Raw genomic sequence first — 57,671 nt, 5'->3', positions numbered from 1 at the left:
CACGCTTTCGTGAGCGGGACGACCCGCTTCAACCAGTGGCTCGAACTCACCGGCGCACCGTCGTCCGTGCTGACCGACCGCCTGCACTCCCTCGCGGCGGCCGGCGTACTGGAGCGATCGCCCCAGGCCGGTTCGGATCGACACGAATACCTGCTCACCGAACTCGGCACCGCCACCTGGCCGATCCTCGTGTGCATCTGGAGCTGGCAGCGCGAATGGACTCCCGAAGGCGCGTGGCAACCGGACCTTGTGCACGACGTGTGCGGTCACCGCGGGCCCGCGGTCATCCGGTGCGGATCCTGTCACAGCGTCGTCACCACGCACGACACGGACATCGAAATGGACGCCGCTGCGATCTGGACCGTGACCTCGGGTGCCCGCCGACGCTCAACACGCGTTCCCGCGGGCAACACCGCCTCGGCAGACATGCAGTTCAATGCGGTGATGGAAGCGATCGGGGATCGCTGGAGCGGCGCGATCACCGGTCTCGCACTCGCCGGTGCCCGCCGGTTCGGCGAGTTCCGGTCGGCGCTCGACATCTCCCCGACGACGCTCACCGACCGCCTCGCGCGCCTGTGCGTCGCACAGATTCTCACCCACCCGTCCGGCTCCGAACGCCAGTACCGCCTCACTCATCGTGGACGCGCACTGTTCGGGGTGTTCGTCTTCCTGATCCGCTGGTCCACCCAGGCATACCCGGAGGCGGCGGGCCCACTTCGCATCCTGCACCGCGACTGCGGCTCGATTCTCGACCCGGAACTCCAGTGCCGCGGGTGCGACGGGCACGTGGATCGGCACACCGCACGCATCGAGCCGATGCTGCCCCATCCCTGACTCGGTCCTCCGGCGCCTGTCTTGACACCGGTCGACGCCACCCGGTATCACTTCGTTAGCTGTAGTGACTCGCGTCACGCCACTCTACGAGTCGGAGCCGACACCTGTGAACCGGAGCAATCCCCCGTACATCTACGACGCCGTACGCCTCCCGCGTGCTCGCGTCCGCAAAAGTGGCGGTACCTTGGCAGGCCTCCGCCCGGTCGAACTGATCGCCCTGCTCCTCGCGGCCCTCGACGAGCGCTCGGGCGCTTCCCGGGTCGTGGAGGACGTGCTTCTCGGAATCAGCACCACTACCGGTGAACAGGCCGGCAACATCACCAGGGCCGCCGTGCAGTGGGCCGACTGGCCCGATCACATCCCCGGCGGAGTCGTTTCCCGGCTGTGCTGCTCGGGGCTCGACGCCATCGAAAGCGCTGCCGCGCGGGTGGCGGCGGGTACGGCGCACGCGGTGGTTGCCGGTGGCGTCGAGTCGATGTCGCGAGTGCCGATGTTCTCCGATACGCCGCCTATCGCTGCTGACCCCGAGATCGGTGAACGATCCGGGTTCGTCACCATCGGTGTCTCGGCCGATCTGACGGCGGCACGGTACGGGTTCACTCGGGAATTGCTCGACGCGTACGCGGTGGCCTCCCACGGACGTGCTGCGACCGCCCCCGACTCGCATTCACTGATCAGCGTGAAGGTCGGTGAGATCGGCTTGGATTCGGACGAAGGTCCCCGTCCCGGCGTGACGATCGAGGATCTCGCCGCACTGCCGGCACTCTTCGGAGAAGATCCCGGATGGGAGCGGGTCGCCCGGCGATTCCCCGATTCACCGCGCCCGGCTGCGGGGCTGCACACGATCGCCACCGCACCCCAGCTGGCGGACGGAGCTTCGGCGGTTCTGATCGGGGACGCCGAAGCCGGCGCCGCCCTGTCCATCCGGCCCCGCGCCCAGATCGTCGGCACCGCGCAGAGTGCGGTCCGCTCTCCGCTTCTCACCGCATCCGTCGATGCCTCACACCGCGCCCTCGAACGTGCCGGAATCACGGCGGAAGATCTCGACGTCGTCGAAGTGAACGAATCCTTCGCCGTCACCCCGTTGATGCTGATCGAGGAGCTACACCTCGATCCCGCGCGGGTGAACGTCCACGGCGGCGCACTCGCCGTCGGCCATCCGCTCGGTGCCACCGGCGGCATCCTCGTCGCCCACGCACTCGATCAACTCGAGCGCACGGGCGGCGAGCACGCGCTCGTCACCATCCCCGCCGCTCTCGGTCTCGGTGCAGCCCTGGTGCTCCGCCGAGTATGAGCGACACCCCGCGCCCGCACTCCCCACCGGACTTCGCGAAAGGCCCCTTCTGATGTCCATTTCCGGTTTCATCCCGCGCGCGACGCGGGCATGTCATCCCGACGCCGTCGTCTCCGAATACCTCGACCGCGGGTGGTGGCAGGAAGACACACTGCCCGGCCTCTTCGCTTCCTGGGTCGAGCGCAGGCCCGCAGAGACCGCTACCACCGACCCGGTCAACCTCGCGGATCTCACCGGCGCGCAGCCGATGTCGATGACATGGCAGGAACTCGACGAGTTCGTGCGCCGGGTCGCGGCGGTTTTCCACGCACGTGGAATATGCCAGGACGACATCGTCGCCGTGCAGATCCCCAATTCGATCGCGCTCGTCGCCACCTATCTGGCGCTGTGGCGTCTCGGTGCCGTGGCGACCCCGATGCCCGCGTCGTATCGGCGTCACGAATTGTCGGGCATCGTCGATGCATGTTCTGCCGTCGCAGTGGTCACGGTCGGCCGGCTCGGCGACCGCTCACTCGCCACCGAAGCGTCGGGACTGCTCTCCGGGCACCCGAGTCTGCGCACGGTCTTCGCCTTCGGTCCGGACGTGCCGGACGAGGCAGTCGAGATCGACACGGCAGCGGTGCCGGCAAGCGATGTCGAGGAGGCCGAGACGTACACGGCCGGGTTGGTGCACACGGTCAACGACCGGGTCACCATCTGCTGGACGAGCGGTACGGAGGCCGCGCCGAAGGGCGTGCCCCGGTGTCACGCCGACTGGCTCGCCGTCGGACGCGGCGTACAGGACGGTCTCGAAACGACCGAGGACTCCGTGCTCGTCAACCCGTTCCCCTTGGTCAACATGGCCGGGTTCGCGGCGGCCCTGCTCCCCTGGCTCCTCGGCGGTGGACACCTCGTCCATCATCATCCCCTCGACATCACTGTCTACCTAAGGCAGATCCAGCATCACCGCGCCACCCACACGACCATGCCCCCGGCGATCCTGACCATGCTGCTCCAGAACGACGTCCTGCGAAAGAAGTTCGATCTGTCGTCGCTCGAGCGCGTCGGGGCGGGAGGTGCGCCGCTTCCGCCGTCGGTCGTGGCCGCGTGGCAGAACGATCACGGGGTCGAAGTGATCAACTTCTTCGGTTCCAACGAGGGTGTGTGTCTTCTCGGCGCGCCGGGCGACATGCCGGACCCGACGATCCGGGCGCAGCACCTGCCGAACTACGCGGCACCGGACCACTCGTGGGTGGTGCGCCTGAGCCGCAGCACCTCGGTGCGCCTGATCGATCCCGTCACCGGTGCCCTGGTCGACACCGTCGGGGGTCGCGGCGAACTCCGGCTGAAGGGTCCTACCGTCTTCGGTGGTTACCTCGAAGGCACCGCCACGTCGTCGCCGTTCGACGAGGACGGATATCTCTGCAGTGGAGATGTTTTCGAGCTGTGCGGTGAACACGGTGAATACCTGCGTTTCGTCGACCGGATCAAGGAGATCATCATCCGCGGCGGCATGAACATCGCTCCGGCAGAGATCGAAGGGCTTCTGCAGGACCATCCGGCGGTAGCGGAGGTGGCGATAGTCGGTATCCCCGATGAGGTTCTCGGCGAGAAGTGCTGTGCCGTCGTGGTTCCGGCCGCCGACGCAACACCCACGCTCGACGACCTGACGGCGCATCTTCGCGCTCGGGACATCGCGTCGTTCAAACTGCCCGAACGCATCGAACTCGTCGACACCCTGCCGCGCAATGCGGTCGGCAAACTGCTGCGGCGCCACATCCGCACCGATCTCCTGGAGTCACTGTGAGCACGACCGCGACACCCGAGATGACGGCTGCGCATCCACTTCCCGCGCGGCTTCGCGTTCCCGTGGTCGCAGCACCGATGTTCCTGGTGTCGGGCCCGGAACTCGTCGTGGCGGCGAGCGCGGCTGGAATCGTCGGATCGTTCCCGACGCCCAACTGCCGCACCTCCGCCGAACTCGATCGATGGATGGGGACGATCTCCGACAGTGTCGCGGCCGCAGGTCCCGACGCCGCCCCCTGGGCGGTGAATCTGGTGACGCACCGTTCCAATCAGCGTCTCGAGGAGGATCTGCGTCTCGTCGCCGAACACCGTCCTCCCGTGGTCATCACGGCTCTCGGTTCCCCGGAGCCGGTGATGGAGACGGTCAAAGGCTACGGCGGGATCGTGCTGGCGGACGTGGTCTCGATCCGGCTCGCCCGTAAGGCAGCCGGCTTCGGGGTCGACGGACTTGCCTGCATCTCTGCCGGCGCCGGTGGGCACACCGGTCACCTGTCTCCGTTCGCCTTCGTCTCCGCGGTGCGTCAATTCTTCGACGGTCTCCTCGTGGTCGGCGGCGGCATCGCCGACGGATGGGGGGTGGCGGGAGCGATCGCGGCCGGTGCCGACCTCGTCTACATGGGCACCCGATTCCTCGCGGCGACGGAGAGCATGGCTTCCCCGGACTACAAGCGGATGGTCGTCGAGCACGGGCCGGACGATCTGATCGTCAGTTCGGGAGTCACCGGGACCGACGCGTCGTGGTTGCGTCCCAGCCTGCTCGCGAACGGGCTCGATCCCGATGCCCTCACCGCACCGGCGACACGCAACTACAACGCCGGCGGTGACGTGCAGGGCCGATGGAAGGACATCTGGGCCGCGGGTCAGGGCCTGGGTCTCATCGACGAGGTGACACCGGTGAAGACCATCGTCGACGACCTCGCCGGCGAATTCGCCGCCGCTACGGATCGTTTCGCCGGTCTGCAGGTCCGGTAGAACCCCGAAATCGAACAACCCGGAATCGAACAAGCGGGGCCGTACACCTTTCGGTGTACGGCCCCGCCCGTCTGCAACGTCAGCGTTGCGGCATCGTGCTGGTGGTGATCGGAACAGGAAGCGCCGTTGCTCCCTCGAGGAACCGGTCCACTGCCGCCGCGCACGCGCGGCCTTCGGCGATGGCCCACACGATCAGCGACTGACCGCGTCCCATGTCACCGGCGACGAACACGCCGTCGACGTTGGTGGACCATTCCTCCGAGCGGGCGACGTTGCCGCGCTCGTTGAGGTCCACGCCCAAATCGGTGAGCAGACCCGGCTTCTCGGGTCCGACGAAGCCCATCGCGAGGAGGACGAGATCGGCTTCGAGTTCGAAGTCGCTACCCTCGACCTTCTCGAAACGGCCGTTCACCATGCGCACCTCGTGCGCCTTGAGACCGGTGACCTTGCCGTCCTTGCCCACGAATTCTTCGGTGTTGACCGAGAAGACACGGTCGCCGCCCTCTTCGTGTGCCGACGACACCCGGTACATCAAGGGATAGGTCGGCCACGGCGTCGATTCGGCGCGCTGCTCCGGCGGACGCGGCATGATCTCGAACTGGTAGACGCTCTCCGCACCCTGGCGGTGCGAGGTACCGAGGCAGTCGGCACCGGTGTCGCCGCCACCGATGATGATGACCTTCTTGCCTTCCGCCGTGATGGTCGGCGCGGGAAGATCACCGAACTGGACACGGTTGGCGATCGGCAGGAACTCCATCGCCTGATGGATTCCGTCGAGTTCCCGCCCGGGGATGGGCAGGTCGCGCGCCACGGTCGCACCACCGGCGAGGACCACGGCGTCGAACTGCTCACGCAGTTCGTCGGCCGTGATGTCGACACCGACATCGACCCCGGTCCTGAAGACGGTGCCTTCGGCTTCCATCTGTGCGAGACGGCGGTCGATGAACCGCTTCTCCATCTTGAATTCGGGGATGCCGTACCGGAGCAGACCACCGATGCGGTCGGCCCGCTCGAACACCGTCACCGTATGGCCGGCGCGCGTAAGCTGCTGCGCCGCAGCAAGTCCCGCCGGTCCCGAGCCGACGACCGCGACCTTGCGGCCGGTGAGCTTCGAGGGCGGAACCGGCTTGACGCGGTTGTCCTCGAAGGCCTTCTCGATCAGCTCGACCTCGACCTGCTTGATCGTCACCGGATCCTGGTTGATGCCCAGGACACACGACGCCTCGCAGGGCGCGGGGCACAGCCGCCCCGTGAACTCGGGGAAGTTGTTGGTGGCGTGGAGACGTTCGATGCCGTCCTCCCACTTGCCCTTGTATGCCAGGTCGTTCCACTCGGGAATCAGGTTTCCGAGCGGGCAACCGTTGTGGCAGAAGGGAATACCGCAGTCCATGCAGCGGCTCGCCTGGGTCTGGACGGTCTCGAGCGGGAAAGGCTCGTAGACCTCCTTCCAGTCGAGCAGCCGGAGGGGGACGGGACGACGGACCGGCGTCTCGCGCGACCCGTGCTTGAGGAAGCCGCTCGGATCACCCACGTGCTGCCTCCATGATCGCCTCGTCCACGTTCGCACCACGAATGGTGGCGTCCTTGATTGCCATGAGCACCTTCTTGTAATCGCGAGGCATGACCTTCGCGAAGTGGCTGACCTGTTGTGACCAGTCGGCCAGGATGCGGGCTGCGACCTCGGAGCCCGTTTCGTCACGATGCCGTTCGACTGCGCCCTTGAGCCAGACGAAGTCTTCGCCCTCGAGATCCTCGAGGTCGACCAACTCGGTATTGAGGTTGTCCTCGAAGTCCTTGTCCGGGTTGTACACGAACGCGACACCACCGGACATGCCCGCACCGAAGTTGCGGCCGGTCTTGCCGAGGATGACGACCTTGCCACCCGTCATGTACTCGCAGCCGTGGTCGCCGACACCTTCGACGACGGCCGTGGCTCCGGAGTTGCGGACTGCGAAACGCTCGCCGGCGACACCGCGGATGAGAACCTCACCGCCGGTGGCACCGAACAGGATCACGTTGCCGGCGATGATGTTGTCCTCCGGCACGAATCCCGGTGCGGTGTCGAGCGGCGGACGCACGACGATGTGCCCGCCCGACAAGCCCTTACCGACGAAGTCGTTCGCGTCACCGTACAGACGCAGCGTGATGCCCCGAGGTACGAAGGCACCGAAGCTGTTACCGGCCGAACCCGTCAACGTGATGTCGATCGTGTCGTCGGGCAAGCCGTCCTTGCCGTACTTCTTGGTGACCTCGTGTCCGAGCATCGTGCCGACGGTGCGGTTCACGTTCGTGATCGTGGTGTCGATCTTGACCGAGGCACCGGATTCGAGAGCCGACTGCGCCTGTGCGATCAGATCGTTGTCGAGCGCCTTGTCGAGAGCGTGATCCTGTTCCTTGGTGCAGTGCATGTCCTGCTCCCCGAAGATCGGGGAGGTGACCTTCTGCAGCAGCGGCGACAGATCCAGCTTCGATGCCCGGTAGTGCTCCACGGCCTTGCGCGTGTCGAGGCAGTCGACCTGCCCGATCGCCTCGTCGAGGCTGCGGAAACCGAGCTCGGCGAGGTACTCGCGCACCTCTTCAGCGATGTAGAGCATGAAGTTCTCGACGAACTCCGGCTTGCCGGTGAAGCGCTTGCGCAGCACCGGATTCTGCGTTGCGATACCCACGGGGCAGGTGTCGAGATGGCAGACGCGCATCATGACGCAACCCGAGACAACGAGGGGCGCGGTGGCGAAACCGAACTCCTCACCGCCGAGCAGCGCTGCGACGACGACGTCGCGGCCCGTCTTCATCTGACCGTCCACCTGGACGACGATGCGGTCGCGCAGACCGTTGAGCATCAGGGTCTGCTGGGTCTCGGCCAGGCCGATCTCCCACGGTGCGCCCGCGTGCTTGAGCGAGGTGAGCGGCGAGGCGCCGGTTCCACCGTCGTGACCGGAGATGAGCACGACGTCGGCGTGTGCCTTCGACACACCCGCCGCAACCGTGCCGACGCCGAGTTCGGAGACCAGCTTCACGTGGATGCGGGCCGCCGGGTTGGCGTTCTTCAGGTCGTGGATCAGCTGAGCGAGATCCTCGATGGAGTAGATGTCGTGGTGCGGAGGCGGCGAGATCAGGCCGACGCCGGGCGTGGAACCACGCACCTCGGCGACCCACGGGTACACCTTGTGCGGCGGGAGCTGACCGCCCTCACCGGGCTTGGCACCCTGGGCCATCTTGATCTGGATGTCGGTGCAGTTCGTCAGGTAGTGCGACGACACACCGAAGCGGCCGGACGCGACCTGCTTGATCGCCGAGCGCCGCCAGTCGCCGTTCTCGTCGGGCGTGAAGCGGTCGGGATGCTCGCCGCCCTCACCGGAGTTCGACCTGGCGCCGAGGCGGTTCATCGCGATCGCCAGGGTCTCGTGGGCCTCCGACGAAATCGAGCCGTAGCTCATCGCGCCCGTGGAGAACCGCTTGACGATCTCGCTCGCCGGCTCGACCTCGTCGAGCGGCACGGAGGGCCGCAGACCGGTCTTGAACTCGAACAGGCCACGCAGGGACGCGAGCTGCTTCGACTGGTCGTCGACGAGCTGCGTGTACTCCTTGAAGACCTTGTACTGCCCGGTGCGGGTCGCGTGCTGGAGCTTGAACACCGTGTCCGGGTTGAACAGGTGGTACTCGCCTTCACGGCGCCACTGGTATTCGCCGCCCACCTCGAGTTCGCGGTGCGCGTGCTCGGACGGACGGTCGAGGAACGCCGACCGGTGACGGGCAGCCACGTCGAGGGCGATCTCGTCGAGGCCGACCCCGCCGAGCTGCGACTGCAGACCGGTGAAGTACTCGTCGACGAGGTCCTGCGACAGGCCGATGACCTGGAACAACTGCGCGCCGGTGTAGGAGGCGAGGGTGGAGATGCCCATCTTGGACATCACCTTGAGCACGCCCTTCGACGCGGCCTTGATGTAGTTGGCGATGGCCTTCTCGAGGGTCATGCCCTCCGGCAGGTCGCCGTTCTGCAGCAGTTCGTCGATGCTCTCGAACGCCATGTACGGATTGACCACGGCCGCACCGAAGCCGCACAGCGCGGCGATGTGGTGCACCTCGCGGGCGTCTCCGGCCTCGACCAGCAGACCGACCTGGGTGCGTGTCTTCTCCCGCACGAGGTGGTGGTGCACGGCGGAGGTGAGCAACAGCGACGGGATCGGTGCGAGGGTCTCGTCGGACTCCCGGTCCGACAGCACGATCAGGCGCGCGCCCTTCTTGATGGCCTGCGTGACCTGCTCGCGAATGCTTGCGAGCGCCCGCTCCAGGCCCGCACCGCCTTCCGCGACCGGGTACAGGCCGCGGATGATGACGCTGCTGAAGCCGGGGAACTGCTTCTCGTCGTTGACGTGGATGAGCTTCTGCAGGTCGTCGTTGTCGATCACGGGTGCAGAGAGCAGGATCCGGCGGCACGAGTCGGCCGTCGGGTCGAGCAGGTCGCCCTCGGGTCCGAGCATCCCGCCCATGCTGGTGACGATCTCTTCGCGGATCGCGTCCAGCGGCGGGTTGGTCACCTGAGCGAACAACTGCGAGAAGAAGTCGAACAACATGCGGGGACGCGAGGACAGCACGGCGATCGGGGTGTCGGTGCCCATGGAACCGAGCGCCTCACCACCGGTAGCGGCCATCGGCTTGATGAGGAGGTCGACCTCCTCGTTGGTGTAGCCGAACACCTGCTGCCGCAGCACGACCCGCTCGTGCGACATGTAGGTGTACTTCGACTGCGGCAGGTCCTCGAGACGCGTGACGCCCTTCTCGACCCACTCCTGGTACGGGAGTTCGGCGGCAAGTTCGCGCTTGATCTCCGAATCTTCGACGATGCGGCCCTTGGCCGTGTCGACGAGGAACATCCGGCCCGGCTGGAGACGACGCTTGCTCACGATCTTCTCGGCGGGGATGTCGAGCACACCGACCTCGGAGGCCATGACGACGAGACCGTCGTCGGTGACCCACGCGCGAGACGGACGGAGACCGTTGCGGTCGAGCACCGCGCCGATGACGACACCGTCGGTGAAGCAGACGGACGCGGGGCCGTCCCACGGCTCCATGAGCGCCGAGTGGTACTCGTAGAACGCGCGACGGGCCGGGTCCATGGCAGTGTGCCGCTCCCAGGCCTCCGGGATCATCATGAGCACCGCGTGCGGCAGGCTGCGGCCACCGAGGTGCAGGAGTTCGAGCACCTCGTCGAAGCGTGCGGTGTCCGAGGCACCCGGCGTGCAGACGGGGAAGATCTTCTCGAGCTTGTCGCGACCGCCGAAGATGTCGCTGTCGATCAGTGCCTCGCGCGCCCGCATCCAGTTGGCGTTGCCGGTGACGGTGTTGATCTCACCGTTGTGCGCGACGCGGCGGAACGGATGGGCGAGGGGCCACGACGGGAACGTGTTGGTGGAGAAGCGCGAGTGGACCAGGCCGAGAGCCGACTCGACGCGCTCGTCCTGGAGGTCGACGTAGAAGCCCTTGAGCTGCGGCGTCGTGAGCATGCCCTTGTAGACGAAGGTCGACGCCGACAGGCTCGGGAAGTACACGGTTTCGCGGCCGGGGCCGTCTTCTCCGGGACCTTCGTGGCCGAGTTCGTGCTCGGTGCGCTTGCGCACCACGTAGGCGCGACGCTCGAGTTCGATACCCGTCAGCGCACGAGCACCCGACGCGACGAAGATCTGGCGGAACGTGGGCATGGCGTCGATTGCCATCGAGCCGAGTTCCGACTCGTCGACGGGCACTTCACGCCAGCCGAGGACCTCGAGTCCCTCTTCCTCGACGATGCGGTCGACCTGGGCGGCTGCTTCGTCGGCGGCTTCCGTGCCCTTGGGCAGGAAGGCCATACCGGTCGCGTAGGCGCCCTCTGCGGGGAGGTCGAAGTCGACGACCGCGCGGAAGTAGGCGTCCGGGATCTGGATGAGGATGCCGGCGCCGTCACCGGTGTTCTGCTCGGCTCCCGCGGCACCGCGATGCTCGAGGTTGACGAGCGCGGTGATCGCCTTTTCGACGATGTCCCGGCTCCGGCGGCCGTGCATGTCGACGACGAACGCGACACCACAGGAGTCGTGCTCGTTCGAGGGGTGGTAGAGCCCTTGAGGCCCGGGGAGAAGAGTCATACCTAGCCTTCGTTGCGTGCGATAGCACCGACGACCAGCAGCGCTGATGGCCATCTACTGCCGTAGACGGGTATCGGCCGGGTGTCCGATACCTTCGACATCGCCAGTATCCGCTCATCCGCGACGATGCGGGTGCCTTTTTTGGGCAGCACGAGCCGGGTCTGACGACCGGTGGGACATCGTGGGCCCACCGTTCTGTTCGGAAACGATATGCCAGGTCACCGGGGGTAATGCAACATAGGCTGCCCTACCTTCACGTTGACCTGCGTAAATGCCCCGGTGACGCGCGTGTGACGCGTTGTTCACATAACAGGCGTTCGTGGCAGGACAGCGTCGAGAACCCTGCCGATGCCGACCTGCGGATCCGTCTGACCGTCGTCCTCACCGTCCGCGGAGGTGAGCCGGTGGAGGATCACCCCGTCGAGGTAGTCCACGACGATCCGGGCGGCGGCCTCCGGGTCGTCCGCCCCGAGCGCCGCGAGGATCCCCGCGCCCCAGTCGCGCAGTTCCCCGCGTCGAGCGCCCACCGAGGCGCGCAATGCGGGGACCGTGGTCGATTCCACGAACAACGCGAGCCTGGCCCTTGTCTTCACGGCGTCCGGCCCGGTCGCGTAGAGCACGTAATCCCGAAGCAGATCCTCGAGGCCCTGCCGGTCGGGTGCCCTGCCCCCGGCCGTGAGGACCGCCAGGTCTCGCCGGTCGGCTTGGAGCAGCCGGTCGAGCACGCCCTCGACGAGAGCGCCGCGGGTCCGGAAGTAGTTCGAGGTCGATCCCGCGGGCACCCCGGCGCGGGCGTCGACCCGGCGGTGGGTCAGGGCGCGCACGCCTTCCGTCCCGAGGACCTCTATGGCGGCATCGAGTACCGCCGCACGCTTGTCGGTCACGGCACCAGCATATGAAATTACTACGGATGTAGTGACATGGCACTACATCCGTAGTAGATTTCGGGCATGTCCACTGAGCACCCAGCCAAGGCGGCGATCCTCGGCGGTGGCATCGGCGGCCTCACCGCGGCGAACACACTGGTGCGGTCCGGCTGGCACGTCGAGGTGTTCGAACGCGCCGAGGGCCTGCCCCCGACCGGCACCACGCTGGGACTGTGGCCCGAAGCCCTGACCGCACTCGAGGTCGCCGGCCTCGGCGGCCGGGCCGAGAAACTCGGCGTACTGCAGAGGTCGGGGTCGCTCCTGCGGTGGGACGGCCGGACCATCGCACACCTCGAGAATCTGCGGCGGTCCGCCGTACTCCTGTCGCGACCACCGCTGCTGAACCTCCTGGCGGACGGATTGCCCGGTGACACAGTGCAGTTCGGTCAGGCCGCGCCTTCGTTGCCCGATCTCTCCGGTTACGACGTCGTCATCGGCGCCGACGGCATCGGCAGTGCGACCCGCGACGCCGTGTTCGGTACCCGCTACCGGCCGGTCTACACGGGCTTCACCGCGTGGCGGGGGTGGGTCGACGGTGCCACCGACTCGCTGAGCGAGAGCTGGGCTCCCGGCTCACTGTTCGGGATCAGCCCACGCGACGGGGAACTCACCAACTGGTTCGCGGCGGTACGCGCGCCGGCCGAGTCGACGGGCGGTGTTCCGGAACTGCGCGAGCGTTTCCAGTACTGGCACCCGGCCGTCGTCGACATGCTCGATCGCCTCGATCCCCCGACGGTGTTGCATCACGACCTGTACGAATCGCCGCCGCTGCCGTCGTACGTCCGCGGGAAGGTGGCTCTCATCGGTGACGCCGCTCATGCCATGGCGCCCAACCTGGGTCGCGGGGCATGCGAGGCGATGGTCGACGCCTCCGTGCTCGCCGTCCTGCTCGCGGAACATCCCGTCGCCGAAGCACTGCAACGCTACGACCGCGCCCGTCGACGTCGCACACAGCGGCTCGTGCGTGCCTCCCGGATGCTTGCGGGCGTAGCCACCGCCACACGCTTCACCTCCGCGCGCAACGCCCTGATCGGCGCCGCATCCAAGCTCGCCTGAGAGCCCGGTTACTCCGAACCGAACCCACGCCACTGCGCTGCGTCGTAGCGTTCGGGCGCATGAGCCCCGAATTGGAAGGACACGGTGGCGACCACGCCGCGGCCGTGGCCCGTGCGCACGGTGTCGAGACGATGTTCACGCTCTCCGGAGCGCACGTCTTCCCCTTGTACGACGCGGTGGTCAAGGGTGAGTCGCGCATGCGGTTGGTCGACGTGCGCCACGAACAGACGGCGGTGTTCGCCGCGGAGGCGACAGGCAAACTCGACCGGCATCCGGGGCTGGCCGTCCTCACTGCCGGCCCCGGCGTCACCAACGGGATCAGTGCCGTCACGCAAGCGCACTTCGCGGGGTCGCCGCTCGTCGTGCTCGGGGGTCGTGCACCCAACGCCCGGTGGGGTACGGGCAGCCTGCAGGAGCTGGACCAGCCTCCCTTGCTGCGTACCGTCACCAAGCTCTCGGAGACGGCGCGGTCCGTCGAGAAGGTCGGCCCGACCGTGGAGGCGGCGTTCACCGCAGCCGAATCCTCCCATCGCGGACCGGCTTTCGTCGACATCCCGATGGACGAGCTGTACGGGCGGGTGAGCGCCCCACGGCCGCGGCAGCCCGTGCGGGTTCGGCTCGAACCGGACGCGGAGGCGCTGACCGAGATCGCGCGATTGCTGACCGCCGCGCAGAGGCCGCTGCTCGTCCTGGGTACCGACGTGTGGGCGGACGGTGCCGAGAACGCCGCGCGATGGTTCGTCGACGAGCTGGGTGTACCGGTGATCACCAACGGCATGGGCCGCGGCATCGTCCCGGGCGGTCATCCACTGCTCGTCACCAAAGCGCGCAGCACCGCGGTCGGCACCTGCGATCTGGTGCTGGTCGTCGGCACACCGCTCGATTTCCGGCTCGGGTACGGACGCTTCGGTGGCCGCGACGGAACGCCGCCCGCCCAGGTGGTGCACATTGCGGACTCCCCCGGTCAGGTGGCGACACATGCCGAACTCGCGGCGTCCGCTTCCGGCGATCTCACGGCGTGCTTCGACGGGATTCTCTCGGCCCTGTCCGCCCGTCCCGATTCACGGGTGTGGGCACAGCGGTTGCGAGATCTCGCGCTCGAGGCCGCCGCGCGGGACTCGGTACTGCTCGCTGCCGACTCGGACCCGATCCACCCAGCCCGCATCTACGGCGAACTCCTGCCGCGTCTGGCCGACGATGCTGTGGTCATCGGCGACGGCGGGGACTTCGTGTCGTTCGCGGGGAAGTTCGTCGAACCGCGCAAACCGGGCTTGTGGCTCGATCCCGGCCCGTACGGATGTCTCGGTGCCGGCCTCGGTGCGGCCATCGCGGCCCGGGTCGCACGGCCGGCGAGTCAGGTGGTGTTGCTGCTCGGCGACGGCGCGGCCGGCATGTCCCTGATGGACGTCGACACTCTCGTGCGTCACGGTCTACCGGTGGTGATCGTGGTCGGTAACAATTCGGCCTGGGGGCTCGAGAAAGGCCCGATGCAGATGCTCTACGGCTACGACGTCGCCGCAGACCTCACCCCCGGCACCCGTTACGACCAGGTAGCAGTCGCGCTGGGTGCCGGGGGTGAGTCGGTCGGCGATCCCCGGGCGATCGGACCTGCCCTGGACAGGGCTTTCGCGTCGGGGATTCCCTATGTCGTGAACGTGCTCACCGACACAGAGGCGACCTACCCTCGCACGACTACGGGAATCTGAACGCCCGTAAACAACAACTGGCCGCAGCGATGAATATCAGCTGCGACCAGAGGTAACGAAAGAATAACGCGGGGCTCTCGAAACCGTAAGTCGCACTTGGGGTGAACTCGGTCACATCGCGGTTCGTTCCCACACTCGGTGGGTACCGAGCAGCTCCAGAACCGCGCTGACGGCATCGGCCGGGCCGGTTGCGGAGACGACACCCGGCGCCGCGACGCCTTCGAACATCGCCAGACCGTCGCCCCAGGCGGCTACCGCCTTGTGGTGACGCAAGGTCTCGTCGGCGAGAATCCGGGCCCGCGGATCGAGTGCAGGGCTCGCGAACAACACCGCGTCGAACTCCACCGAGCGAGCGGTGAGGAACGTGCGAGAGATCGGAACCGTGCCCCCGAGCTTTCCGCCGTGCGGAGCGATGACCAGCGGTACACAATCCGCCCCGTCGATCGCCTGGACGGCAGCCTCGACCTCACCGAGGTCACTTGTGTCGTCGGCGACGATACCGATGATGCGGCCCTGGACCGGCCACGTCTTACCGACCTGCGACAGCGCGGGGCTCGGGGCAGGATCGACGAGTTCGATGGTCGGCGCGGGCGCCTCCAGACCGAGTCCCGCAGCTACCGTCGCGCACAGATCGGCGTCGATGTTGGCGAGGATCTGGAGCTGACGCTCCTTGATCGTCTGCTCGTAGCACTTGCCGAGCTCGAAGGTGTACGCCTCCGCCACGTGCGCTTTCTCCACCTCGGACAGGCTCCTGTAGAACTGACGGACCTGCGAGTAGTGGTCGTCGAAGCTCCGAGCCGCAGCGCGTTCCTTCTGCGCCGCCGGCAGTTCGACGGGGAAGTCGATGAACGCGTCTTCGTCGGCTCCGGCGAAGAACGGGCAGCCACCGTCGAGCGAATTCGGCTTGTACGGCGCCACTCCCTTGTGCACCGCGTGCTGATGGAAGCCGTCGCGCAGCATGTCGTTGACGGGAGCGTGCGGCCGGTTGATCGGAATCTGCCCGAAGTTCGGGCCACCGAGCCGGGTGAGCTGCGTGTCGAGGTACGAGAAGAGACGGCCCTGCAACAGCGGGTCGTCGGTGACGTCGATACCCGACACGAGGTGCCCGGGATGGAACGCCACCTGTTCGGTCTCGGCGAAGAAGTTCGTCGGGTTGGCGTTGAGGACCATGGTGCCGATGATCTGCACCGGAGCGAGTTCTTCCGGCACGATCTTGGTCGGGTCGAGCAGGTCGATGCCCTCGAAGGTCTGTTCCGGGGTATCGGGGAACACCTGGACGCCGAGATCCCATTCCGGGTAGGCGCCCGCTTCGATGGCGTCGGCGAGGTCGCGACGGTGGTAGTCCGGATCGAAGCCGTTGATCATCTGGGCTTCTTCCCACACCAGCGAATGCACGCCCAGGCGGGGCTTCCAGTGGAACTTCACGAGTGAGGTCTCACCGGCATCGTTGATGAGCCGGAAGGTGTGGACGCCGAAGCCTTCCATCATCCGGTACGACCGCGGAATGCCGCGGTCGGACATGTTCCACATCGTGTGCGCGGTGGCCTCGGTGTGGAGCGAGACGAAATCCCAGAAGGTGTCGTGCGCACTCTGCGCCTGCGGAATCTCCCTGTCGGGGTGCGGCTTTCCGGCGTGGATGATGTCGGGGAACTTGATGGCGTCCTGGATGAAGAACACCGGGATGTTGTTGCCTACGAGATCGAAGGTGCCTTCTTCGGTGTAGAACTTGGTCGCGAAACCACGGGTGTCGCGAACGGCATCCGCCGAACCACGGGAACCGAGCACCGTCGAGAAGCGCACGAAAACAGGTGTTTCCGCACCCTTCTTCAGGAAGCCCGCCTTGGTGACCGTGGTCGCTGCGCCGTTGGCCTTGAACACGCCGTGGGCGGCAGCGCCACGCGCGTGGACCACGCGCTCCGGGATCCGTTCGTGGTCGAAGTGTGTGATCTTTTCTCGAAAGTGGTGATCTTGCAACAAGATAGGACCGCGCGGACCGGCCTTGAGCGAATGGTCCGTGTCGGTGAGGCGCGCGCCCTGCGCCGTGGTGAGGAAAGCGCCGCTCTGTGCACGGGCACCGTCCACGTCCACCGGGTTACCCGTGGCCGTCACACCCGCGGGCGCCTGCTGGTCGGGCTTGGCCTCGGGTGGGTCCACAGGCGTGGTCGGCTCGGCCAACTGGGGCTCGAGAGCCGCGGGCGTGCCTGGAATCTTGGGAGGTTTCCCTGCCATATCGACAACTCCGATCGATTGAGCGCAATTGGGTCTCTCGCCGGTTACCCGGCAGGTTTCCGACCAAACGCGCACCCATCGACCGTGCGGTCTCGCTCCTGCGAGCCGCTTCCACTCGGTTCGCTCAGCGGTAGGTTGACGCGCCCCGCATCGTCAACCCTTGGTTGACGCGCGCCTTCTCGGCCCGTTTGCCGCCCGCCCGTTTATCGTCGAGCCCATGACACGACGGGTGAGTGTGTGGGGCGGCGGGTTCTGGCTCAGCGGAAAGACCCGGGAGGCCGCGCTCGACGCGGCCCGTGAACTCGACGATCTGGGCTACGCGCGACTGTGGACGTCGGGAGGATTCGGCGAGGGTGTTCCCCCTGTGTACAGCGAAGTTCTGAACGCGACGACGCGTCTCGGTGTCGCGAGCGGCATCGTCAGCATGTGGCATGCCGAACCGGCCGACGCCGCCGCGACCGTCGCACGGTTCGAGCAGGATCATCCGGGCCGGTTCCTGCTCGGTGTGGGCACCAGTCACGCACCGGTCGTCGATGCGAAAGCGGCGCACACCTACACCAAGCCCTACAGCCACATGGTCGAGTACCTCGATGCGCTCGACGCTGCGGAACCGCCGGTGCCGGCCGAACGTCGTGTGCTCGCGGCCCTCGGCCCGCGAATGCTCGAACTGTCGGCGGTGAGAGCAGCGGGTGCCCATCCGTACTTCGTGCCCGCCGAACACACCGCGCAGGCACGAGAGATCCTCGGAGACGGGCCGATGCTTGCTCCGGAAGTGGCGGTTGTGCTCGAGAGCGACGAATCCACCGCTCGGGGCATCGCCCGCGAATACATGCGCGGCTACCTGTCGCTGCCGAACTACTCGAACAACCTTCGCAGGCTCGGATACTCCGAAGAGGACGTGTCGGGCGGCGGCACCGACAAGCTCATGGACGCTCTCATCCCGTGGGGGGATCTCAACCGCGTTGTCGCCGGCATCGAAAAGCACTACGGCGCGGGAGCAGACGAGGTCGCCATCCAGGTGCTCACTACCGACCAGAGCGCATTCCCCGCAGCCGAGTATCGCCGGCTGGCGGCCGCTCTCATCGAGTGAGCCCGAGCGCTTCGTGTGCTGCGCGTTGTCACCCCGCGCGAACGAATTGCTCCGGGAGCAGAAGGTAGAGACGGTCGACGAGGGCCAGCAGGGCGACCGTGACGCCCGTGACGACGAGCACGCCCAGCGCGAACCCCGAGAGCACGTCGTGCACGTAGTGCACACCCCCGCCGACCCGCGAGAACCCGAGCAGCACCGCCACGGGCGCAACGAGCCAGATGATGCGCGGGGCGGCGAGCACGCAGGCGGTCGCCAGCGACGCGGCGATCACCGAGTGGTTCGACGGCCACGACCAGTCCCCCACCTCGGGGCATTCGAGGACCGTCGCCACGTCGAAGGTCCGGCACGGCCGGGGCTCGGTGATGACCAGTTTGACGAGTTCACTCGTCAGGTATGCCACCACAGCGCCCGCGCCGCCGGCCACGAGGATCCGGAGCGCTCGGTGGTCGTGCAGCCACGACCGGATCGCCAGCACCGAGAACGTCGCGACGAGGACCAGCGGGCCTTTCTCCGCGACGAGACCCACGATCGACGCGAGCGGTGAAGCCTCGATCGCGCGGGCGATCGTGGTGTAGAGCTCTTTGTGAACGGGAACCGCGGCCAGCGCCAGGAACGCCAAGGCGACAGCGGTGAGCAATGCAGGTCGAAGTGTCGTTCGGGACAAGCGCGTACGAACGGCAGGTGAAGACTCCACGAAGCTCATGCCACGACGCTATCGCGGCGCCCGGATGCCACGCGGATCGGCAGGCGACTGCCGCGGCCCGCACGGCGACTCGCATATCTACTTCTGCTCGGTTTCCTCTATGCGCTCGGCCGTCTCCCGCGCGTCCTCCTCGGCGTAAGCCGCGAGCAACTGACGCTCCCTTTCACGCTTCGGGAAGACGAAGAACACGAGCAGAGCACCGAGAACCACGATCACGATCGCGGCCGCATACGCGCGGCTGTCGCCGTCCAGAAAAGCGGTGCGAGCTGCCGACATGATCTGGTCCGCGTACTGCGGGTTTGCCTCCGCGACAAGGAGCGCACCAGCATAGGACTTCTCGAGCGCCGCCTCCGTCTGTTCGCTGATCGACGAGGCGCCCGGGTCGGCGGCGATCGTGGCCGCCCACGAAGCGGTGTATCCCGCCGTGAGCAATCCGCCGAGAATCGACTGCATGATGGCCCCGCCCAGATCGCGCTGCAGATCCGCAGTCCCCGACGCCATGCCCGCCCGCGAGACCGGGACAGAACTCGTGAGCGAGCGGGAGGCAGGCGTTCCCGCCAAGCCGATACCTGCGCCGATCAGCACGAAGACCAGGCCCACCGACCAGTAGTGGGCGTCCTCGTCCCACAGCAGCAGCGCCAGTACCAGCGCGAGCACGATCGGGACGTACCCCGACAACAACGTCAAGCGTGAGCCGTGCGCCTCGACGAGCTTGGCCGACTGCGGTGCCACGATCACCATCACCAGTGCGGCGGGCAATGCCGCCGATCCTGCAGCCAGGGTCGAGTAACCGAGCACGTTTTGCAGATACTGCTGGCTGACGTACATCGCGCCCATCAAGGAGCCGAACACGATGATGCCGGCGACAGCAGCGACCCAGAAAATGCGACGGCGCGCGACCCGCAGGTCGAAGAGAGGGTTCGGCGCCCGTAGCTGACGGAACACGAACACTGCGGCTGTGGCCACGGCGATGACCCCCGCCGATACAGCCGTGGTCTGCATCCCGCTCACCGGCGCGAATGTGATGCCGAGTACCAGTGACCCCACCATCACCACGGACACGATCCCGCCCAGGTGATCGACCGGAACGGTGGACTCGTTGACGTGGCGCGGGACGAACACCACCGTCAGAACGAGTGCGATCAGGGCGAGCGGAATCGTCACCAAGAACACAGATCCCCAGTAGAACCACTCCAGGAGAGCACCGGCGGCGAGTGGGCCGAGGGCGGTGATACCGCCGCCGATCGCGGACCACAATGCGATCGCCCGAGTCCGCGCGGCACCCAACCACAGCGCGGTGATCAATGCCAGCGTCGTCGGGAAGGCCAGGCCGGCCGATATGCCGCCCAATACTCGCGCCAGGAACAGCACATCGGTGTTCGGCGCGGAGCCGGCAAGCAACGAGACCGGCACCGACAACGTCATGCCGATGACCAGCATCCTTTTGCGGCCGTAGCGGTCCCCGATGGCGCCGAGGTAGAGCACCGAGCCCGCCAGGCCCAGCGAATAACCGACGGCGATCAGGTTCAGGTCGGTCTGGCTGGCGTCGAATGCCTTCCCGATGTCGGGCAGGGCAACGTTGGCGACAGCGAGATTCAGATTCGCAACCGCCGCGACGAGGATGAGCGATCCCAGCACCAGCGGCGCTCGGTCGGGCCGATCCCTAGTGGACGGGGGCACAAAAACAGTGTGCGACCGGTGGCGTCGGCTTTGCGGGGTGTTGCGGGAACCCGTTACGCGCAGAAACCCGCCATATCCGCTCCGGAGATGCAAGGAACCGAGAGATTTTGCGAACCGGGCGGTTTGATCGCGACGAAACGGGTATATCCACCTCGGCAAAGAAGCAGTATGGGTTAGTCAACCTCTCGACCAAGTCTCAAGGAAGGACCCGCGCAATGCTCGGACTCGGAATCCTCGGCTGGATCATCATCGGTGGTTTGGCCGGATGGATCGGCAGTAAGGTCATGGGCACTGACGCCCAGCAGGGCATTCTCCTCAACGTTGTTGTCGGTGTGATCGGCGGCCTGATCGGCGGCTTCCTCCTCCAGCTCTTCGGTGTCGATGTCGAGGGTGGCGGCCTGATCTTCAGCTTCCTCACCTGCCTCCTCGGTGCAGTGATCCTGCTGTTCCTCGTCAAGGCTGTCACCGGTCGTCGCGGCGGCGTCCGCCGCTAAGACCTCGGGCTGTTCCGCGAGGCCACGGCGACGAAGCCGTACCTCGAGCGACACACAGCTCACGACCACGAAAATGCCGGACCCGAACGGGTCCGGCATTTTCGTTCTTTCCGCCACACGCCGACGCCGTTTCGTGGCCTGCCACCTCGGGTATTTCCGAAGACATGAGTATCGAAGACGGTCCCGGCGACACCCTCAACCCGAGCGAGGGTCTCGATTCGGACGAAGTACGCAACGACGACGGCGACGAAGTCGTCGACCCGCCCGAAGGGTGGAGTGAAGCAAACAAGTTCGGCACCACCGCCCGAGAAGAAAAAGAAGGTGAGACGCTCGACCAGCGACTCGCCGAAGAAGAACCCGATATCGTGCCCGAACCGCCGCCGGAGACGCCGGTCGCGGTGACGCCCGTCGACCAGTTGACCGAAGACCTCGTGGACGAGGTGATCGACGAAGAAGTGGAAGACGAGGGCACCTTCAAACATGCCGAGGTGGTGGACGGCGTCATCGTCGAAGATTCACGCGTCGACCGTGGTCAGATCGACGGCAGTCCCGAAGACGGGGACTCGATCTTCCCCATCGTGGAATAGCACCGACGAAGACGAGGTCGTGCCACTCGTACCGATAGTTCCGATCACCCTGCACTGAAACGGGTTTCGCGAAAACGGAGCAATCGTACAGAACAGCGGGCCGCCCCCGCAGGTGCCTCAACCCCCGGCGCCCCCGCCGCCGACGAAGTCGCACGCGCTCCGCAATGTCCTGCTGGCGCTGCTCGCGGTGTTCGTGCTGGCAGTCGGCGGATGCCTCGCATTCATAGCTGTCGCGGGGAACGAGGTCAACGAGGCGATCGAATCAGCGGAGGTGGAGGACGCTGCTCCGGGCGGCCCCGACAACCCCCTGACGATCGCTGAGGGGCAGCCGTTCGAGGTCGCCGGATTCCAATATGCGCCCGGATGGTCCGTTACCCAGGACGCACTCGGTGACGTGCAGGTGGAAGGCCTAAGGGTCACCAACAACCGGGATGATTCCGACGCCGCTATCGTAGAGATCAAGTTCATGAACGGAAACGAAGTCGTCGCGTTGGCCAACTGCACGACCGAGCAGATCCCCGTGGGTCAGACCACGTCGCTGAACTGCATCAGTGCCGACGATTTGCCGGCAACGTACGACCGCATCACCATCAACGACACGTTCTGAGCCGATCGCTCGCAGGCACGGCACTGTGCCCACAGCGTCCCGAGTCCGCGCAGGTGACTCGTCGACTCTGCGCAACCCGGGGCTTCACGATCGGTTGCGCCGACTCGAGAGACGACCGAGGTCACGCAGCATGCCGGGCGCACGGCGTGCCATGGTCAGCACTGCCCGGTCGGCCAGAGTGGGGCGAGGCGCCGCCGCCGGCTGGACGAAACGCTCCCCGTTCGTCGCCGCGAACATCCGCACCTGACCGGGGACGCCCTTGAGTCGATGATCACCGAGATCGGTGAAGTCGAGTCCGGCGCCGACCGCGAGATCGCGCACGGTCCGGGAGCACCTCACCTGCCCGGGCCCGGCTGAAGCGGCGATGCGTGCGCCGACATGCACGGTCATCCCTGTCAGCTCGGGACCGGCACGGGTCACCGTCCCGGCATGCACACCGGAACGGACCGACAGTCCAAGGCTCGTCGCAGTCCGGATGATCCGGTGCGCGCATTCGAGAGCGGCCGCAGGACCGTCGAACACACTCAGCGTTCCGTCCCCCGCGAGACCGACCAACCTTCCCCCGCCTGCCTCCACCTCGAAGCGGACCGACCTGTCGTGTGCGGCGAGGAGAGTCGCGAAATGGACGTCACCGACCTCGGCCAGCAGGTCGGTCGAGCGCACGACATCGGTGAAGAGGACAGCGCCCAGGAAGCGATCCGCGTCGACCGGCCTGACGACCCCTGTCGCGAGTTCTTCGACATGGTCGATCACCGGGATCAGCGCCTCACCGAGAGTTGCGCCGGCCGGAATCGGAGGAAGGTCGTGGAACAGACCGTTCGGCACGAGATCGGCTATCCGCCGAACCGCCTCTCGGGCGAACAGGGTGTCGGGCTGGTGCAATGCGACAGTCGGGCATTGGACCGTCGGCAGCACCCACGAGTAGTTCACCTGAAAGGCCCATTCGAGGTGTTGCCGAGCAGTTTCCGGTGTGGCCGAACATCGTTCGAGCAAAGCCATGATGCGGCGGTTGTGTGGACGGTCGAGTGCGGGGTGAGCGAGCGCGGCGAGTTCACCTTGACCCCAGCGTGCATACGCGCGGCGATGGGAGTCGACGAACCGGTCCCTTTCGTCGGACGTCCAACCCGCCGGCGGCCCGTCCTCCCCAGATACCAGCGCCTCGGACCACGGTTGTGCGAGAACAAGTCCGGATATCCGGTCGGGGCGCCGAGCGGCCGCGAGCGCCGCTGCCCCGCAGGTGCTGACCGCTCCGACCATCGTGGCCTGCGCGACACCGGCGTCGTCGAGCACTGCGAGGATGTCGTCCGCCTGCTCCTCGAGTGTCGGGACGTGGTCGACGGGATCGGACAATCCGAAGCCACGGCGCTGGAAGAACAGCGAGCGGGCGAAACTGGAGCAACGTTCGAAGTTGTAGTGCAGATGTGGATCGGTCCACATCAGGTCCGGGTGCATCATGTCCTCGAAGAACCACGCGACCGGGTGGGGTCCTCCCTCCACCACCTGGTACGCCAGTGCGTCACCGTCGCGCTGGATGTATCGCGTCACGGGCGGATCCATGCACACCACGATAGGTGGCGACCCGCCCCCGCCACGATTGAAAACGAGGTCACGATCTCTTTCATGTTCGTGACCTCGTTCTGTGTAGTTCGTGGAACCGCTCCATGTCGTCGACCGGGACCTCGTGCGCCCGCTGAGCGTCGCGGAGCAGGCCGCCCAGCATCCACCAGCGTCGGACGTTCGCCCGGTTCCTGGACATGGCCGCTTCGATGAGAGCGCTGACATCGTCGGCAATGCCGCGGTCGCGTGGGTCGCGGCGTGCGGGCCGTACGCGTGGACGTCAGTGCGGAAGTTCGTGGTTCGCACTTCGCGGACACCGGTCGCCTGGACCCCGCATCGGCCCCGGAGCCGACGTTGCCGGTAGGAACCTACGCGCCTACCGGGTGTGCGGCGCCGACCTGCGCGGCCCGGGTGGAGGACGCGGATCCGTCCTCCGGTTGTACCTCAGCCAACCCCAGATCAACGCCGCCGGGGGCAGCAACAGCACGCGACTCCCCTCGTTCGTCGCCGTCCCACCTGTAGTGGCCGAAAAGGGCACTCGGGGGTCAGATATACACGTAGACGGGGCGAATCGGGTTGGCCAGCAAGCGAAGTTCGTGCGCGACACCGTTCGTGTCGTACTGCACGCAGTCGTGGATCGACACGTAGTGCCCGTCGCCGCGACACTCGATCTTGTGCCTGGCGCCGTACGGGCTCAGGATGATCGGCTTGTGGGCGTTCGCGCCGACCAACGCACCCGGGTCGAACGGGGCGACAAAGTAGTCGGTGCGGTCGCGGATCGCATTGAAGCCGTACGGGTCGTCGGGTGTGTTCGCCGACGCTCCCGACGCTGCTGTCAGCACGGCGCCGAAGGCGAGCGCGGCCGTCACCAGGGTTCGAGTAACCATTCGAGTAAGCACGAGCGTCCTCCTCTGGTGCGGGTGGCCGCACCCTCCCGCTGGTCATCGTTAATCACAATCCGACCGTTACGTTCCGTTCGGTGAAACGTCGCCAGGGTGGTCGGCGCCGACACGGATAGCATCATCGATCTACGGACGAAAACATCCGAAAGCAAGGCTGGTTGTGAGCACCTCCGTCGCCGTCGTCGAACGCGCCGCATCTATTGGATGCACGGTGGCGGCATGATCCTGGGAGACCAATTCTCCCAGTTGGACATTCCGTTGGAATGGCTCGGGGCCTGCGGTGGATCACCGACCACGCCGACGAGCTCGGCGCCGATCCCGATCGCATCGTGGTCGCGGGCACGAGCGCGGGAGGAGGCGCGCCGCCGGTATCACTGATGGTCCGCGACCTCGGCGGGCTTGTGAATCACCGAACAGCTCCTGTGCTGCCCCTGCTCGACCATCGCAACACCAGTACGTCCAGCCGCCCGTACTCGGGCAGACCTTCCGTGCGGACCCGTGAGACCCACGAATTCGCTTGGAACGCAGTCCTGGCCGCGCCCGACATTCCCGGTTTCTCATCGAGCATCGGCTTCGGCGTCCGATAGCGCCGCGCCGCATCCGTTCAATCTGTTTCGCCACAACCGTATCCGAGCGAATCACGCTCACACTTGTACACAGAACGAACCATGACACCCACATCACGGAGACACTGGCGTTTCAGATCCGACTGCTCCGGATACGACGCGCATTCCTACGGGCGGTCACCGAACGAGGATCCACCCGAAGCGACGGCCACGGACCCGGCCTCGCGGCGACGAGACAGAGCGAGCGGCGCGAAGTAATCACACCCTTCCTCGACCTCACCGAAGACCGCTCCTGTGGTCGATGAGGTCGTGGCTAATTCCGATCGGAGCCCACCGGGTGCGGTGCGGCGAGCTCGAGGTCCCATCGAAACGAAAAACGAGGCCCCGATCTCTTTCGAGTTCGTGACCTCGTTCGTCGCAGTTCGTGGAACTGCTTCTGGTGGGCGAAGGGGGACTTGAACCCCCACGTCCCGAAGGACACTGGCACCTGAAGCCAGCGCGTCTGCCATTCCGCCACTCGCCCGAGCAACGCAAAAAACAGTAACACAGCTCCTATTCAAACAACGATTCGCCTGGTCAGGGGCATATCACCGTCTTCCCAACCCTCCGAGAAGGACCGTCTGGAACACGCGCGGGGCGCCGCCGGGTCCAAATGGAGAAAAAGTCGATACCATGCAGTGGCACGATCTGCATCACGACACGCGGAGACCTGAAAGGGGGTCGCAATGGGTATCGCCCAACGATTCGAACGCAAGCTTCAGTCCGCTATCGGCGACGCTTTCGCCCGCGTGTTCGGCGGCGGCGTCGTTCCTCAGGAAGTCGAAGCTGCCCTGCAGCAAGAGGCGACCGACGGCGTCCAGCAGCTCGACCGGGGCCACACGCTGGCACCGAACAAATACGTGATCACCATCAGCGAATCCGACCATGAGGCCCTCGCTGCCGACCGGGACTTGACTGTCAAGGCCTTCGCGCGTCACCTTGATGACTTCATCCGGGAACAGGGATGGCAGACGTACGGTGACATCCATGTCGTCTTCGAGTCGTCGCCGGCACTGCACACAGGGCAGTTTCGGACGCGCGGCTCGGTTGATCCCGATGTGGGGCGCTCAGCGGCGCGCGCCCCGGCTCCGCGGAACCCGCAGAACCGCCCAACAGTGACACCCGAACCAGGAGTTGGCCCCATGACGCAGAACCCCGGCTACGAACCGAGCCGTGACCCCGCCGAGGCGGAATCGCAGTACGCACGCAACGGTCACGCGCACGTCGGCCAGGATCAGCGTTACGCACAGGGCTACAACAACGGCGGGGGTTACGCAGGGAGCCAGGCCTACAGCGACCCGCAGCAGGGTGGCTACGACAGCCCGCCCCAGGGCGGTGGCTACGGCGACCAGGGTGGTTACGACCAGCAGGCCTACAGCGACCAGAACTACGACCCGCAGGGTTACCAGCAGGGCTACTCGCAGCAAGGTGGCTACGAGCAACAAGGTGCCTACGACCAGCAGGGCGGTTACGACCAGCAGGCTTACGGCGCGCAGCCGCAGGCCTACAGCCAGGACTACGGCCGCGACGCCGGCCAGCAGTACGGGCAACCGGGTTACGACGATCGCTACCAGGCCCCGCAGCAGGGCGGCGGTTACGACCAGGGTTACGCCGATCAGGGTTACCAGGCCCAGTCGTACGGCCAGCAGGGTTACGCCGACCCGGCGTACGACCAGGGTTACGCGGGTGGCGGCTACCAGTCCCCCGCTGCCGGTCGCGTGCTGACGGCCACCCTGCAGCTCGAAGACGGCAGCGGTCGCTACTACCAGCTCCGTGAGGGCAGCAACATCATCGGTCGCGGGCAGGACGCGCAGTTCCGCCTCCCCGACACCGGTGTTTCCCGCCGTCACATCGACATTCGCTGGGACGGGCAGGTCGCGATGCTCTCCGATCTCGGGTCCACCAACGGCACCACCGTCAACGGCGCGTCCATCCAGGACTGGCAGCTCGCCGACGGTGACATCGTTCGTGCGGGCCACTCGGAGATCCTTGTGCGCATTCTCTGAGCTGCGGATAACCAGGACCTACGGGGTCCGTCGACACCGTCCGACGCGTGTAATGCGCGTCGGACGCTGTATCGAGTCGACCGTGTCCGTATTGTGAGTGACCGCAGCGAACCGGACGGCAAACGCCGGTCGACCGAGCCGAAGGAGGATGAGCCGTGCAGGGGTTGATTCTGCAACTGACCCGGGCGGGTTTCCTTCTCCTGCTGTGGTTGTTCGTTTGGTCCGTACTGCGCAGTCTGCGGTCGGATATCTACGCGGGAACCGCAAGACCGTTGCCTCGATATTCACCGAAGCAGTCGATGCTTCCGTCGCTGAGCCGGAACAAGACCGCGAAGTATCTCGTGGTGACCCACGGCGCCCTGGCCGGCACCCGGATCACCCTGGGCACCCAGCCCGTGCTCATCGGCCGCGCCGACGACTCGACGCTGGTGCTGACCGACGACTACGCATCGACCCGGCATGCCCGGTTGTCGCCGCGAGGTTCCGACTGGTACGTCGAAGACCTCGGGTCGACCAACGGCACGTACCTGGACCGTGCGAAAGTCACCACTGCTGTCCGCGTCCCTCTCGGTACGCCTGTCCGAGTGGGTAAAACCGTGATCGAGCTCCGCCCGTGACCCTTGTATTGCGTTACGCCGCCCGCAGCGACCGCGGCCTCGTTCGATCGAACAACGAGGACTCCGTCTACGCCGGCGCGCGTCTGCTCGCGCTCGCCGACGGCATGGGCGGGCATGCGGCCGGTGAGGTCGCTTCCCAGCTGATGATCGCCGCGCTCGCGCATCTCGACGACGACGAGCCCGGTGGCGACCTCCTCGGCAAGCTCGATTCGGCCGTCCGCGAAGGCAATGCCTCGATCGCCGATCAGGTGGACGAAGAACCCGAACTGGACGGGATGGGCACCACGCTCACGGCGATCCTGTTCGCCGGAAGCAAGCTCGGGCTCGCCCACATCGGCGACTCCCGCGCCTACCTGCTGCGCGACGACCAGCTCACCCAGATCACCCGCGACGACACGTTCGTGCAGTCGCTGGTGGACGAAGGCCGCATCACGGCCGAGCAGGCCCACACGCATCCCCAGCGTTCGCTCATCATGCGCGCCCTCACCGGCGCCGAGGTCGAACCGACACTCACTGTCCGCGAAGCCCGGGCCGGCGACCGTTACCTGATCTGCTCGGACGGTCTGTCCGATGTCGTGAGCGACGAGACGATCGCCAACACCATGCGCGAGGGCACTCACGACGAGTGCGCCGACCGGCTCATCGAGTTGGCGCTGCGCAGCGGCGGCCCCGACAACGTCACCGTGGTCGTCGCCGACGTGATCGACCTCGACTACGGGCAGAGCAAGCCGATCGTCGCCGGTGCTGCGTCGAACGACGACGACGAGGACGCTCCGCCCCCGAATACCGCCGCGGGACGTGCCGCCGCGATGCGCCCGCCTCGCGCTGTCCCGAAGCGTGTGATCGTGCAGGCGCCCGAGACACCTCCGAAGAGACGCAGCCGATTGTGGTGGCCGCTCGTCATCCTCGCGTTGGTCGCGCTTCTCGCAGTCGGCCTGGTGGTCGGTCGCCAACTCGTGCGCAACAACTACTACGTGGGCGACGACAACGGAGCCGTGACCGTGCTGCGCGGGCTCCCCGGAAACGTATTCGGGTACTCGCTGCAGGAAGCCGCCCTCGTCGGGTGTCTCACCGACGAAGGCGAGCTGACCCTGCGCGCGCCCGGTGACGCGCAGTGTCGCGTCATGCTCGTCGACGACCTCTGGCCTGCCGCTCGCGAACAGGTTCGCGCCGGGTTGCCGTCGGGCAACCTCGAAGACACCAGCGCGCAGATGGCACGCCTTGCCGAGATGGATCTGCTGCCGGTGTGCGCTGTGGAGGAGGCACTGCCGAGCGAACCCGTCCCGGCGCCGCCTGCGACTCCGGCGCCCGGTGTGGACGGCAACGCCGCACCCGCACCGACTGCCGAGACGTCACCGCCTGCGGCGCCACCGGCCACACCTGAACCGGAGGTCGGCGGCCAGCCGGTTCCGGCTCCCCCGTCGGCGACTCCGGAGGTACCGGCGGCACCTCCCGCACCGCCGCAGATACCCGGCCAGAACTGCAGGGTGGGCGCCTGATGTCGGTGACCCATGGCGCGGGGGCCTTTCCGAGTCCCCCGGGTGGCTTCGCTCCGGCACCGGTTCAGTCGACAGGTCGCAACACCGAACTTCTCCTGATCCTGGGTGCGATCGGTATCACCACCGTGTCGCTGATACTCGTCGAGGCGAGCCTTGAGCAGACGATCACTCCCGATCTGCTCAAATACGGCGTCACGTACGCGGTGTTGTTCCTCGTCGCGCACCTCGCGGTACGCCGGTTCGCCAAGTACGCGGACCCGTTCCTGCTGCCGATCGTGGCGTTGCTCAACGGGCTGGGCCTGGTGCTGATCCACCGGCTCGATCTCGCAGACCAGGAGAACGCCCGCTACATGGGGGTGGCGGCGCCGTCACCCGACGCCACGCAGCAGGTCCTGTGGACCGCGCTGGGCATCGGACTGTTCATCCTCGTGCTCGCCTTCCTGCACGACTACCGGCTGCTCGCCCGGTACAGCTACACCCTGGGCCTGATCGGCCTGGTCGCGCTGGCGATTCCGGCCCTGCTGCCCTCACGGTTCTCCGAGGTCAACGGCGCGAAGATCTGGATCAAGCTGCCCGGGTTCAGCATTCAGCCCGGTGAGTTCGCCAAGATCCTCCTGATCATCTTCTTCGCGTCGGTCCTCGTCGCAAAGCGCGACCTCTTCACCACCGCCGGCAAGCATTTCCTCGGCATGGACTTCCCGCGAGCGCGCGACCTCGGTCCGATCCTCGCTGCCTGGGTCCTGTCCATCGGTGTGATGGTGTTCGAGAAGGACCTCGGCACGTCGCTGCTGCTGTTCACCACGGTGCTCGTGATGCTGTACATCGCCACCGAGCGTGTCGGCTGGCTGGTGATCGGCTTCTCGCTGCTCGCACTCGGCTTCTACTTCGCGTACCAGATGTTCGGCCACGTGCGGGTGCGTGTCGAGACGTGGCTCGACCCGTTCGCCGACTACAACAACACCGGCTACCAGATCTCTCAATCGCTGTTCGGCCTCGCGACGGGCGGTGTCGCCGGCACCGGTCTCGGCAGCGGCCGGCCGGTGCAGGTGCCGTTCGCGAAAACCGACTTCATCGTCGCCGCGATCGGTGAGGAACTCGGCCTGATCGGGCTCGCCGCAATCCTGCTGCTGTTCCTGATCCTCATCATCCGGGGCCTGCGCACCGCCCTGGCGGTCCGCGACAGCTTCGGCAAGCTCCTCGCCGCCGGCCTGTCGTTCACCCTGGCGGTCCAGTTGTTCGTGGTGGTCGGCGGCGTGACCAAACTGATCCCCCTGACGGGCTTGACCACGCCGTTCATGTCGTACGGCGGTTCGTCCCTGCTCGCCAACTATCTTCTCCTGGCACTCCTGATGAAGATCTCCCACGCTGCCCGCGAACCCGCGGTTCCCCGAAAGAAGGCCACACCGATCGCCGACGCGCCGACGGAAATGATGGGCCGCGAATGAACGGTCCGCTTCGTAAGGTCGCGATGGCGGTGATGCTCATGGTCGTCGCCCTCCTCGCCAACGCCACGTATGTGCAGGTCATCAATGCCGACAATCTGCGCACCGATCCGCGCAACTCCCGCGTGCTGATCGACGAGTACTCCCGCCAGCGCGGCCAGATCTCCGCGGCGGGGCAAGCGCTCGCCGTCTCGATCCCCACCGACAGCCGCTACAAGTACCTGCGCGAGTACCCGGCGCCGCCGAACCAGCCGATGAGTCCGCTCGCCTACGCGCCGGTCACGGGCTTCTACTCCATGCAGTACGGGAGCACCGGGCTCGAGCGCTCCGAAGATGCGGTGCTCAACGGGTCCGACAACCTGCTGTTCGGGCAGCGGTTATTCGACCTGGTCTCCGGACGCAATCCTCGTGGCGGCAACGTGGTCACCACGATCGACCCCCTGATGCAGCAGGTCGCCTACGACGAACTGACCAGCCGGGGTTACACCGGGTCGGTCGTCGCGATCGAGCCGAGCACCGGCCGGATCCTGACCATGGTGAGCACGCCGAGCTACAACCCCAACCGCCTCTCCGGGCACGACGGTGCCGCCACTTCCGCGGCCTGGGACGAACTCAACGCCGACCCCGACAAGCCGATGCTCAACCGGGCGATCTCGCAGACCTACCCACCCGGCTCGACCTTCAAGGTGGTCGTCACGGCGGCGGCGCTCGAGTCGGGCGTCACCCCCGACACGCAGTTGACCGCTGCCCCGACGATCACCCTGCCCGACACGGCGACCACCCTCGAGAACTACGGCGGTGCCGCGTGCGGCGGCGCGCCGACGGTGACGCTGCGGGAGGCGTTCGCACGGTCGTGCAACACCGCTTTCGTCGAGATGGGCATCGATACCGGACGGGAAGCCCTCGTCGACCAGGCCGAGGCCCTGGGCATCGACGAGAACATGGAGATGCCGCTGCCGGTCGCGCCCAGCACCATCGGTCCCATCCCCGACGGAGCCGCTCTGGGCCAGACGAGCATCGGCCAGCGCGACGTGGCGCTCACCCCACTCGAGAACGCGTCGATCGCCGCGACGATCGCCAACGGCGGCGTGCGGATGGAGCCGTATCTCGTCGAGCGCCTGCAGGGTCCCGACCTCGCCGTCCTCGACGAGACCACGCCTGAATCGCTGGGCCAGGCCATTCCGCCACAGGTCGCCTCGACCCTCACCGAACTGATGGTGGGCGCCGAGAACTTCGCGGGTGGGCAGGGCACGGTTCCCGGTGTCCAGATCGCGTCGAAGACCGGTACCGCGGAACACGGCAGCGATCCCAGGAACACTCCGCCGCACACGTGGTACATCGCGTTCGCGCCGGCGCAGCAACCCACCATCGCGATCGCGGTGATCGTGGAGGACGGTGGCGACCGTGCACTCGCCGCGACCGGCGGCTCCGTGGCCGCGCCCATCGGACGAGCCGTGATCTCGGCCGGGTTACAGGGAGGCTGACATGGCTTTGAGCAGCGGCGCCATGATCGCCGACAGATATCGACTCCAGCGCCTGATCGCCACCGGTGGCATGGGTCAGGTGTGGGAGGGTCTCGACACCCGGCTCGACCGGCGGGTCGCGGTCAAGGTTCTCAAGGCCGAACTCTCCGGCGACGAGGATTTCCTCGCCCGTTTCCGGTTCGAGGCACGTACCACGGCCCAGCTCAACCACCCGGGAATCGCCGGGGTCTTCGACTACGGCGAGACCACCGACACCGAGGGTCAGTCCATCGCCTACCTGGTGATGGAACTGGTCCACGGTGAGCCGCTCAACGCTGTGTTGTCGCGGGTGGGCCGCTTGTCGCTCCCCCACGCCCTGGACATGCTCGAGCAGACCGGGCGCGCGCTCCAGGCCGCGCACAACGCCGGCGTCGTGCATCGCGACGTCAAGCCGGGCAACATCCTCATCACCCCGACGGGTCAGGTGAAGATCACGGACTTCGGCATCGCGAAGGCTGTCGACGCGTCGCCGGTCACCCGCACCGGAATGGTGATGGGCACGGCCCAGTACATTGCGCCGGAGCAGGCGCTCGGCCAGGAGGCGACGTCGGCGAGTGATGTCTACTCGCTGGGCATCGTCGGCTACGAGGTGCTGTCGGGCCGCCGTCCGTTCCTGGGCGACAGCGTGGTCACGGTGGCGATGAAGCACGTCCAGGAGACGCCGGCTCCGCTGCCGAACGATCTGCCGCCCGAGGTGCGTGAGCTCATCGGGATCGCGATTTCGAAGGACCCGTCGCAGCGGTATTCGAACGGCAGCGAGTTCGCCAACGCCGTGGCCGCGGTCCGTTCCGGTCGGCCCGCGCCGCCGCCCGGCAATGTTCCGCCGGTGACCAGCGCAAACCGTGTGCTGCCGCCAGGGGTGCCCGGCACCGGGGCACCGACCGCGGCGACCCGCGCGCTCGACCCGAACCAGTACTACTCTCCGACCGCCTACACCCAGCCGCAGACCGGCGCGATGCCACCGACGGCCGGACAGCCCCCGGTTTCGGGACCGCCGACCACGGGCGGGTCATCCGGTGACGGCGGCGATGGCAGGCGCGCACCGAGCCCGACCGCTCTGGCGTGGGCCGCGGGTGCGGCGATCCTGCTCGCTCTCGTGACGCTGGGCATCGTCTTGTTCGGTGGGAAGGACGAGGGGACGCAGACCCCCGGGCCATCGCCGACCACACAGATCACGACGACGGCCCGTCCCACCACGACGACCACCCGGCCGCCGCGGACGACCACCGCCGAGCAGCCTGCGCCCGCGCCGGCTCCGGTGGAGACGCCGACCTTCGACGCGCCCACCCCCACGACCACCGTCCCGCCCACCACCACGGTGCCGCCGACGACGGAGGCGCCCACCACGACCGTCCCCACCACGACGACCGCGCCACCCGCAACCACCACGACCACGGTGACGGTGCCGGCTGCCGGCGAAACCGACGGTGAGGCGGACGGAGACGCCGACGGCGGGGCCCCAGATCCCGAAGCCAGCAACGGTACGAACAACGCACCGCCGGACACCCAAGGAACGTCATGACCACACCGCGCAAGCTCTCCTCTCGGTACGAGCTGGGTGAGATCCTCGGCTTCGGCGGCATGTCCGAGGTGCACCTCGCGCGGGATACAAGGCTCGGCCGGGACGTGGCGATCAAGGTCCTGCGCGCGGACCTCGCCCGCGACCCCACGTTCTACCTGCGTTTCCGTCGTGAAGCCCAGAACGCGGCGGCCCTCAATCATCCCGCGATCGTCGCGGTCTACGACACGGGCGAAGCCGAGACCGACGCCGGGCCACTGCCGTACATCGTCATGGAGTACGTCGAGGGCGACACCCTGCGCGACATCGTGCGCCGGGACGGCCCGATGGCACCGAAGCGCGCGATGGAGGTCATCGCCGACGTCTGCGCCGCACTGGACTTCAGCCACCGCAACATGATCGTGCACCGGGACGTCAAGCCCGCCAACGTCATGATCAACAAGGCCGGCGCCGTCAAGGTCATGGACTTCGGCATCGCCCGCGCGCTCTCCGACGCCGCCAGCCCGATGACGCAGACCGCCGCCGTGATCGGCACGGCCCAGTACCTTTCGCCCGAGCAGGCTCGCGGCGAGCAGGTCGACGCGCGCTCGGACGTGTACTCCGTCGGATGTGTGCTCTTCGAGATCCTCACCGGCGAACCCCCGTTCAAGGGTGACTCGCCCGTGGCGGTGGCGTACCAGCACGTCCGGGAGGATCCACCGCTGCCGTCGTCCGTCAATCCGTCGATTCCGCCGGAGCTTGATTCGGTCATCCTCAAGGCGATGGCGAAGAACCCCGCCAACCGCTACCAGTCGGCCGCGGAGATGCGCAGCGACCTGATCCGGGTGCTCAACGGTCAACGACCCAGCGCTCCGATGGTGATGACCGACGAGGACCGCACCACCCTCCTCGACTCGGCGGACACGAACCCCGGACGCCACGCACGGGTGGCACCGACCGTTCCGGCGGGCAACGGGCCGGGCGACGACGACTCGGGCGGCGGCGGATCGATCGCCAAGCGGGTACTGTTCGGCATCGTCGCGCTGGTGGTGGTGGGCATCGTCGGTGTGTTCCTGTGGTCGCTCGGTCCCGGTTCGACCGCCGCCCAGGTCGCGGTCCCCGACGTGCGCAACCTGAGTTCGGAGGTCGCGGAGGCCCAGTTGCAGGACGCCGGTTTCCGGGTGTCCATCCAGCAGAAGAACGACCCGGTGGTAGCCAAGGGCAACGTCATCAACACCCGTCCCGTGCCGGGTACGCAGGCCGAAGAGGGTTCGACGGTGACGCTCGAAGTGTCGAGCGGGCCGGAGCAGGTGCAGATTCCGCGCCTCAGCGGGATGACGCAGCAGCGAGCCGCGCAGGAACTCGCGGCCGTGGGCCTTCGTCTCGGTTCGGATGTGCAGCGGGCACCCTCGGAGGCCGACGACGAGGATCTCGTGGTGAGTCAGAGCCCCGCGGCAGGTGCGAGCATCGAGCGCGACGGCGAGGTCACCATCACGCTGGGATCCGGCCCGGAACAGGTGCGCGTCCCCAACGTGGTCGGCCAGGCCACCTCGGTGGCAACCGGCAACATCGAAGGCGCAGGCTTCGAGGTCGTCGTCGAGGAAGTCGACTCGAGCGAGCCCGACGGCACGGTTGTCTCGACGTCCCCGGCGGGCGGCGCATCCGCCGCCCAGGGCTCGACGGTGACGATCAAGGTCTCCAACGGCGATCGCATCGAGATGCCGGTGGTCACCAACCGCTCGGTCTCGGAGGCGTTGTCCGCGCTGCGGAGCGCCGGATGGACCGGCTCCGCGTCCGATCTCGTGCAGACCCGGGAAGCGACACTCTCGCCCGACCTGGTGGGCACCGTGATCACGCAGGCGCAGCCTCCGGGCTCGGAGATCTCCAAGACCCAGACCATCACGATCGGCGTCGGCGTACTCGGAATCCGCTGATCGTCACCGCCTGACGAGAAAGGTCCCGGACATTGCGTCCGGGACCTTTCCTCGTCGAGGGGTCGAACAGGTCAGGCAGCGCCACCGTCGAGCGCGCGAGCCATTTCGGCCTCGAGCTGCGCGACAAGCTCTTCTTCCGGCGCCTCACCGCAGATGCCGAGCCAGTTCGCGAGCATCCGGTGACCACCCTGTGTGAGCACCGATTCGGGATGGAACTGCACGCCGTGGATCGGCAGCTCTGTGTGGCGCAGCGCCATGATCACACCGCTCTCGGTGTGACCGGTCGCCTCGAGTTCGGCGGGCATGGTCTCGGGAAGCACGGTCAGCGAGTGGTAGCGGGTGGCGGTGAACGGACTGGGAAGGCCCGCGAGGACACCGGTGTCGTTGTGCCGCACCACACTCGTTTTGCCGTGCAGCAGTTCCGGCGCTCGGTCGACCGTCGCGCCGAAAGCGACACCGATCGACTGGTGACCCAGGCACACGCCGAGCAGCGGTGTGCTCGTCTCGGCGCACGCCTTGACGAGGTCGATGCTGACTCCTGCGCGTTCCGGGGTGCCCGGGCCGGGGCTCAGCAACACTCCGTCGAACTCGTCGGCGACGCGGGCCAGTGCGCCCGGAGCGGTGAGCCGTTCGTCGTCGTTGCGCCACACTTCGGCCTTCGTGCCGAGCTGGCCGAGGTACTGGACCAGGTTGAAGACGAAGCTGTCGTAATTGTCGACGACCAGGATGCGCATGCCATGAGGTTACCGACGGTCAGCGGGTGGGTGCGCCCCCGGTATAGGCGGGGACAGACATGTCGTCGCCGCTGGTCTGGGTGTAGCCCAGCCCGTAGCGGGTGGCGTACTGCTTGTAGAGCCTGATCCCCGGTTCGGCGTCGAGGGCCGTCTCGAGCCGCGACGGGTCGCCCAGAGCGGTGATGACGTAGGGCGGGGAATACGTGCGGCCGTGGAGCAGCAGAGTGTTGCCGATACAGCGCGGTGCCGACGTGGCGACGATCCGCTGGTCCTGCATCGAGATCGCCTCGGCACCGCCGGCCCACATCGCATTGAGCACGCTCTGGACGTCCTGCTGGTGCACCACCAGATCGTCCGGCGACGCCCCGGAGGGGTATTTTCCGTCGGCGTCGCGCGACGCGTCGGTGAGCGTCACCGTGACTCCCGGCCCGCGCAGCGCGGTCTGTCCCGCCGGGTCGGCGACGGAGGCGAGTTCGTCGAGCACGAATGCGACGTCGTCGTCGGTCGCGGCGACGCGCGCCTGAACCTGCGCAACCTGCGCCGCGAGGTCGTCACGGGTGTTCGCGAGATCCTCGGTATCGGCCTGCGCGGCCCGCACGAGGTCGGACAGGCGCTGCGAGTCGCCGATGCGGAGTTCGTTGCCGTCGGAGACGCCGCGGGTCGTGCCGATCAGCAACCCGCCGACGAGACACACGGCCAGGGTCGCAGAACCCCAGGCCACCCGGCGCAGCCGCCACTCGGACACCTCACCCCTCCGATCCGGCCTTACGTTAGCGTGAACAGGACAGCGTTAGCGTATACAGCACAGGTAGCTGCCCAACTTACTCCGCTCGTCCGGCACAGGCGGAGTCGCAAGAACGAGGACATGATGCCCAAGTCGAAGGTACGTAAGAAGGACGACAGCGCGACGGCCCGGACGGTGAGCCGCACACCGGTGAAGGTGAAGGCTGCGCCGTCGAGCACCCTCTACGTGTCGGTGATGCTCGGCCTGATGATCATCGGTCTGTTGTGGCTGGTCGTGTATTACCTTGCCGCAGAACAGATCTCCTGGATGAATTCGCTGGGGGCCTACAACTTCCTCATCGGATTCGGGTTCATGGTGGTCGGTCTCGTCATGACGATGAGGTGGCGCTGAAAGCGCGCTCGCTCCTGTGGATTACATCTTTGTTATTCATCCCCACCTGGGGATAACCCTGTGCACAAAGCGATATGAGGGCTGACGTGAGCGCCGACAACCCACCACGGTGGTCGACTCCCCCGGGCGCCGTCGTGGCGCTCGCGGTCGGTGGTGTCGCGCTCGCCGTGGCCGCGGTGACGGCAGTCGACGCCGCCGGTCGCGTTCTAGTCGGATTCGCGGCTCTACTGGTGCTCTTGTTCGCAGCCTCGGCGTGGCGCCAGAGACCCCGGCTCGAGGTCTTGCCCGGATCGTCGGGGCTCGCCGTGACCCGGCTGACCGGACGACGTGAGTACCCGGCCGCAGCGCTGCACCGTGTGCGCCTCGTCGAGTACCCCCGAATGGGCCGCCGGGTGCCGATGCTCGAGATCGACACGATCGACGCCGACGGCTCGGAGAATCTGATGATCTTCGGTCGCTGGGACCTCGGGGCCGACCCCCGCGCGGTGCACGAAGCACTCGGCGCGCGGGGGCTGGCACCCGATCACAAGCCCAGCTGAGCCCGTAGTCGCAGTACCGCGAACACGACCGTCACCAGCACGACGACGGCGACCGCGGCGAGCGCGAACCATCCCGTGCGAACGACGCGCTTGCGATCGGTGCCGGCACGGAACGACTGCGGCCCGTACAGCAGTGCGGCGGTGGCGGCGGCACCGGCCACGAGACCACCGAGATGTCCCCAGAGCGAGATCCCGGGGATCGTGATGCTGATGAACACGTTGAGGGCCACGACCGCCAGTACCGGAGCGGGACTGCGGCGAAGCCTCATCAAGATCACAGCCTGTGCCCCGAGCAGCCCGAAGACCGCGCCGGACGCGCCGGCGGTGACGGCTCCCGTCTGCAACAACATCACCGCTGCGGAGCCGCCGAGGATCGAGATCAGATAGACGGACAGGTAGCGAGCACGCCCGAGAACCAGTTCGGTGTCGCGGCCGATGATCCACAGCGCGAACATGTTGACCGCAAGATGGATCACTCCGAAGTGCAGGAATCCGCTACCCAGAATGCGGATGTACTCGCCGTTGACGGCGATCGCCGGAGGCCACAGTGCCCAGTCGAGGAACAGCGGCGACGACCGCTCGTTGTTCATGACACTGCTGGACTGCGCCGCGGTGAAGAGGAAGACCAGAACGTTCAACGCGATCAGCGTGTACGTCACGATCGGGGTGGCCCTCCCCGAGCGGGCCGGCGCGCCCGCGACGGTCCGGGTCTGAGGGGTGGAGCGAGCTGCCTCGGCCACACAATCCACACAGTGCTGCCCGACCGCAGCCGGACGCAGGCACTCGGGGCAATACGGTCTGCCGCAGCGTGTGCAGGTGAGCAGGGTTGGGCGATCGGGGTGGCGGACGCACCGCGGCTGGGGCTGCCGACCACCGTCCTCGGCCGCAGGACCCCAGCCGGGGTTCGTCATGGCACTTCTCTCAGGAGATGGTGATGCTGTTGATGACGACCTCGTCGACCGGGCGGTCGGCGCGATCGGTGCTGGTGGTGGCGATGGCGTCGACGACCTTCTTCGAGTCGGCGTCGACGACCTCACCGAAGATGGTGTGGCGACGGTTGAGGTGCGGCGTCGGGCCGACGGTGATGAAGAACTGCGAACCGTTGGTGCCCGGGCCGGCGTTCGCCATGGCGAGCAGGTAACCGCGATCGAACTGGAGTTCCGGGTGGAACTCGTCGCCGAACTGGTAGCCCGGGCCGCCACGGCCGGTGCCGGTGGGGTCGCCACCCTGGATCATGAAGCCGTCGATCACGCGGTGGAAGACGGAGCCGTCGTAGAACGGTCCGCTGGACTCGCCCTTGGCGTTCGCGGACTTGTATTCCTTGGTTCCCGTGGCGAGGCCGACGAAGTTCTCCACGGTCTTCGGGGCGTGGTTGCCGAAGAGCGCGATCACGATGTCTCCGCGGTTGGTATGGAGTGTGGCGGTTGCTGTCTGATTCGGTGACGTCATTCCCCTATGGTGCCATTCCTGTCTCGGGCGTCCACTGAGTCCTTCCCCCTACGCCCTTTCCCACGACACCCGGCGACGGACGCCGAACAGAGACGACCTTATGGAAGAGTGGAACCCATGAAGAAGGCGAGCGACTCCCGCACCGGCCACGGTTCCCTCCCCGACCTCGTATATCCCCTCGCCCGATCGGGAAGCCTGAGCGACGCGCTGCACGTTGCCGGCGACGGCGCGGCCACGTTGGCGCAGGGTTCTGCGGCGGCAGGCATCCTGCTCACCCGCCAGGGACTGGAACTGACGAAGAATTTCGTCGACCGCGCGCAGGAGGTCCGGCGGGAGAAGTCCGCGGCGCTCACCCCCGCACCCCGTCGGCGTAAGGCACCGTCGCCGGGCCGTAAAGCCCTGCTCACGACGGGTGCTCTCACCGCGCTGGTACTCGGTGCGGTCGCGCTGTACCGGAGTCGTCGGCCGGCTCACCCGCCTATCGCGCCGGAGCCTCCGCGCGTTCGTCCGGTCGCCACGGACGCGACCGCGAGCACCGCAGACTGAACCCGGTCAGCGCGGGGCGGGAACCCCGGGCACCACAGGCGGCACCGCAGGCTCGGGTCCCATCGTCGGCTCGCTCGGTGCACGGCCGTATTCGCGTTCGGCACTGCGGATCTGATGGTCCACGATGCGGCACGAGACGAAGTACAGCAGCGCGACGAGCGCGAGAAGAATTGGTACGGATGCCAGGAATGCCATGGTCGCCTCCGACTCGATCTCGAGGATCGACGAGGATTGACGGGCGGACGCGTCGACGGTGACTACTCGAGCGTAGGCGCGATCCGCGGGCCGAGCATCTCGAGCAGCCGTCGCAATGCTGTGATCTGATTCACAGATCCAGGGTCTTCACAGGCAATTACCCGCCGGTACCATTCCAGCCATTTCTGTGACGCGCAACACACGAGGGTGGATACTCGCCGGTAGGCAAGCCCTTCTGGAGGCAGAAATGGCAGACACCCGCGTCACCGAACAGCAGGCCCGTGAGGTCGCCGAAGAAGCACGGGAGGCGGACTGGACCAAGCCGTCGTTCGCGAAACACCTCTTCCTCGGCCGCTTCACGCTCGACCTCGTCCATCCGTTCCCCCGCCCCACCCCCGACGAAGACGCACGCACCGAAGAGTTTCTGACGTCGCTGCGGAATCTGTGCCGGGACATGAGCGGCCCCGTGATCGAACGCGACGCCCGCATCCCCGACGACTACATCCGGGGCCTCGCCGAACTCGGCTGCTTCGGCATGAAGATTCCCGAGGAGTACGGCGGCCTGGGACTGTCGCAGGTCGCCTACAACCGGGCGCTGATGCTCGTCGCCTGCGTACACCCGAGCTTGGGAGCGTTGCTCTCGGCACACCAGTCCATCGGTGTGCCCGAACCGCTGAAACTCGCAGGCACCCCCGCGCAGAAGAAGCGGTTCCTTCCGCGATGCGCTCGTGGTGCGATCTCGGCTTTCCTGCTCACCGAACCGGACGTCGGATCCGACCCCGCACGACTCGCCACGAGTGCGGTTCCGGTGGAGGACGGCAAAGCGTACGAACTCGACGGCGTGAAACTGTGGACGACGAACGGTGTCATCGCCGAACTGCTTGTGGTCATGGCGCGGGTCCCGAAGAGCGAAGGGCATCGCGGCGGCATCTCGGCGTTCGTCGTCGAAGCCGATTCGCCGGGCATCACGGTCGAACACCGCAACTCCTTCATGGGCCTACGAGGCATCGAGAACGGCCTGACGCGCATGAACAAGGTGCGCGTGCCCGCTGAGAACCTCGTCGGACGTGAAGGTGACGGCCTCAAGATCGCCCTGACGACACTCAACGCCGGCCGGCTCGCCATACCGGCGATGTGCGCCGGCGCCGGCAAGTGGGCACTCAAGATCGCTCGCGAGTGGTCGGGGGTCCGGGTGCAGTGGGGCAAGGCCCTCGGCGAACACGAGGCGGTGGCCGCCAAGATCTCGTTCATCGCCGCAACCACCTACGCCCTCGAGTCGGTGGTGGAACTCTCCGGGCAGATGAACGACGAAGAGCGCAACGACATCCGGATCGAAGCGGCGCTCGCGAAGTTGTGGGCCAGTGAGATGGGCTGCGCCATCGCGGACGAGCTGATCCAGATCCGTGGGGGCCGCGGTTACGAGACAGCCGAGTCGCTCGCCGCGCGCGGCGAGCGGGCCGTGGCCGCAGAACAGATGTCGCGCGATCTGCGCATCAATCGCATCTTCGAGGGCTCGAGCGAGATCATGCGGCTACTGGTGGCCCGAGAAGCCGTCGACACGCACCTTCGTGCCGCCGGCGACCTCATCGATCCCAAGGCATCTCTCGAGACCAAGGCGCGCGCCGCGGCGAAGGCAGGTGGCTTCTACGCCAAGTGGTTGCCCTCGCTGGTGGCCGGCAAGGGCCGTCTTCCCGGAACGTTCACCGAATTCGGCGTTCTCGCAACCCATCTCCGGTTCGTCGAACGGAGCTCGCGCAAACTCGCCAGGTCGACGTTCTACGGCATGGCCCGGTGGCAAGGTGGTCTCGAGAAGCGGCAGAACTTCCTCGGCCGCATCGTCGACATCGGTGCGGAACTGTTCGCGATGTCCGCCTGTTGCGTGCGCGCCGAACGCCAACGCGCAGACGGGCACCCGGGCGCGGACGCCGCGTACGAACTCGCCGATGCGTTCTGCCACCAGTCGCGGCTGCGGGTCGAGGCGCTGTTCGACGCCTTGTGGAGCAACACCGACGATCCCGATCGGAAGCTCACCCGCGGTGTTCTCGACGGTCGCTACAGCTGGCTCGAGAACGGCATCCTGGATGCGAGCGAAGGAACGGGGCCGTGGATCGCGGAATGGACTCCGGGTCCGTCCACAGAGGAGAACGTCGCTCGCCGGATCACGGATACCCGCCACGTCGTGTAGGCGCCGACGGGAAACCACAACGGCCCGCGCTCAAGACGAGCGCGGGCCGTTGCCGTAAGAGGGTCGGTCAGAATGCGCCGCAGTTGGAAGGCGCGGGGGCGTCACGCAGACGCGCATCGAGATACTGGACCGCGACCGGCAGGCCCGAGAACAGCGGCACCGCATGGTTGATCACGAATCCCGGCAGGATCGGTGGCGTCGGATCGGCGTGGAACTGCACGGTCGCACCCTTCTCGCACCAATCCAGTGCGAGCTGACGGCCCTGACCGTACGGGACGGTGTCGTCCTGCGTGCCGTGCTGGAGAAGCACCGGAATCTGCGGGGTCATACGGCCGATCCGCTGTTCGTCGATAGCCTTCTGGACCTGCGGAAGCCGGCCGACCACCACGTCGAGTGGTTCACCGGTACGTGTGAAGTCTGCGGTGCGCTGGAATGCGAGGGTGGCGACGGTTTCCGGGACGCACTGGTTCGCGACCGAGGCGAGCATCGCGCGGCCGCGATCGTTGATCTCGGCGTCCACCTCGGGGCCGATCTCCGGGTAGGCCTCGACCAGTCCGTTGATCGTGTAGCCCACGGCGCCGGTGAGGAGCGTTCCGTCGATCTGCTTCAGGGTCGCCAGCAGGTCTGCCGGAGGAGCGCCGACGTACGCGCCCTTCAGGTTCAGTTCCGGGGCGTAGCTGGGTGCGAGTTCGGCTGCGGCACCGCTGGCGCCACCGCCCTGCGAGTATCCGTACAACCCGACGGGGCTGTCCGGCGTGACACTCGTTCCCGGCAGGTTCAGCGCCGCGCGAACCGAATCGAGCACCGCGTGCGCCTCGGCGGCGCGGTTGACGTACGTGTGGTGACCGGGGGTGCCGAGTCCGTCGTAGTCGGTCACGACGACCGCAATGCCCTGCAGCAGAAACGCATTGATCGACAACAACTCGTACTCGGTGAACAGGTCGAGCGGCGGGTTGTACTGCACGAGCGTTCCGAGATTGCGCGACGGGGCGCACTGGTCGCCCTGACCGTGGGTACCGACCGCCACCGCGACGAGCGGGCGCGGGCCGTCACCGTTCCACGCGACCGTCGGTTCGAGATAGGTACCGCCCACAGCGTTCGGGGCGCCCTTGGCGTTGTTCGACCGGTACAACATGCGAGTCCCCTGTGCGGGGAAGACTCCGTCGCCCGTCGGGACCCGGATCGCCAGATCGGAAGGTTCGCTGCGGAGAACGTCTCCGGGATTCCCGGCAGGCTCCAGCGCGGGGGGCGTGTAGAAGTCGCCCTCGGCGTGCGCGGTTGCCGGCACCGCCAGTAGTCCTCCGATGAGGGCCGCCGACGTCAACGCCGCTGCAGCCCATTTCCGGGTCATGCCCATCCCCATATTTCCTCCACCGCATCCCGGACCTAGGCGTGCCTTCGGTCACATGGTACGGACTGTAACACGTACATTACCGAGCGGTAAGATGCTGCCCTCGCAGTGGAGCCGACGCGAACAGGCCGGATGTGCGCCCCGAGAAGCCGGTCGCGGGTCCTGATACGCCCACTCGACCGGAGGACTCTTGCGCGACACCTGCTGCGTGGTATGTCCTGAACCACGATGATCATGGTCGCGGCGCGGCACAACCACACGGGGTGATCCCGGTAGCAAGATGTACCCGGATCGGCAGACGAGGGGAGAGTCATGGCAATCGGGGTGGGGCTCCGAATCGGCAGGATCGTGTCCACCGCGGTGGTCGCGTCCAACGAACCCGGCACTCCCGACCCGGTCGTCATCGCGCGAGACACCGTTCTTCACATCGGACGGGACGAGTCGACCTTCCTCGGCGGGTCCGCCCGGGCCGACGACGAAATCCGCACGCTCACCGGTTTCCTTTCCCGCGTCGGCGACCCGGCCGGCGTCTCGGCGAGCGACGGCCGTGTGTACCGCGCGGAAGATGCGATGGCTACGGCGATCCACTGTCTGCTCACGGAATGTCATCCGCTGCCGACATTCGGTGGCATGGACAAGGACAGCGACCCCGGATACACCGCGACCTACCCCTCGCACTGGGACCCCGCGACCGTCGCCACCCTGCGCGCGGCACTCGATTTCGCCGATCTCCGGCACGTCGACCTCGTCTCGGACGCCCAGGCGGCTGCCACCTGGTATGCCTCGGAGATCTCGGAGACGCCGGGCCAGCTCGTCGGGGTCTATCATGTCGACGACGTGGGTTCGACTGTGACACTTGTACGTTCGGGTGTGCCCGTAGGGAAGGCGTTCCGGGTTCCCGTCAAGAATTCACCGTCACCGGCGGCGCAGCTCGCCTCCGCACTCGGATCGTTCGGGTGGTTGTCCGACAACCTCGACGCGGTCGTCGTGATGGGTGACGGACTCGTCGCCCGCGACCGGTCGCACATTCAGGAAATCGCCAACAGCCTGGCCACGAAGCTGATGGTGCGCAGTCTCGTCGGACCGGGACCGGAACAGACCGCCGCCCTCGGCGCGGCGATCCTCGCGGCTGGGTTCACTCCGGCGCGCGAAACGAAGAAGACCCGGATCGGTCTGCCCCCTTCGTACGACGAAACCGACGTGCTCACCGGCGGCATCGCACGCCTGAAAGCACTCGACGAGCCGTACGAGACGAAGAAGTCCCCCGCCGCCGTGGTGACCACAGTCGACGCCCACCTCGACTCCGACGTTCCGGACGACGAGCCGTTCGAGGCCGCGGAGGGCAGACCGGACACGATGCGGATCGCTGTCGCCGTGCTGGTGACAGTGCTCCTGCTGGTCGTCGCGGTCGCGTTCCTGCTCTGAACCCGAGCAGTTCTAGGCTCCGTCTCCCCCGTCACCGATCGACGCCAGCTCCGCTGCGTCCTCCGCCCCGAACTTCTCCTCGAGAGATTCGGGTGAGTAGTCGAGGTCGATCTCCTCCACGGGACGACCCCGGGCCGATTCGATGGCACCGAGGCGCCGTTCCGCCCGGTCGGCGGCGTAGGAAACGAATTCGTCGGGATCCAGCCCGTACGGCTGTTCGTCGAATTGATCGTTGACCCAGCCGATCATGCCGAGAGCCATCGGAAGCAACTCGTTCATACGTTGCTGCACCACAGCCCAATTGGAGTCGTCTGCCGCGACGTGCCGACGGCACGTGAACGTACCCCAGGCCATGTGCCTGCGCTCGTCGTCGCCGATCCGCCGGACCAACTCCTGCATTCCGGGAAGTATGCCGCGCGTCGTGCACACTTTCTGCCAGGCGTAGTAGCCGGTGAGCGCGAGACTTCCCTCGATCACGTGGTTGTAGGTGACACTCGCGCGCACCTGGTTGGCCGGCGACGGATCGGACTCGAGCAGTCGCAGCGAGTTCGGCAGCTCGTCGTAGAAGAGCTGCCGGTAGAACGGATTGTCGGCGACATAGGGGTGGAGGTCGGAGGTGAGCCCCACCGAGTCCATCCACAGCCGGAACACCTGAAGGTGCTTGGCCTCCTCGAAGCAGAATTGCGTCAGATACATCTCGTCGCCGATCCGCCCCTCGGCTTCCATGGCGCGCATGAACGGCTGGATGTCCTGGGTGACGGCTTCTTCACCCGCGACGAACTGGGCGACGAGATAGGTCGAGCTGCGACGCTGCTCGGAGTTGAGCGCCTCCCAGTCGGCCGCGTCGCGCGAGAAATCGAGGTCCGCAGGGTCCCAGAATTTCGCGTTGCCCTTCGCGAAGAGCCGGAGCGGGAAGGCGTCCCAGTTGAGACCGCCTTCCCGCAGCGACGCGAACCCGAGACGTGTCTGTGTGCTTCCGGTCACACCCCGAGGGTAACCCCGCCCGGGGCGTCCCGGAAGCATTCGTCACCGGCACGTCCGGCGCGAGTTCACCGGCCCAGGAGCGTGTCGCCCGGATAGCCCTCCGGACCGAAGCCGGGGGGAACGACGAACACCGCGGACCCGATCGGCGTGATCCACTGATTGAGGGCATCGTGCTCGGCGAGCCGTTGCTGTACGGGAACGAACTGACGGTCCACGTCGGCCTGGTACGCCGCGAACAACAGCCCTGCGCCATCGTCGTCGTAGTTGTACCCCCGACGCAGAAACTGCTCGTCGGCGGTCCGCGGACGCGCCCTGGCGACATGCGACTCCGGCGGGATGACCGGGATTCCGTACCTGTCCGTGGCCTCGAAATCCGCGTCGTCGCGCTCCTCGGTGCCCGTGAGCGGGGCCCCGTTGGACAGAGTCCGGCCGACGGTGAGTTCGCGCGCGGGCCGGTCGAGTTCGTCCCACGTGTCGAGTTCCATCCGGATCCGGCGGAACACAAGTGAGGTTCCGCCGCGGAGCCACTCCGGGTCGCCCTGGTTCCACACCTGCCGGTCGAAATCCGGACCGCCGGGTGCCGGATTGACGGTGCCGTCGACCTGACCCATCAGATTTCTCATGGTCATCCCGTCCGGTCTGGCACCCACGGCATGCCGGAATCCCCGCTGAACCCAGCGCACCGTCGCCAGCGATCGCACGTTCTTCGTCAACGTGCGGGTCGCATGGGACACCACCACGGGATCGTCGGCACAGACCTGCAGCACCAGGTCACCGCCCGACCACCGGTCTTCGAGACGGTCCACAGCGAACGCCGGCAGGGGACGCAACCAGGACGGCCGACGGTCGGGCAGACCTGCGACATCGAACGCCGCAGGCCCGAAACCGACGGTGATCGTGAGGCGAGCCGGGTCCACCGCCAGTTCGGGCTCGGTGTCGCCCAGCGCGGGCCGTCCGGCGGCGAGACGCCGGATGTCCTCGGCCCACACCTTCATGATTCCGGTCAGCCCGTCGCGATCGAGCCCGTCCGCCAGGTCGAGCGCGACGAACGACGCGAACGCCTGCGGCGGTGTCTCGATACCGGCCTGGTGAGCGCCGTGGGGATCGACGGTCGCCGAACCCATCCGCTCCGGTGTTCGAGAGGCGACCGCTGCGCCGCCACCGGCCGCCGCGAGTCCGGCGGCGCCTACGGCCACCAGACCGCCGCCGAGCAGACGGCGGCGGCTCAGATCAGCCACCGTGGCCCGACCCCTCGGTGGCCGGTTCGTACTCTTCCTGCGCTCCCGCGAAGTCGCGGACCTGGGCGGTGAAGTCCTTCGTCGAACCGTCCTCGAACTCCAGGGTGAACGTCACGTCGCTGCCCGGCGTGATCGGCTCGAGGATGTCCATGAGCATCAGGTGGTCACCGCCGGGAGCGAGCGTGTGGGTGCTTTCGGCACCGACGACGAGGCCGTCGGCCATTTCGCGCATCACCATCGCGCTTCCCTCGGCCGGAGCCATCTCGTGCAGTTCGGCACGGTCCGCGCTCGGGCTCGACACGGCGACGATGTGCAGGTCGCTGCCGCCGGTGTTCTCGAGTTCGGCGAATGCTCCCGTCATGCCTTCGTCGGCCGCCTTGACCCATGCGTCGGACACGACGAGAGCGTCCGCCGAGGTGGTCGCGCTGTCGCCGGAACCGCACGCGGTGAGGAAGGAGGCCGCAGTTACTGCTGCAGCGAGGATCAAGGTGGTGCCACGGAATTTCGTCATGGTTACTCCAGTGAGGGGTGAGCGCGCACGCGCGCGCCGATCGCCGGCAGAAGCGGCGATTTCGTGAGGGAGAAGTGTGAAGTGTCAGACCGTGACGAGCGGTGGACCGCGCGGGGTGGGCCCCGCGGTCGCGAGTTGGGGACGCAGAACCGGGGGCCGGTACGTGACAGGCATCGTTGCGGCCGGGCGCACCTGGGTAGATCGCCATCCACGCGGGACGAGACGGCCCAGGGCGCTCAGCGCGAGCGCGCAGCCTCGTTCGGCACCGTGCACGAGTGCCGCCGCGATCCCGATCGCCAGCGCGTGTGCCGCGAGCATGCTCGGTTCCGGAACATGGAGATGGCTGCCTGCGACGCCGTCGCCGAGCGAGAGCGCCAAGTGCCCGAGAACCTGCCCACCTGCGAGAAGAACGACGACAGGCAGCCGGGTCCCGCCCGCAGCGATCCCGACCACGACGACCACGGCGAGGAGGAACGTGATCGCATTCTCGCCCGGGTATCCGCCACCGGCGATTGCGTGGGCCGCGATACTCACCGCGGCGGAGGTGCCACCGGCGAAGCCACCGCGCAGCCGCGCAAGCAGTCTCGGGTCGTGTGGCACAGGGTGCATGGTACGCCGAATACTACCGACTGTCGTATATGCCATTGGTCCTGATACGTCGCGGTACCGTGCGATGTGCCCACAATCACCGGCGGGCATCGCTCCGATTCGGCACCGATCGACCAACAACCAGTGGGGACGCGGCAGAAGGTGGGCAGGAACGCGGAGAGGGCGCTCCCCGATTCCCGGGAAACGCCCTCTACCTACATATTTTGTTGTGGAGCCTAGGAGATTCGAACTCCTGACATCTGCCTTGCAAAGGCAGCGCTCTACCAACTGAGCTAAGGCCCCGTACGTCGATTACCGACTGGGTACCTCGTGCCATTCGTCCTCACTGCGCAACATGCGAGCGATTCCGACGACCGCCAGAAATCCAGCTCCCAAAGCGACGAGAACCTTCATTTTCTGGCTGCCTTTCCGGCACGGGGAGTGGGCCTAGGAGGACTTGAACCTCCGACCTCTTCGTTATCAGCGAAGCGCTCTAACCGCCTGAGCTATAGGCCCTCGAACCGGATGGAACACTACCCCACCGACGCCGAATGATTCAAATCGCCTCGGCGGGGCAGCATTCATGCAGGTCAGTCCGGGTCTGCGAGCGTTACCTGAACACCGCCGACGAGATCGGTGCACAGGTTGTAGATGAAGGCTCCGAGCGTCGCGAGGGCGGTCATCAGGACCATATTGGCGAGCCCGATCACGGTCGCGTAGCCGAACACCTGCCCGACCGTCACCAGTCCGTCGCTGCCCGCATCGCTCACGATGTCGGTGAACGCGCTGTTGAGCCGATCCCACACGCCCATGCCTGCGAGCACGGCGTACAGCAGGCCGACCGCGATCATCCAGACGAAGAACAGAGAGACGGAAATCACGGAGGAAATCTTCAGCATCGACCACGGGTCGATACGCCGCAATTGCACCGTCGCGCGCAGTGCGTCACCCGTCGCGACTCCGGCCACAGCGGGGGCGATGGCCGTCGGGCCCACCTTCGGAGTCTCCCCCGTCGCAGGTCCCGCAGGCGTCGGATGCTTGACCGCGGAGAGATCGGGCAGATCCTTCGCGAGATCCTTCCGCTCGATGTGTCGCGTCGGACCGTCGATGACTGCGGCTTTCGCCTTCGCAGCAGCACGATCGTTGCCGCCGTGGTCGGTCGTCCGAGGAGCCGAACCGGACGTGGCCGCGTTCATCGACGCCGCAGCCGTGCCGGTAACGACCGGACGAGTCGGCGGCGCCGGATTCTGCGCTGCGGCGGGCTTGCCGGAGGACGGCTGAGCACCCGTCGACGGGCGAGAACCGGAAGTTCCCTGCCCCGCCGGTCCCGTCTTGCCGAGACCCGGGCCGACCCCGGGCAGATTGGTCTGCGGGGTCTTCTGGGGCGACGAACCGCCCTGCTGCGCATTCCCCTGCGGACCACGCTGCCACGGCGGTGTCTGGCCACCCGGCCGGGCCGTCTGGTTTGCCGGCCGCCCCGGGCGCGACTGGTCGGTGCCCTGCGACGACTGCGCTTTGGCGGCCGACGGTGCCGCACCGTTGTTCACCGCCGGGGTCTCGGGCTGCGGCGACGCCGGCGCCTGACGACCATGCTCCTCTGCCTGCCCCTGCGGCGCAGTCCGCGCCGGCTTGTCAGCCGGGGCGGGCTTCTGGGCGCCGGCCGACGGCTCTTCGGCGGCGGATGCCTGCTTCGGAGGTGCTGCTTTCGCAGCATCTTCCAGCGGCTTCGACGAAGCGTTCGGCGCAGCCTCACCAGCTTTCTGAGGAGGCCCGGCAGGTTTCTCCGGCGCCGCGTTCTGCGGGGCCCGATCCTGCTGCGGCGACCGATCCTGCGGTGCGCGGTCCTTCGAGGACGCCCCCTGCGGAGCCGACCCCTGTGAAGGAGCCGCGCCGGACGAACCGGACGGCACCTCCTGCCCATTGCGATCCTCGGGGCGCGGGCCAGGTTTCCCCTGGCCGTTTCCGTTGGGTCCCTGGGGAGTGCTCACTTACGACTCCTTAGCTCCGGATACGTCTGCGTCGTCCAGCTCGTCGGCATTGCGCGCGATCGCCAACAACGTGTCGCCTTCGGCGAGGTTCATCAGGCGCACCCCCTTGGTCTGCCGCCCGGCCTTGCGGACCTGCTTGGCCACAGTACGGATAACGCCACCGTTCGAGGTGATCGCATACAGCTCGTCATCGTCCTCGACGATCCGAGCTCCGACCAGGGTGCCACGCCGACGGTCGTACTGGATGGTCAAAACGCCCTTGCCGCCGCGGCCCTGGACCGGGTAATCCTCCATCGGCGTCCGCTTCGCGTAACCACCGGAGGTCGCGACCAGCAGGTAGGTGCCTTCCTTGACCACGTTGAGCGACAGCAGGCTGTCGTCGCCGTTGAACCGCATACCCTGCACGCCGGACGTTGCACGTCCCATCGGGCGCAGTGCTTCGTCGGTCGCGGAGAATCGGATGGACTGGCCCAGCTTCGACACGAGGAGCAGGTCGTCGTCGGCGGAGCACAGGACTGCTCCCACCATCTCGTCGTCACCGCGCAGGTTGATGGCCACGATGCCGCCGCTGCGGTTGGAGTCGAAGTCCGACAGGCGCGACTTCTTCACCAGACCGTTGCGCGTCGCGAGCACCAGGTACGGCGCGTCCTCGTAGCTCTGCAGACGGATGACGCCCTGGATCCGCTCGTCCGGCTGGAAGGCCAGCAGGTTCGCGACGTGCTGACCACGAGCGGTGCGGTTGGCTTCGGGCAGCTCGTAGGCCTTCGCCCGGTAGACACGGCCCTTCGTCGTGAAGAACAAGAGCCAGTCGTGGGTGGAGGTCACGAAGAAATGCTTGACGATGTCGTCCTGCTTGAGCTCGGCACCCTTGACGCCCTTGCCGCCGCGCTTCTGCGACCGGTACAGGTCGGTGCGGGTGCGCTTGGCGTACCCCGTCTCGGTGATCGTGACGACCACGTCTTCGCGAGCGATCAGATCTTCGTCCGTCACGTCGCCGTCGGCCGCCACGATGCGGGTCCGGCGGTCGTCGCCGTACTTTTCGGTGATCTCCTCGAGCTCTTCACGGACGATGGCGCGCTGCCGTTCCGGCTTCTCGAGAATGTCCTTGTAGTCCTCGATCTCCCGCTCGATTTCGGCGAGATCGTCGATGATCTTCTGCCGTTCCAGAGCAGCGAGGCGGCGCAGCTGCATGGCGAGGATCGCGTCGGCCTGAATCTCGTCGACCTGGAGCAGATCGATGAGGCCACCACGAGCGATGTCGACAGTCTGCGACCGGCGGATCAGCGCGATCACATCGTCGAGCGCGTCGAGCGCCTTGACGAGACCGCGCAGGATGTGGGCGCGTTCCTCGGCCTTGCGGAGCAGGTAGCGCGTACGCCGGACGATGACCTCGACCTGGTGCACGACGTACAGCCGGATCATCTGATCCAGGCGCAGCGTGCGCGGCACCCCGTCCACGATCGACAGCATGTTGCAGCCGAAGCTCGTCTGAAGCTGGGTGTGCTTGTACAGGTTGTTGAGGACGACCTTTGCGACCGCATCACGACGGACGGTCACGACGATCCGCATACCGACACGATCCGACGACTCGTCGTGGATGTCGGAGATACCGGCGATCTTGCCGTCGCGGACCTGCTCGGCGATCGACGTGATGAGATTGTCCGGGTTGACCATGTAGGGCAACTCGGTGATCACGATGGTGGTGCGACCCTTGGGATCGTCTTCGATCTCCACGACACCGCGCATCTTCACCGAGCCACGACCCGTGGTGTACGCGTCGTGAATGCCCTGCGATCCGGTGATCAAGCCCGCCGTCGGGAAGTCGGGACCCTTGATCCGGTCCATCACCGCGGCGAGGGTCGTTTCCTCGTCGGCTTCGTAATTGTCGAGCGCCCAGTAGATCGCGTCTGCGACCTCACGAAGATTGTGCGGCGGGATGTTGGTTGCCATGCCGACCGCGATGCCACCCGAACCGTTGATCAACAGGTTGGGGATACGGCTGGGGAGAACCGTCGGTTCCTGTGTCCGGCCGTCGTAGTTGGGCTGGAAGTCGACCGTGTCGTGGTCGATGTCCCGCAGCATTTCCATCGCGAGAGGCGTGAGCCGGCACTCCGTGTATCGCATGGCGGCCGCGCCGTCGTTGCCGCGCGAACCGAAGTTGCCCTGCCCGTCGACGAGCGGGTACCGCAGCGCCCACGGCTGCGCCAGGCGAACCAGGGTGTCGTAGATGGACGAGTCGCCGTGCGGGTGGTAATTGCCCATCGTCTCGGCCACGGCGCGCGCCGACTTCACATAGCCGCGATCCGGCCGGAAACCGTTGTCGAACATGGCGTACAGCACGCGACGGTGGACGGGCTTGAGTCCGTCACGCACGTCGGGCAGAGCACGCCCCACGATCACGCTCATCGCGTAATCGATGTAGCTGTTCTGCATCTCCAGCTGGATGTCGACGGGCTCGATGCGGTCGTGCCCCGGCCCCTCCGGAGGCAACGTGGTGTCGGTCATGAGCTCCTTCTTCTACTCGGCTCGAACGTGCGTCCACGGTCTTCCGTCCGACGAACGTCTCGCAACCACCCGAGTCTATAGGTGCAGGTCACCCCACGCCGCGAAGGACAGGCACTTTCCCCAGGCGCCTGCCTCGGGGAGAGGGAGATCACACTTCGAAGCGCCGGGCCGGGGCGCGTCATGTGCGGATCGCCGCGTCGGTCGGGGGGTCGAGAAGCTCGTCTTGCCGGTACTCGTCGCTCTCGGGCGCGAGCACCAATGCGGTGATCGGTGCAGCGAGCACGATGATTCCGAGGATGAAGGCCGGGAACAGAAGCGACAGCACCGCGATGCCGCGAGGGTCGGGCGCTCCGGGATCGATGACCACATGGATACCGGCCATACCGGTGTAGTGGAGACCGACGACCGCGGCGGCCATGACGAACGCCGACAGCAGGCGCACGACGAACCGTTCCGCTGCCCGCGCGAGGGCGAGCGCGACGGTCGAGCCCACCAGTCCGATGACGGCCGATACGACGACTAATTCGAGTTTGTGGTGGATGGTGCCCTGCACCCTGACCGCACTCATCCCGATGTAGTGCATGAGGCACACCGCCAGGCCGACGATCGTCCCGCCGATTCCCGGGCGAACCCCCCGTGGCAGGCGCGCGAGCACCGTGGAGTGCGCGGTGACGAACCAGATGCCGAACATGGTCGTCGCCACCGCGACCAGCACCGAGAGCGCCGTCGGGACGAGTTGGTACCGGATGACGGTGCCCGGCACCGAGAACCCCATCATTCCGATGAAGTGCATGAGCCAGATGCCCACGCCGCCGATGGAGAGGGAAGCCATCAGCAACCACCAGTTTCCCCCGCTACGACCCGTCTCCTCTCGCGTCCGGCGCATACAGGCCAGCCCGGTGTAGGACCCGGCCACCGCCGTCGCATAGGCCAGCAGGAAAACCCACGGCCCCATGGAGAAGAGTTGCACGCCGAAGTTATCGGCTCGGCGACCGGAACGCTTCCGCGTTCCACTCGTCTACTTCACGCTCGAGCTTTGCCGCGACGCGGTCCGGAGCGAGTAACACCGCGACGATAGGAACGACAAGCAGCACAAGGCCGGCGACGAACAACGGGAACAGAATCGAGAACACCTCGATGCCCGCCGGCGCCGGTGTCGTCGCGTCGGGAGTCACCTGGATGGATGCTGCGGCGAGGAAGTGCACGCCCATCACCGCAGCACCGGCCAGCGCGCCGCCGATGACCCTCTTCGGCCACGTGTCCGCTCGCTGCACCTGCCACATGAAACCCGCGGCGGTCACGAACGCGAACAGAACGGCGCCCACGACGAAGAGTGTGTCGAACGAAACTTCGCCCTGCGTCCTGACCGACCACATGATCGCGAAGGGGACGGCCGCGACCCCGGCACCGAGGACGAGAGCGGCCGGCCCCGGTTTCGCGGAGCCACCGTCGGACGGCGTCGCGATCACCAACGCCACGAACGCTGTCACCAGCGCGAGCAGCATCGAGAAGATGATCGTGACGAGGTCGTACCTGACCACGCTGCCCTGGATCGCGAAACCGGCCATGGGCAGGAACTGAGCCAGCCACACGCCGACTCCACCGATGACCAGACATGCCACCGCCAGCCAGAAATTGCGGGCGCGGTCCGTCAGCGAGGTACGCACCTTCCTGACACTGGTGACCCCGACGAACACCCCGATCGCCGAGGTGAGGTACGCCAGCATGATCACCCATGGACCCATGGTGAACAGCTGGAGGCCCTCGACCACTAGGGGGCCACCGGCTGATGAAGCTTCCGCAGCGCGTATTCGGTGACGGTCACCAATGCCTGCTTCGCCGATTCACGGGAACGCGCGTCGATCGACACGATCGGGACCTCGGGCGAGATCGCCATTGCCTGGCGGATGTCCTCGAGCGGGTAGCGCGGCGAGTCGTCGAACTCGTTGATCGCGACGATGAACGGAAGATTCCGAGCCTCGAAGAAGTCGACCGCCGCGAAACTCTCGTCGAGCCGACGCGTGTCGATCAGCACGATGGCACCGATCGCGCCTCGGATGAGGTCGTCCCACATGAACCAGAATCGGTGCTGGCCCGGAGTACCGAAAAGGTACAGCACGAGGTCCTCGGCCAGACTGATACGGCCGAAGTCCATCGCCACCGTCGTCGTCGCCTTCTGTGGCGTCGCGGTGAGATTGTCGACCCCGTCGCTGGCGTTCGTCACGAGCGCTTCGGTACGGAGGGGGACGATTTCGGACACCGCCCCGACCAGCGTGGTCTTTCCGACACCGAAGCCACCCGCGATCACGATCTTGGTCGAGGTCACGCGCTTGGTGGCGCTAGAGTTCGCGAAGTCCACTGAGGACCCTTTCAATCAGCTCACGACGCTCCGCGTCGCTCGAATCGTCTTTCAGCGTGGCCAGGATCTGTACGTGTCCGGCTTCGACAAGATCGGCAACCAGGACGCGTGCCACTCCCAGCGGCACGCCCACCCTCGCCGCGATCTCGGCAACCGAGGGCGATTCCTTGCACAATTCCAAGATCGTGGCGTTGATGTTGTCCAGGTCACGGGCTCGAGGGTCCGTGCCCGGGATCGCCTGGATCAATGCTTCCAACGCCAGTTCGACCGCAGGACTGGTACGTCCCGAAGTCAGCGAGTAAGGCCGTACCAGGCTGGGCTGATCCGGCACCGACTCAGGCTTGCGCGATTCCATGGCCACCTCGACGTCAGGACCCCTGGCCGACCCGCGGAGTTGCCTCGACCGAGGCACCCACCCGGTCCACCAAGAGCGCCATCTCGTAGCCGACCTGTCCGATATCGCATTCCGACGCGGTCAGCGCCGCGAGATGCGAACCGTCACCGACACTCATCAGCAGCAGGTAACCGTGCTGCATCTCGACGACCGACTGGAGGACTCCCCCACCGTCGAACAGCTGCGAGACACCGTTGGAAAGGCTCGCGAGCCCGGAGGTGACGGCAGCGAGCTGCTCGGCGCGGTCGACCGGAAGGTGCGCGCTGGCAGCCATCAGCAGGCCGTCGGCGGATACGAGTACGGCATGCGAGACACCTGGAACTTCGCGCGCAAAGTTGGAAACCAACCAGTCCAGTGGACGGGCCACGTCGGATCCATGATCAATGTTCATCGAACTCCCTGTTCATTGTTCTCGCGATTGCTGGTATACGCCGAGGTGCGACCGTTACGGACGCCCTGCTGGTGGCGACTCAGGTTCGCCCGAATGGCTTCCGGGTCCCGGCGTCGGATCGTCTTGGGCAGCTCCCCGGTGGCGGGAGCCCTCACCGCGCCCGGCACGAGGCGGTGACCCGGCTCGCGCCTCGGAAGGCCGGCCGTGGTGTGTTCTTCCACCGATACTTCTGCTGCTCGCTGCGCTGCTTCCCAACCCGCGTCGGCGGCCGAGCGCCATTCCTTCTTCCTGCGGTCCTCCGGAAGACTGGTCGGATCGACGAGCCAATCCGACATCATGTTGGAGAAGATCGGCGTGTGCGGTGCGGGTTGCGGCCGCAGCCCACCCGCGTCCTGCCGGGGCTGGAAGAACGACGCTGTCTTCGCCGAGTTGGTCCGGTAGCGATGACGAGCAGCGTTCTGTGCGTCGCTCTGCGGCGAGACCGATCCACCGTCGGCAATACTCGCCGACGGGATGGAGGTCGGACCCGACAGTACAGCGGCCGAAGGCTCCGGCGCGCTCTCGGGCCGCGGCGGCAGGCCGGGGGTCGCTCCGGGCCGGCGGCGCGGAAGCCCCGCGGGCGCTGCACCTTCCGGACGGGGTGCAGACCCGCCGGCCACACCCGGTGTGGTTCCGGGACGACGCTGCGGAAGCCCGTTCGGAGCATCCTGTTGCGGCTGCTGGGACGGACGGAGATTCTGCGGCGGCTGCGCCTGAGAATGCTGGGCCTGAGAATGCTGCCCCTGCGAGTGCTGGGGAGCGCGCTGCTGACCCGGCTGCGGTGATGGGGCTTGTTGCGGTGACGGGGCTTGCGGAGATGCACCGCGTCCCTGCAATCCGGGCGTCGCACCGGGCTGGCGCTGCGGCAAGCCCGACTGGCGGCTTCCCGACTGTCCGTCCGAAGGCTGGTCCTGCGAGGCAGGGGCCGAACGGGTGGGCAGACCGGGTGTGCTTCCCGGCCGTCGCTGCGGAAGATTCGACAATCCCTGTTCGCGAACAGGTTCCGGCTGCCGCTGTGCAGACGGCTCGGCCGCGGAATGACTACCGGTGCGCTCGGCCGGGCGGTCGTCGCGCGACGCTTGCCGATCGCGGTCGTCCTGCTGGGGCCGCTCTTGACGGAATTCTTGCTCGGCCTGAGCTTCCCGCTCCTGTCGACGAGCATGCTCGTCCTGCCACACCCGGTCCTGTGCCGGCCGGTTCTGGCCGTGCTGACCACGCGGGGGAAGCGCGGAGACGAATGCGGCTGCAGCGTCGGGCTGAATCCTGCGCGGCGCCTGCTGCGGCTGCGGAAGTCCGGACGTAGCTCCGGGCTGACGAGTCGGCAGACCGGGAGTCGCCCCCGGCTGACGAGTCGGCAGACCGGGAGTCGCCCCTGGCTGACGAGTCGGCAGACCGGGAGTCGCTGCACCCGGCTGACGGGTCGGCAGACCCGATGCCGCCGCACCGGGGT

The 57,671-nt window shown here is 66.9% G+C and carries 49 protein-coding genes and 3 tRNA genes (2 of these 52 running past the window's edge); 23 read left to right on the top strand and 29 right to left on the bottom strand.

What is annotated here, in order from left to right:
• From RDCOP1_RS13230 to RDCOP1_RS13215, 4 genes are all read left to right on the top strand, one after another.
• Positions 1-834 carry the 3' portion of a winged helix-turn-helix transcriptional regulator gene (locus tag RDCOP1_RS13230; RefSeq protein WP_072701486.1) on the top strand. It extends 105 nt beyond the left edge of the window, so 834 of the gene's 939 nt are visible here — the last part of the coding sequence; the start codon falls outside the window, past its left edge; it ends in the stop codon at positions 832-834.
• Between the two features lie 106 nt (positions 835-940).
• Positions 941-2,128 (top strand): acetyl-CoA C-acyltransferase, encoded by a 1,188-nt coding sequence (locus RDCOP1_RS13225; RefSeq protein WP_072701484.1) that lies wholly within the window; start codon positions 941-943, stop codon positions 2,126-2,128.
• A 52-nt stretch (positions 2,129-2,180) separates the two neighbouring features.
• Positions 2,181-3,914 carry a class I adenylate-forming enzyme family protein gene (locus RDCOP1_RS13220; RefSeq protein WP_072701210.1) on the top strand — a complete coding sequence of 578 codons (1,734 nt, stop codon included), beginning with the start codon at positions 2,181-2,183 and terminating at the stop codon, positions 3,912-3,914.
• A complete protein-coding gene (locus RDCOP1_RS13215) occupies positions 3,911-4,885 on the top strand; it encodes an NAD(P)H-dependent flavin oxidoreductase (RefSeq protein ID WP_231922861.1) in 975 nt (324 codons plus the stop codon). The genes RDCOP1_RS13220 and RDCOP1_RS13215 overlap by 4 nt, the downstream gene beginning before the upstream one ends.
• Positions 4,886-4,964: 79 nt before the next feature.
• On the opposite strand, the gene RDCOP1_RS13210 is transcribed toward RDCOP1_RS13215, so the two are convergent.
• From RDCOP1_RS13210 to RDCOP1_RS13200, 3 genes are all read right to left on the bottom strand, one after another.
• Positions 4,965-6,416 carry a glutamate synthase subunit beta gene (locus tag RDCOP1_RS13210; RefSeq protein WP_072701208.1) on the bottom strand — a complete coding sequence of 484 codons (1,452 nt, stop codon included), beginning with the start codon at positions 6,414-6,416 and terminating at the stop codon, positions 4,965-4,967.
• Positions 6,409-11,004, bottom strand: coding sequence for a glutamate synthase large subunit (gltB, locus tag RDCOP1_RS13205; RefSeq protein WP_072701206.1), 4,596 nt, complete (start codon positions 11,002-11,004; stop codon positions 6,409-6,411). Before gltB ends, RDCOP1_RS13210 begins: the two co-directional genes overlap by 8 nt.
• Positions 11,005-11,306: 302 nt before the next feature.
• Complete coding sequence (locus RDCOP1_RS13200) at positions 11,307-11,888, bottom strand: TetR/AcrR family transcriptional regulator (protein WP_072701204.1); 582 nt, start codon at positions 11,886-11,888, stop codon at positions 11,307-11,309.
• A gap of 66 nt (positions 11,889-11,954) precedes the next feature.
• On the opposite strand from RDCOP1_RS13200, the gene RDCOP1_RS13195 reads away from it, so the two are divergent.
• Both RDCOP1_RS13195 and RDCOP1_RS13190 read left to right on the top strand, forming a co-directional pair.
• A complete protein-coding gene (locus tag RDCOP1_RS13195) occupies positions 11,955-12,986 on the top strand; it encodes an FAD-dependent monooxygenase (protein ID WP_072701202.1) in 1,032 nt (343 codons plus the stop codon).
• A 59-nt stretch (positions 12,987-13,045) separates the two neighbouring features.
• A complete protein-coding gene (locus RDCOP1_RS13190) occupies positions 13,046-14,692 on the top strand; it encodes an acetolactate synthase (protein ID WP_072701200.1) in 1,647 nt (548 codons plus the stop codon).
• A 111-nt stretch (positions 14,693-14,803) separates the two neighbouring features.
• On the opposite strand, the gene RDCOP1_RS13185 is transcribed toward RDCOP1_RS13190, so the two are convergent.
• A complete protein-coding gene (locus tag RDCOP1_RS13185) occupies positions 14,804-16,921 on the bottom strand; it encodes a catalase (protein ID WP_072701198.1) in 2,118 nt (705 codons plus the stop codon).
• Between the two features lie 217 nt (positions 16,922-17,138).
• Between RDCOP1_RS13185 and RDCOP1_RS13180 the strand changes: the two genes are divergently transcribed.
• On the top strand, positions 17,139-18,011 hold the full coding sequence (locus RDCOP1_RS13180) for a TIGR03620 family F420-dependent LLM class oxidoreductase (RefSeq protein ID WP_072701196.1): 873 nt from the start codon (positions 17,139-17,141) through the stop codon (positions 18,009-18,011).
• A 28-nt stretch (positions 18,012-18,039) separates the two neighbouring features.
• Here RDCOP1_RS13180 and RDCOP1_RS13175 read toward each other — a convergent pair whose 3' ends face one another.
• The gene (locus tag RDCOP1_RS13175; RefSeq protein WP_084722601.1) at positions 18,040-18,714 is read right to left on the bottom strand and encodes a phosphatase PAP2 family protein; all 675 of its coding nucleotides are present in this window, start codon (positions 18,712-18,714) and stop codon (positions 18,040-18,042) included.
• A gap of 78 nt (positions 18,715-18,792) precedes the next feature.
• A complete protein-coding gene (locus RDCOP1_RS13170; RefSeq protein ID WP_072701192.1) occupies positions 18,793-20,394 on the bottom strand; it encodes an MFS transporter in 1,602 nt (533 codons plus the stop codon).
• 215 nt (positions 20,395-20,609) lie between these two features.
• Here RDCOP1_RS13170 and RDCOP1_RS13165 point away from each other — a divergent pair, with 215 nt between their 5' ends.
• From RDCOP1_RS13165 to RDCOP1_RS13155, 3 genes are all read left to right on the top strand, one after another.
• Entirely contained in the window at positions 20,610-20,888 is a 279-nt protein-coding gene (locus RDCOP1_RS13165) for a GlsB/YeaQ/YmgE family stress response membrane protein (protein ID WP_072701190.1), read from the top strand.
• A 164-nt stretch (positions 20,889-21,052) separates the two neighbouring features.
• The gene (locus tag RDCOP1_RS13160) at positions 21,053-21,475 is read left to right on the top strand and encodes a hypothetical protein (protein WP_072701188.1); all 423 of its coding nucleotides are present in this window, start codon (positions 21,053-21,055) and stop codon (positions 21,473-21,475) included.
• Between the two features lie 112 nt (positions 21,476-21,587).
• Positions 21,588-22,082 (top strand): hypothetical protein, encoded by a 495-nt coding sequence (locus tag RDCOP1_RS13155; protein ID WP_072701186.1) that lies wholly within the window; start codon positions 21,588-21,590, stop codon positions 22,080-22,082.
• A gap of 84 nt (positions 22,083-22,166) precedes the next feature.
• Here RDCOP1_RS13155 and RDCOP1_RS13150 read toward each other — a convergent pair whose 3' ends face one another.
• Entirely contained in the window at positions 22,167-23,639 is a 1,473-nt protein-coding gene (locus tag RDCOP1_RS13150; protein WP_072701184.1) for an adenylate/guanylate cyclase domain-containing protein, read from the bottom strand.
• A gap of 545 nt (positions 23,640-24,184) precedes the next feature.
• A complete protein-coding gene (locus RDCOP1_RS13145; protein ID WP_072701182.1) occupies positions 24,185-24,526 on the bottom strand; it encodes a hypothetical protein in 342 nt (113 codons plus the stop codon).
• A 278-nt stretch (positions 24,527-24,804) separates the two neighbouring features.
• On the opposite strand from RDCOP1_RS13145, the gene RDCOP1_RS13140 reads away from it, so the two are divergent.
• On the top strand, positions 24,805-25,128 hold the full coding sequence (locus RDCOP1_RS13140; protein WP_072701180.1) for an alpha/beta hydrolase fold domain-containing protein: 324 nt from the start codon (positions 24,805-24,807) through the stop codon (positions 25,126-25,128).
• A gap of 416 nt (positions 25,129-25,544) precedes the next feature.
• Here RDCOP1_RS13140 and RDCOP1_RS13135 read toward each other — a convergent pair.
• Positions 25,545-25,630, bottom strand: a tRNA-Leu gene (locus RDCOP1_RS13135).
• A 202-nt stretch (positions 25,631-25,832) separates the two neighbouring features.
• Here RDCOP1_RS13135 and RDCOP1_RS13130 point away from each other — a divergent pair.
• The 7 genes from RDCOP1_RS13130 to pknB all read left to right on the top strand — a co-directional run bounded on the left by RDCOP1_RS13130 (position 25,833) and on the right by pknB (position 35,665).
• Positions 25,833-27,152, top strand: coding sequence for an FHA domain-containing protein (locus RDCOP1_RS13130; protein WP_072701178.1), 1,320 nt, complete (start codon positions 25,833-25,835; stop codon positions 27,150-27,152).
• Between the two features lie 155 nt (positions 27,153-27,307).
• The gene (locus RDCOP1_RS13125) at positions 27,308-27,769 is read left to right on the top strand and encodes an FHA domain-containing protein FhaB/FipA (protein WP_072701176.1); all 462 of its coding nucleotides are present in this window, start codon (positions 27,308-27,310) and stop codon (positions 27,767-27,769) included.
• Positions 27,766-29,268, top strand: a complete 1,503-nt coding sequence (locus tag RDCOP1_RS13120; protein ID WP_072701174.1) for a PP2C family protein-serine/threonine phosphatase — start codon at positions 27,766-27,768, stop codon at positions 29,266-29,268. The genes RDCOP1_RS13125 and RDCOP1_RS13120 overlap by 4 nt, the downstream gene beginning before the upstream one ends.
• Positions 29,268-30,713, top strand: a complete 1,446-nt coding sequence (locus RDCOP1_RS13115; RefSeq protein WP_072701172.1) for an FtsW/RodA/SpoVE family cell cycle protein — start codon at positions 29,268-29,270, stop codon at positions 30,711-30,713. Before RDCOP1_RS13120 ends, RDCOP1_RS13115 begins: the two co-directional genes overlap by 1 nt.
• Positions 30,710-32,194 (top strand): peptidoglycan D,D-transpeptidase FtsI family protein, encoded by a 1,485-nt coding sequence (locus RDCOP1_RS13110; RefSeq protein ID WP_072701171.1) that lies wholly within the window; start codon positions 30,710-30,712, stop codon positions 32,192-32,194. Before RDCOP1_RS13115 ends, RDCOP1_RS13110 begins: the two co-directional genes overlap by 4 nt.
• 1 nt (position 32,195) lies before the next feature.
• A complete protein-coding gene (locus tag RDCOP1_RS13105; protein WP_072701169.1) occupies positions 32,196-33,755 on the top strand; it encodes a serine/threonine-protein kinase in 1,560 nt (519 codons plus the stop codon).
• Positions 33,752-35,665, top strand: a complete 1,914-nt coding sequence (pknB, locus tag RDCOP1_RS13100) for a Stk1 family PASTA domain-containing Ser/Thr kinase (protein WP_072701167.1) — start codon at positions 33,752-33,754, stop codon at positions 35,663-35,665. Before RDCOP1_RS13105 ends, pknB begins: the two co-directional genes overlap by 4 nt.
• 71 nt (positions 35,666-35,736) lie before the next feature.
• Here the strand turns inward: pknB and RDCOP1_RS13095 are convergent, their stop codons facing one another.
• Together RDCOP1_RS13095 and RDCOP1_RS13090 are read right to left on the bottom strand one after the other, a co-directional pair.
• Positions 35,737-36,399, bottom strand: a complete 663-nt coding sequence (locus RDCOP1_RS13095; protein WP_072701165.1) for an aminodeoxychorismate/anthranilate synthase component II — start codon at positions 36,397-36,399, stop codon at positions 35,737-35,739.
• 19 nt (positions 36,400-36,418) lie between these two features.
• On the bottom strand, positions 36,419-37,144 hold the full coding sequence (locus RDCOP1_RS13090) for a DUF881 domain-containing protein (protein WP_072701163.1): 726 nt from the start codon (positions 37,142-37,144) through the stop codon (positions 36,419-36,421).
• Between the two features lie 123 nt (positions 37,145-37,267).
• Between RDCOP1_RS13090 and crgA the strand changes: the two genes are divergently transcribed.
• Together crgA and RDCOP1_RS13080 are read left to right on the top strand one after the other, a co-directional pair.
• Positions 37,268-37,534, top strand: coding sequence for a cell division protein CrgA (gene crgA, locus RDCOP1_RS13085; RefSeq protein WP_072701480.1), 267 nt, complete (start codon positions 37,268-37,270; stop codon positions 37,532-37,534).
• 86 nt (positions 37,535-37,620) lie between these two features.
• Positions 37,621-38,073, top strand: coding sequence for a PH domain-containing protein (locus RDCOP1_RS13080; RefSeq protein WP_111731611.1), 453 nt, complete (start codon positions 37,621-37,623; stop codon positions 38,071-38,073).
• Here the strand turns inward: RDCOP1_RS13080 and RDCOP1_RS13075 are convergent.
• Positions 38,058-38,984 carry a rhomboid family intramembrane serine protease gene (locus RDCOP1_RS13075; RefSeq protein ID WP_072701159.1) on the bottom strand — a complete coding sequence of 309 codons (927 nt, stop codon included), beginning with the start codon at positions 38,982-38,984 and terminating at the stop codon, positions 38,058-38,060. The genes RDCOP1_RS13080 and RDCOP1_RS13075 overlap by 16 nt on opposite strands.
• Positions 38,985-38,994: 10 nt before the next feature.
• A complete protein-coding gene (locus RDCOP1_RS13070) occupies positions 38,995-39,522 on the bottom strand; it encodes a peptidylprolyl isomerase (RefSeq protein WP_072701157.1) in 528 nt (175 codons plus the stop codon).
• A gap of 117 nt (positions 39,523-39,639) precedes the next feature.
• On the opposite strand from RDCOP1_RS13070, the gene RDCOP1_RS13065 reads away from it, so the two are divergent.
• A complete protein-coding gene (locus RDCOP1_RS13065) occupies positions 39,640-40,068 on the top strand; it encodes a hypothetical protein (protein WP_111731612.1) in 429 nt (142 codons plus the stop codon).
• A gap of 6 nt (positions 40,069-40,074) precedes the next feature.
• On the opposite strand, the gene RDCOP1_RS13060 is transcribed toward RDCOP1_RS13065, so the two are convergent.
• The gene (locus RDCOP1_RS13060) at positions 40,075-40,263 is read right to left on the bottom strand and encodes a hypothetical protein (protein WP_072701153.1); all 189 of its coding nucleotides are present in this window, start codon (positions 40,261-40,263) and stop codon (positions 40,075-40,077) included.
• A 247-nt stretch (positions 40,264-40,510) separates the two neighbouring features.
• Here RDCOP1_RS13060 and RDCOP1_RS13055 point away from each other — a divergent pair, with 247 nt between their 5' ends.
• Complete coding sequence (locus RDCOP1_RS13055; RefSeq protein ID WP_072701151.1) at positions 40,511-42,448, top strand: acyl-CoA dehydrogenase family protein; 1,938 nt, start codon at positions 40,511-40,513, stop codon at positions 42,446-42,448.
• A 67-nt stretch (positions 42,449-42,515) separates the two neighbouring features.
• Here RDCOP1_RS13055 and RDCOP1_RS13050 read toward each other — a convergent pair whose 3' ends face one another.
• Positions 42,516-43,805, bottom strand: a complete 1,290-nt coding sequence (locus tag RDCOP1_RS13050; protein ID WP_072701149.1) for a lipase family protein — start codon at positions 43,803-43,805, stop codon at positions 42,516-42,518.
• A gap of 306 nt (positions 43,806-44,111) precedes the next feature.
• Here RDCOP1_RS13050 and RDCOP1_RS13045 point away from each other — a divergent pair, with 306 nt between their 5' ends.
• Entirely contained in the window at positions 44,112-45,224 is a 1,113-nt protein-coding gene (locus RDCOP1_RS13045) for a DUF7159 family protein (protein WP_231922862.1), read from the top strand.
• A gap of 12 nt (positions 45,225-45,236) precedes the next feature.
• Here RDCOP1_RS13045 and RDCOP1_RS13040 read toward each other — a convergent pair whose 3' ends face one another.
• The 14 genes from RDCOP1_RS13040 to RDCOP1_RS21910 all read right to left on the bottom strand — a co-directional run.
• On the bottom strand, positions 45,237-46,247 hold the full coding sequence (locus RDCOP1_RS13040; RefSeq protein ID WP_174555810.1) for a R2-like ligand-binding oxidase: 1,011 nt from the start codon (positions 46,245-46,247) through the stop codon (positions 45,237-45,239).
• A 26-nt stretch (positions 46,248-46,273) separates the two neighbouring features.
• Positions 46,274-47,446, bottom strand: a complete 1,173-nt coding sequence (locus RDCOP1_RS13035; RefSeq protein ID WP_072701145.1) for a Dyp-type peroxidase — start codon at positions 47,444-47,446, stop codon at positions 46,274-46,276.
• On the bottom strand, positions 47,439-47,957 hold the full coding sequence (locus tag RDCOP1_RS13030; protein WP_072701143.1) for a copper chaperone PCu(A)C: 519 nt from the start codon (positions 47,955-47,957) through the stop codon (positions 47,439-47,441). The genes RDCOP1_RS13035 and RDCOP1_RS13030 overlap by 8 nt, the downstream gene beginning before the upstream one ends.
• Before the next feature lie 84 nt (positions 47,958-48,041).
• The gene (locus RDCOP1_RS13025; RefSeq protein ID WP_231922863.1) at positions 48,042-48,557 is read right to left on the bottom strand and encodes a hypothetical protein; all 516 of its coding nucleotides are present in this window, start codon (positions 48,555-48,557) and stop codon (positions 48,042-48,044) included.
• 218 nt (positions 48,558-48,775) lie between these two features.
• Positions 48,776-48,848 (bottom strand) — tRNA-Ala (locus tag RDCOP1_RS13020).
• Positions 48,849-48,987: 139 nt separating this feature from the next.
• A tRNA-Ile gene (locus RDCOP1_RS13015) sits at positions 48,988-49,061 on the bottom strand.
• A 74-nt stretch (positions 49,062-49,135) separates the two neighbouring features.
• Entirely contained in the window at positions 49,136-50,533 is a 1,398-nt protein-coding gene (locus RDCOP1_RS13010; RefSeq protein ID WP_072701141.1) for a DUF3566 domain-containing protein, read from the bottom strand.
• Entirely contained in the window at positions 50,534-53,038 is a 2,505-nt protein-coding gene (gyrA, locus tag RDCOP1_RS13005) for a DNA gyrase subunit A (protein WP_072701139.1), read from the bottom strand.
• Between the two features lie 178 nt (positions 53,039-53,216).
• Positions 53,217-54,008, bottom strand: coding sequence for an MHYT domain-containing protein (locus RDCOP1_RS13000; RefSeq protein WP_231922864.1), 792 nt, complete (start codon positions 54,006-54,008; stop codon positions 53,217-53,219).
• 7 nt (positions 54,009-54,015) lie between these two features.
• A complete protein-coding gene (locus RDCOP1_RS12995) occupies positions 54,016-54,810 on the bottom strand; it encodes an MHYT domain-containing protein (protein ID WP_072701136.1) in 795 nt (264 codons plus the stop codon).
• Positions 54,810-55,364: a GTP-binding protein gene (locus RDCOP1_RS12990; protein ID WP_072701134.1), complete on the bottom strand. Its 555-nt coding sequence runs from the start codon at positions 55,362-55,364 to the stop codon at positions 54,810-54,812. Before RDCOP1_RS12990 ends, RDCOP1_RS12995 begins: the two co-directional genes overlap by 1 nt.
• Before the next feature lie 13 nt (positions 55,365-55,377).
• Complete coding sequence (locus RDCOP1_RS12985; RefSeq protein ID WP_072701132.1) at positions 55,378-55,752, bottom strand: DUF742 domain-containing protein; 375 nt, start codon at positions 55,750-55,752, stop codon at positions 55,378-55,380.
• Between the two features lie 13 nt (positions 55,753-55,765).
• On the bottom strand, positions 55,766-56,182 hold the full coding sequence (locus RDCOP1_RS12980) for a roadblock/LC7 domain-containing protein (RefSeq protein ID WP_072701130.1): 417 nt from the start codon (positions 56,180-56,182) through the stop codon (positions 55,766-55,768).
• Positions 56,179-57,671 carry the final stretch of an ATP-binding protein gene (locus RDCOP1_RS21910; RefSeq protein ID WP_072701128.1) on the bottom strand. Its footprint extends 2,491 nt past the window's final position, so the window shows 1,493 of its 3,984 coding nt (coding positions 2,492-3,984); the start codon falls outside the window, past its right edge — the gene reads right to left on this strand; it ends in the stop codon at positions 56,179-56,181. The genes RDCOP1_RS12980 and RDCOP1_RS21910 overlap by 4 nt, the downstream gene beginning before the upstream one ends.

It is taken from the genome of Rhodococcus coprophilus NBRC 100603 (assembly GCF_001895045.1).
In the GTDB taxonomy this organism is placed as follows: Bacteria; Actinomycetota; Actinomycetes; order Mycobacteriales; family Mycobacteriaceae; genus Rhodococcus; species Rhodococcus coprophilus.
The sequence above is the reverse complement of the archived record's forward strand: the minus strand, read 5'-3'. Positions and strand labels throughout refer to the sequence as shown.

Bases quoted from the DNA above. Each gene is read 5' to 3' on its own strand.
- RDCOP1_RS13220 (WP_072701210.1), top strand. From the start codon at position 2,181: ATGTCCATTTCCGGTTTCATCCCGCGCGCGACGCGGGCATGTCATCCC.
- gltB (WP_072701206.1), bottom strand. From the start codon at position 11,004: ATGACTCTTCTCCCCGGGCCTCAAGGGCTCTACCACCCCTCGAACGAG.
- RDCOP1_RS13195 (WP_072701202.1), top strand. From the start codon at position 11,955: ATGTCCACTGAGCACCCAGCCAAGGCGGCGATCCTCGGCGGTGGCATC.
- RDCOP1_RS13190 (WP_072701200.1), top strand. From the start codon at position 13,046: ATGAGCCCCGAATTGGAAGGACACGGTGGCGACCACGCCGCGGCCGTG.
- RDCOP1_RS13185 (WP_072701198.1), bottom strand. From the start codon at position 16,921: ATGGCAGGGAAACCTCCCAAGATTCCAGGCACGCCCGCGGCTCTCGAG.
- RDCOP1_RS13180 (WP_072701196.1), top strand. From the start codon at position 17,139: ATGACACGACGGGTGAGTGTGTGGGGCGGCGGGTTCTGGCTCAGCGGA.
- RDCOP1_RS13175 (WP_084722601.1), bottom strand. From the start codon at position 18,714: ATGAGCTTCGTGGAGTCTTCACCTGCCGTTCGTACGCGCTTGTCCCGA.
- RDCOP1_RS13165 (WP_072701190.1), top strand. From the start codon at position 20,610: ATGCTCGGACTCGGAATCCTCGGCTGGATCATCATCGGTGGTTTGGCC.
- RDCOP1_RS13160 (WP_072701188.1), top strand. From the start codon at position 21,053: ATGAGTATCGAAGACGGTCCCGGCGACACCCTCAACCCGAGCGAGGGT.
- RDCOP1_RS13150 (WP_072701184.1), bottom strand. From the start codon at position 23,639: ATGGATCCGCCCGTGACGCGATACATCCAGCGCGACGGTGACGCACTG.
- RDCOP1_RS13145 (WP_072701182.1), bottom strand. From the start codon at position 24,526: ATGGTTACTCGAACCCTGGTGACGGCCGCGCTCGCCTTCGGCGCCGTG.
- RDCOP1_RS13140 (WP_072701180.1), top strand. From the start codon at position 24,805: ATGGCTCGGGGCCTGCGGTGGATCACCGACCACGCCGACGAGCTCGGC.
- RDCOP1_RS13130 (WP_072701178.1), top strand. From the start codon at position 25,833: ATGGGTATCGCCCAACGATTCGAACGCAAGCTTCAGTCCGCTATCGGC.
- RDCOP1_RS13115 (WP_072701172.1), top strand. From the start codon at position 29,268: ATGTCGGTGACCCATGGCGCGGGGGCCTTTCCGAGTCCCCCGGGTGGC.
- RDCOP1_RS13110 (WP_072701171.1), top strand. From the start codon at position 30,710: ATGAACGGTCCGCTTCGTAAGGTCGCGATGGCGGTGATGCTCATGGTC.
- RDCOP1_RS13105 (WP_072701169.1), top strand. From the start codon at position 32,196: ATGGCTTTGAGCAGCGGCGCCATGATCGCCGACAGATATCGACTCCAG.
- pknB (WP_072701167.1), top strand. From the start codon at position 33,752: ATGACCACACCGCGCAAGCTCTCCTCTCGGTACGAGCTGGGTGAGATC.
- RDCOP1_RS13095 (WP_072701165.1), bottom strand. From the start codon at position 36,399: ATGCGCATCCTGGTCGTCGACAATTACGACAGCTTCGTCTTCAACCTG.
- crgA (WP_072701480.1), top strand. From the start codon at position 37,268: ATGCCCAAGTCGAAGGTACGTAAGAAGGACGACAGCGCGACGGCCCGG.
- RDCOP1_RS13075 (WP_072701159.1), bottom strand. From the start codon at position 38,984: ATGACGAACCCCGGCTGGGGTCCTGCGGCCGAGGACGGTGGTCGGCAG.
- RDCOP1_RS13070 (WP_072701157.1), bottom strand. From the start codon at position 39,522: ATGACGTCACCGAATCAGACAGCAACCGCCACACTCCATACCAACCGC.
- RDCOP1_RS13065 (WP_111731612.1), top strand. From the start codon at position 39,640: ATGAAGAAGGCGAGCGACTCCCGCACCGGCCACGGTTCCCTCCCCGAC.
- RDCOP1_RS13060 (WP_072701153.1), bottom strand. From the start codon at position 40,263: ATGGCATTCCTGGCATCCGTACCAATTCTTCTCGCGCTCGTCGCGCTG.
- RDCOP1_RS13055 (WP_072701151.1), top strand. From the start codon at position 40,511: ATGGCAGACACCCGCGTCACCGAACAGCAGGCCCGTGAGGTCGCCGAA.
- RDCOP1_RS13050 (WP_072701149.1), bottom strand. From the start codon at position 43,805: ATGGGCATGACCCGGAAATGGGCTGCAGCGGCGTTGACGTCGGCGGCC.
- RDCOP1_RS13045 (WP_231922862.1), top strand. From the start codon at position 44,112: ATGGCAATCGGGGTGGGGCTCCGAATCGGCAGGATCGTGTCCACCGCG.
- RDCOP1_RS13040 (WP_174555810.1), bottom strand. From the start codon at position 46,247: ATGCTTCCGGGACGCCCCGGGCGGGGTTACCCTCGGGGTGTGACCGGA.
- RDCOP1_RS13030 (WP_072701143.1), bottom strand. From the start codon at position 47,957: ATGACGAAATTCCGTGGCACCACCTTGATCCTCGCTGCAGCAGTAACT.
- gyrA (WP_072701139.1), bottom strand. From the start codon at position 53,038: ATGACCGACACCACGTTGCCTCCGGAGGGGCCGGGGCACGACCGCATC.
- RDCOP1_RS12985 (WP_072701132.1), bottom strand. From the start codon at position 55,752: ATGGAATCGCGCAAGCCTGAGTCGGTGCCGGATCAGCCCAGCCTGGTA.
- RDCOP1_RS12980 (WP_072701130.1), bottom strand. From the start codon at position 56,182: ATGAACATTGATCATGGATCCGACGTGGCCCGTCCACTGGACTGGTTG.